The following is a 55,793-nucleotide window of genomic DNA, read 5'->3' on the forward strand; positions in this document are numbered from 1 at the left end:
CAACCCGATCGACCGGAAGTACGTCGGGTGCTTCGTCTCGGGCGCGACGCCGATCGTCCGACCTCTCGCGCGACTCTCCCGCCGGACGAGATCGAGGATCTCGTCGAACGTCGGCACCTGGAAGCGTCCGTCGTAGCGGGTGTTGCCGGGGCGCACACCGGGCAGCCGTTCCTTGGCGCGCAGCGTCCGCAGCTCGCGCAGCGAGAAGTCCTCGGTGAACCAGCCCGACACCGCGACGCCGTCGATCGTCTTGGTCGTCTTGCGGTTCGCGAACTCGGGGTGGTCGGCGACGTCGGTCGTGCCGCTGATCTCGTTCTCGTGGCGGGCGACCAGCACGCCGTCCTTGGTGCTGACCAGATCGGGCTCGATGTAGTCGGCACCCATGCGGATGGCCAGCTCGTAGGCGGCGAGCGTGTGCTCGGGCCGGTAGCCGGACGCGCCGCGGTGCGCGAAGACCGTGACGGGCTGGGCGTGCCGGGGCGGCTCCGCGTGACGGCGGTCGATCGCCGGAGCGGGCTCGGCGGTGGCGGGCACGGCGGTGAGGCCCGTGGCGAGTGCTGCGGCCCCGATGACGTGGGCGGCGCGGCGGACGTGCGGCGTGATCGTTCCCGTGGAGAGGAGTGTCATGGCTCCAGACCACGCGCGGCAGGTGACGACGGCGTGGCCGTCACCCCGACATCAGGTGAACAGTCGGCGGGGAGCGGGGGACGGGCTACAGCGCGCCGAGGCGGGTGAGCACGTCGCGCACGTGCTTCAGGGCGTTCTTCTCGTTGAGGCCCGTGGTGTCGTCGAAGTAGAGGCCGTCGCCGATGAGCTGGATCGTGCGGGCCAGCGACTCGTCCTCGAGGTGCTCGAGCAGGACGGCGAACCACCACTCCCGCAGGTCGCCGAGGGCGTCCGACGCCCGCGAGTCGTTCTCCTGGGCGATGCGGGCCGTGGCGATGAGCGCACGGTCGAAGTCGCTGCCGGTGTTGATCGAGGTGGTCAGGTAGAAGTCGACGGGGCCCTTCTTGGCCGTGCGCATCTTCTCGACGTCGGTGCGGCCCTGCTCCCGCAGGCGGGTCAGCATGCCGTCGACCAGCTCGTCCTTGCTGTGGAAGTGGTAGAGCAGGCCGCCCTTGGAGACCTTGGCCTCGGCGGCGACGGCGTCGAGCGTGGCCGAGCGGCTGCCGCCCGTGACCATCAGCGTCTCGAAGGCGTCGAGGAGGCGGTCCCGGGTCGAACGTTCGTCTGCCGCCATGGGCCACAGCCTACAGAGATCGACGTCACCCCACCCGTGGTCTCTACTGTACCGGCTGGACGGTATAGTAGGCCGGACGACAACCCACCGTGAGGAGGACGACATGACCACGATCGACAACACCGCCGTAACCATGCACGCAGCCAAGGACCGGCCCGGAGCCGTGCAGCGGGCGCGACCCCGCGACTGGGCCGCACTCGCGGTGCTCATGCTGCCCGTCCTCATGGTGTCGGTCGACAACACCGTCCTGAGCTTCGCGCTGCCGGCCATCAGCATCGACCTCAAGCCCACCGGCACGCAGCTGCTGTGGATCGTCGACCTCTACGCGATCATGCTCGCGGGCCTGCTCATCGCGATGGGCAGCATCGGCGACCGGTTCGGACGTCGCCGGCTGCTGCTGATCGGCACCGTCGGCTTCGGTGCCGCCTCGCTCGTCGCGGCGTACAGCCGCAGCCCCGAGATGCTGCTCGTCGCCCGTGCGCTGCAGGGAGTCTTCGGCGCGACGCTGATGCCGTCGACGCTGTCGCTCATCCGCAACGTGTTCCACGACCCGCGCGACCGCCGGCTCGCGATCGCGTCATGGGCCGCGATGTTCTCCGGCGGTGCGGCCCTCGGGCCGGTGCTGGGCGGCTGGCTGCTCGGTCACGCGTCCTGGGGATCGGTGTTCCTGATCAACGTGCCGATCGTCGTGGTGCTGGTGCCGCTGGCCCTCGCGCTGCTGCCGGAGTCGCGCGATCCGTCGCCGAACCCGCTCGACCCGTTCGCGATCGTGCTCTCGCTGACGACGATGCTGCCCCTGGTGTTCGGCATCAAGAACCTCGCCGAGCACGGATTGAGTGACCTGACGCTCACGGCGTTCGCGGTCGGCATCGTCTCGGCGTGGGCGCTGGTGCACCGGCTGCGCACGAGCCCGTCGCCGATGATCGACCTGTCGCTGTTCGCCAACCGGGTGTTCAGCGGCGCGATCGTCGCCAACCTGCTGAGCCTCATGGGCCTCACGGGCTTCCTCTTCCTCGGCGCGCAGCTGCTGCAGCTCGTGCTCGGCCTGTCGGCGATGGACGCCGCGCTGGTGCTCCTGCCGGGGCTCGTCGCGACCGTCCTCGCGGGGTTCGTCGCGGTCAAGCTCGTGAGCGTCGTCAGCGTGCGGGTGCTCGTGACGGCGAGCTTCGCCGCGTCGGCCGTCGGCTACGCCATCACGGCGTTCACCGAGGTGCCGTCCGTGATGTCGGTGGCCGTCGCCTTCGCGGTGATGGGCGTCGGCATCGGCATGGCCGAGACCCTGACCAACGACCTGATGCTGTCGAGCGTCCCGTCGTCCAAGGCGGGCGCGGCCTCGGCGATCTCCGAGACGGCGTACGAGATCGGTGCGGTGCTCGGCACGGCGGTGCTGGGCACGGTGCTGACGTCGACCTACCGCTCGCACCTGACGTATCCGGCGATGCTGCAGTGGGGCGAGCGGCAGGGCGCGTTCGAGACGCTCGGCGGCACGGTCGAGGTCGCGAAGTTCTACCCCAACGAAGTCGGCGACGGGCTGCTGGAGTCGGCGCGCACCGCGTTCGACCTCGGCGTCCAGCACACCTCAGCGGTGGCGATCGTGATCGCCCTCCTGGCGGCGCTCGTCTCCTGGCGCACCCTCAAGCACGCCTGACCCGTGGGTGCCGGGACACCACGTTCTCGTGGTGTCCCGGCACGTACCTCGGGTTGCAACCCTGGGTGGGTGCGTGAATCCCACGGTCTCGTGGGATGCCGACGCGGCCCGGCTCAGCTCGGGCGCTGGGCCTCGAGCTCGCGCTGGACGTGCTGCCGGGCGGGGTTGTCGCGGCTCGCCGCCCGCCACAGCGAGCTGACCCGGCGCCGCGGCGTCGGGTCGACGACCGGGACGCTCCTGACCCGGGGCGGCAGCGGCGTCCGTCCGAGCCGCGGCACCAGCGCGACCGCCACACCGTGCTCGACCATCGAGACGTGGGTCGCGTACGAGCCGTCGAAGTAGTGGATGTCGGGACGCTCGCCGTGCATCGCGAACATCTGCACGAGCCACTCGTGGCAGATCGTCCCCGCCGGCGTCGCCACCCAGCGGTCGCCGAGGAGGTCGAGCGGCGTGACGGAGTCGCGCTGCGCCAGCGGGTGGTCGAACGGCACGAGCACGTCGACGACGTCGACGAACAGCTCATGCCGTTCGAGCGTGGCGGGGACGTCGAGCGGCAGGGTGTTCCAGTCGTGGACGATCGCGAGATCGGCCCCGCCACGCTCGACCAGCGTGACGCTCTCGCGTGGATCGGACTCCACCACCGTGACGTCCAGGTCGGGGGCGCTCGAGCGCAGACTTGCCAGCAGGGGCGCGACCACGCCGTGCGAGGCGGTCGAGAACGAGGCGATGCGGAACGTGCCGCGCAGCTCCTCGGCGCCGCCGATCGCGATGTTCTCGACCTGCTCCAGGTCGAGCAGCAGCGTCGAGCCGCGCTCGGCGAGGAGGCGGCCGCGCTCGGTCAGGATGACGCTGCGGCCGACCCGTTCGAGCATGGGCGAACGGCTCTGGCGCTCGAGCTTCTTGATCTGCTGCGAGACGGCCGACGGGGTGAAGCCGAGGGAGTCCGCAGCCCCGACGATGCTGCCGTGGTCGCGGACGGCGATCAGGGCGCGCAGGGCAGCAAGATCGATCACGGGCAGGTCACCATGAAGCGACACTACCGTGTTGGCGGTAGAAGACATTGCTGGTGCTTCACCATCTCACCGACGACACTGGAACCATGAACCTCAAGCACGGTCTCCTCGCCGTCCTCGTGATGCTGCTGTGGGGTGCCAACTTCGTGGTGATCGACGAGGGGCTCGACGGCGTCCCGCCGCTGCTGTTCCTCGCGATGCGGTTCGTCCTGGTCGCGGTGCCGCTGGTGTTCTTCGTGCCGAGACCGGCGGCGTCGTGGCAGGCCGTCGTGGCGGTCGGGACGTTCATGAGCCTCGGCCAGTTCAGCCTGCTCTACATCTCCCTCGACCTCGGGATGCCCGCCGGTCTCGCGTCCCTCGTGCTGCAGGCCCAGGTGATCTTCACGATCGTCATCGCGGCCGCCGTCATCAAGGAGGTGCCGACCCGCCGCCAGGTGATCGGTGCCGTGCTCGGCACGGCGGGTCTCACGCTGGTGGTCCTCGCTCACGGAGCCTCCGCGCCGCTCCTGCCCGTGCTGGTCATGCTGGGTGCGGCCCTGTCGTGGGCGACCGGCAACGTCATCGCCCGCAGCGCCGGGGTGCAGTCGGGGTTCTCGATGGTCGTGTGGTCGGCGCTCGTCGTCCCGGTGCCCGCGTTCGTCCTGTCGCTGCTCGTCGACGGTGGCGACGAGGTCGTCCACTCGCTGACCCACCTGTCGGGCATCGCGATCGCCAGCACGGCCTACACGGCCGTCGGCGCGTCGCTCATCGGCTACGGCATCTGGAACTCGCTGCTCGCGCGGTACCCCGCGAGCGCGGTCGTCCCGTTCGTGCTGCTGGTGCCGGTCGTCGGCATCGCGACCGCGTGGATCGTGCAGGACGAGGTGCCGTCGACGCTGGAGGTCGTCGGGGGTGTCGTGATGCTCGCCGGCGTCGCGGCGGCGACGATCAGCCGCCGCCGGGGCGTCACGCCAGCAGGGCCGCTCGCGCCATCCGAGCCAGTCGGGACGCCATCGACGACTCGCTGATGCGGGCGCTGTGCGGGGTCGAGTTGATGAGCCCGAACGTGGCCTGGACGGCGGCGCGCGCCTCGGCTGCGTCGAGGTCGTCCCTCAGGTGCTGGACGGTGTCGACCCAGATGTCGACGTAGGCCAGCTGCAGCGCCCGCACCTCGCGGCGTCCGTCGGCCTCGAGATTGGCCCACTCGCGCTCCTGGATGACGATCAGCGCGGGGTGCGCCAGCGCGAACTCGGTGTGCCAGTCGATGAGGGCGGCCAGGGCCTCGTCGGCGCTCCGGGCGTTCTCCGAGCGGGAGCGGCCCTCGGCCAGCAGCCGCTCGCTGATCGAGATCAGCGACTGCGTGAGGATGTCGCCCTTGCCCGCGAAGTGCTTGTAGAGCGCGGGGCCGGAGATGCCGCAGGCGCTGCCGATGTCGTGCACCGACACCCCGTGGAACCCCCGCTCGGCGAACAGGGTCGCGGCGGTGTCGAGGATCTGCTCTCGCCGGGTCGTCGTCACCCCCACAGTGTAGCGGCGCAGGTTAACAACCATTAACCACATCTGCTAGTGTCGCAGCATGCGAGAACTCGTCGAACAGCTGCGTGAACGCCTGGCCGTCGCCCGTCGCGGCGGCAACCAGGCGGCCCGCGAGCGACACGTCTCCCGCGGCAAGCTGCTGCCCCGCGAGCGCATCGACCGGCTGCTCGACCCCGGCTCGCCGTTCCTCGAGATCGGCGCGCTGGCCGCGTACGGCATGTACGGCACAGGCAGCGACGACGTCCACGCCGTGCCGAGTGCGGGCATCGTCACGGGCATCGGACGCGTCAGCGGCCGCGAGTGCGTCATCGTCGCCAACGACGCCACCGTCAAGGGCGGCACGTACTTCCCGATGACGGTCAAGAAGCACCTGCGCGCCCAGGCGATCGCCCAGGAGAACCACCTGCCCTGCGTGTACCTCGTCGAGTCGGGCGGCGCGTTCCTGCCGATGCAGGACGAGGTGTTCCCCGACCGCGACGACTTCGGCCGCATCTTCTTCAACCAGGCGCAGATGTCGTCGATGCTCATCCCGCAGGTCGCCGCCGTCATGGGCTCGTGCACCGCGGGCGGGGCCTACGTGCCGGCGATGAGCGACGAGACCGTCATCGTCAAGGATCAGGGCACGATCTTCCTGGCCGGACCGCCCCTCGTGAAGGCCGCGACCGGCGAGGTCGTGTCGGCCGAGGACCTCGGCGGTGGTGACGTGCACGCCCGCACGTCCGGCGTCGTCGACCACCTCGCCGACGACGACGACCACGCGCTGCAGATCGTCCGGTCGATCGTCGGGACGCTCGAGCGTCCGACCAGCGAGCCTCCGCCGCACGAGCCCCTCCCGCCGCGCGAGGACCCCGAGACGCTGTACGACGTCGTGCCGGTCGACGGTCGCACCCCCTACGACGTGCGCGAGGTCATCCGACGCCTCGTCGACGACTCGCGCCTCCACGAGTTCAAGCCGCTGTACGGCGAGACGCTGGTGTGCGGCTTCGCCCGCATCGAGGGCTATCCCGTCGCGATCGTCGCCAACAACGGCATCCTGTTCAGCGAGTCTGCGCTCAAGGGCGCGCACTTCGTCGAGCTCGCCAACCAGCGCGGCGTCCCCCTGGTGTTCCTGCAGAACATCACGGGGTTCATGGTCGGCCAGGAGTACGAGAACCGCGGCATCGCCAAGGACGGCGCGAAGCTCGTCACAGCGGTCGCGTCGTCGGTCGTCCCGAAGTTCACGGTCGTGATCGGCGGCTCCTACGGTGCCGGCAACTACGGCATGTGCGGCCGGGCCTACGACCCGCGGTTCCTGTGGATGTGGCCCAACGCCAAGATCTCGGTGATGGGCGGTGAGCAGGCCGCGGCGGTGCTCGCGACGGTCAAGCGCGACGGCATGGAGACGCGCGGCGAGCAGTGGTCGGCCGACGACGAGACCGCGTTCCGGGCACCGATCCGGGAGCAGTTCGACGACCAGGGATCGGCCTACTACTCCACCGCTCGGCTGTGGGACGACGGCATCATCGACCCCGTCGACACCCGGCGCGTCCTGGCGATGGGGCTGCAGGTGGCCACCGCCGTGCCGACGCCCGAGCCCCGCTTCAGCATGTTCAGGATGTGACCGGATGACCTTCAGCTCAGTGCTCGTCGCCAACCGGGGCGAGATCGCCCGCCGCGTCATCCTGGCCTGCCGGGAGGCGGGTCTGCGCAGCATCGCGGTCTACTCCGACGCCGATGCCGATGCGCCGTACGTGCGGCTCGCCGACGAAGCGGTGCATCTGGGTCCGACGCCGGCGACGGAGTCGTACCTGTCGATCGACCGCCTGCTGGCTGCGGCCCGTGCGTCGGGGGCCGAGGCCGTGCACCCCGGCTACGGCTTCTTGTCCGAGCGCGCCGAGTTCGCCCGCGCCGTGGTCGACGCGGGGCTCGTGTTCATCGGGCCGACCGCCGACGTGATGGACGCGATGGGCCGCAAGGACCGGGCCCGTGCCATCGCCGAGCGGGCCGGCGTGCCCGTCACTGCCCAGTTCCCGGCCGATGCCGTTCCGGCCGACGCCTATCCGGTGCTGGTCAAGGCCGCGGCGGGTGGCGGCGGCAAGGGCATGCGCATCGTCCGCGAGGCGTCCGGTCTGGCCGCGGCGGTCGAGGCGGCCGGACGCGAGGCCGCGGCGGCGTTCGGCGACGACACGCTGCTGGTCGAGCAGTACGTCGAGGCCGGACGGCACGTCGAGGTACAGGTGTTCGGCGACACCGCCGGCCACGTGGTCCACCTGTTCGAGCGCGACTGCTCGGTGCAGCGCCGGCACCAGAAGGTCGTCGAGGAGGCTCCTGCGTTCGGCCTCACCGACGAGCTGCGCCGCACCCTGCACGAGTCGTCGGTCGCGCTGTGCCGTGAGGTCGGCTACACGGGTGCCGGGACGGTCGAGTTCCTCGTCGCGGACGACGGTGCGGGCGGCCAGCGGGCCTACTTCCTGGAGATGAACACGCGCCTGCAGGTCGAGCACCCCGTGACCGAGGAGATCACCGGCCTCGACCTGGTGCAGTGGCAGCTGCTCGTCGCCGCGGGGCAGCCGTTGCCGTTGACCCAGGACGAGATCACCGCGACGGGGCACGCGATGGAGGTGCGGGTCTACGCCGAGGACCCCTATGCGGGCTTCGTCCCGCAGGCCGGGCACGTGCAGGACGTCGCATGGCCCGACGGTGCGCGCATCGAGTCCGACCTCGAGGGCGACGCGGTCGTCTCGACGGCGTACGACCCCATGCTGGGCAAGATCGTCGTCGCCGGCACCGACCGGGAGGACGCCCGGCTGCTGCTCGTCGACGCTCTCGACGGCACCGGCATCTTCGGCGTCACGACCAACCTCGGCTTCGTCCGGCGGCTCGTCGCCGGCGAGGAGTTCGCCGCCGGCCGCGTGCACACTGCATGGCTCGACAGCGATGCGTCCGCCCAGCTGCTGACGGCTCCGGTGTTGACCGAGGACGCTGCCCGCGCGGCAGCCGTGATGTGGGCCGGTCACGTCGTGGTGGGCGGGGACGATCCGTTCGGCCGTGCCGACGGCTGGCGGTCGGGAGCGGATCCGGCACCCGCGACGATCGCCCTGGCCGACGACACCGGTCGGGTCTGGCGCTTCGCGGTGCCGACCGGTGAGCAGGGTGACGCCCTCGCGGTCGGCACCCACGACAGCATCACGATCGCCCGGGAGGGGCAGACCTGGACGCTCGAGGTGCCCGACCCGATGCGCGGCGGCCACCAGCGGGGCGCCTCGACCGACGCCGACCTCGTGTCGCCGATGCCGGGCACGGTGCTGCGGGTCGACGTCGCCGAGGGCGACACGGTCGTGGCCGGCCAGCAGCTGGGCGTCGTCGAGGCGATGAAGATGGAGCTCGCGATGACCGCCCCCTACGACGGTGTCGTGTCCCTCGTCGGGGCGGTCGCCGGCGACCAGGTGCCGATCAGGCACCTCCTCTTCACGGTGGACCCCCGATGACCCGCGGCCTCGATCGCGAGTCCCGCTGGGTCCGCGAGCCCCGCGAGTGGCGCAGTCTCGCGATTCTGGGACGGCGTGTCGCGCGAGATTGCGCCACTCAGGGCCCGGTTTGCGCCACTCGCGCGACGGTGGCCGGCCCGGCCGCTGGGACGTCCGCATGATCCGGCCGATGGTGGTCCGCGATCCGGCGCTCCCGTCTGCGGTGACGATCTACGAGGTCGGTCCGCGGGACGGGCTGCAGAACGAGTCCGCGATCGTCCCGGTCGACGTCAAGGTCGAGTTCATCGGACGCCTGATGGCCGCGGGCCTGCCGGTCGTCGAGACGACGAGCTTTGTCCACCCGAGGTGGGTGCCGCAGCTGGCCGACGCCGCCGAGGTGATCGCGCGCCTGCGGCTCGACGGCCCGACGCCGCTGCCCGTGCTGGTGCCCAACGAACGTGGACTCGACCGGGCGCTCGAGGCCGGTGCCCGGCACATCGCGATCTTCGCCAGTGCCACCGAGACCTTCGCCCTCAAGAACCTCAACTCGACGCTCGACGACCAGATGACGATGTTCGAGCCCGTGGTGCGACGGGCACGCGACGCCGGCGTCGACGTGCGGGCCTACGTCTCGATGTGCTTCGGCGATCCGTGGGAGGGTGCCGTCGACGTCGACCAGGTCGTCGACGTCGGGCGCCGGCTGCTCGACCTTGGCGCGTCCCAGCTGTCGATCGGCGACACGATCGGGGTCGGCACGGCGGGTCATGTGCAAACGCTCGTTCGGGCGTTCGAGGCCGCCGGCACGGACGCCGCGTCGTTGGCGATGCACTTCCACGACACCTACGGTCAGGCCCTCGCCAATGCGCACGCCGCGTTGCAGGTCGGCATCACGACGTTCGACGCCTCGGCCGGTGGGCTGGGTGGGTGCCCGTACGCCGAGAGCGCGACCGGCAACCTGGCCACCGAGGACCTCGTCTGGATGCTCGACGGTCTCGGCATCGATCACGGCGTCGACCTGGCATCGCTCGTCGAGACCTCGGTCTGGATGTCCAAGGTGCTCGGCAAGGAACCGGCCAGCGCCGTCGTCCGCGCCCTGCGGTGACCCCCTCGCGAGTGGTGCGTTTCGGCACCTGAGTGGTGCGCCTTGGTCAGACGCGCCGTCCCAGAACGTCCACACCGCACCACTCGCGGTTCCGCCAGGGCGGGCTAGGAGCGGCGGCGGTCCTTGAGCTCGTCGGCCGCGAACGAGCCGATCTGCCACGTCGCCCACGCGTCGCTCGAACCGCCGACGGCACCGCCGAGGAACGGCACCCGCCGCCCGATCATCGTGACGGCCCGGCGTCCCGCCGTCCGCCCCACGAGCTCGGACGTGACCTCGCGTGACAGTCGCTCGTCGAGGACGGGGTCGTGCACGGGGGACGTCGCCAACGCCATCGGCGACGACGGCAGCCGGTGCTTCTTGACCAGCGCCCTGACGGCGTCCTCGCCCAGCATGCAGGCCAAGATGGCGTTGCGGACCCGCGGATCGTGCAGGTCGTAGCCCCGCAGGTGCGCGATGCCGGCGACGAGGTGGCACTGCACGATCGTCACGCCGGCGACGTTGGCCGGGACGGCGACCGCCGCGGTGGCCAGACCGCCCAGGTTGGTCACGAACCCTTGCGCACCGGCGAGGCCCGTGTGCAGGCGCATGAGCGACGAGATGGCCTTCTCGACGTCGCCGTCCGCGTCGACGAGCTTGCTGTCGGCCGACGCCGCCGCGGAACGCAGCGGCCCGACGCCGTCGATCGCCTTGTCGAGCACCGTCCGGACGTATCCGGAGGCGACCTTGGGGGCCAGCTTCGAGCTGGCGGAGGTGGCGACACTGCGGCGAAGACCCATGACGTCCAGCATAGGAGCGAAGACCCCGCCCGGCTCCCTGAGTGCGAGAACCCCCCGGAGGCCGTCCCTGCGCCTACGCTGGGCCTCATGGGTCGCCCGTTCTCCGAGCGTGTCGCGCACGACGACTGGCGGCGCGAGGCCGAGCGGTGGGCGCGCGACGCGCTCGCCGACCGCGGCGTCGAGGTCACCGGCGAGATCGAGCAGCCCCGCATCCGGCCGTGGTCGACGCAGCTGACCGTGCCGACGGACGCCGGCCGCGTCTGGTTCAAGGCCAACTGCATGTCGATGTCGTTCGAGCCGGCGCTGCAGGTCGAGCTGGCCGGGCTCGCCCCCGACACCGTCGACGCACCCGTCGCCGTCGACCTCGACCGCGGGTGGATGCTGACGGCAGACCGCGGAGCGACCCTCGGCGACAGCACCTCGCCGACGGTCGCCGACTGGCAGCAGGTGCTGCGCCGGGCCGCAGACCTGCAGCGCAGCGCGGCCGGCGCGGAGCAGGCGCTGCTCGGCGCGGGTCTGCCCGACTGCCGGCCGTCCACGGTCGTCGACCGGCTCGACCGCTTCGTGCACGTGCTGTCGGGCCTGCCGCGCGAGCATCCTGCCCACGTGTCGGAGAGCCTGCGCGACGACCTCCTCGCGGCCCGCCCCCGCGTGGTCGACGCCGTCGCCGAGCTCGAGGAGTCGTCCCTGCCCACGACGTGGCAGCACGGCGACCTGCACCCGTTCAACGTCTTCGCGGCGGACGGCCGGCTGTTCGACTTCGGCGACGGGCAGTGGGCGCACGCCGCGGAGCTGCTGATCGTGCCGCACGGCTGGATCGGCCAGCAGGACACGCTCTCGTGGCCCGAGGTCGCCGAGGCCTACGCCGACGCGTGGCACGTCACGGCCGACGACCTCGCCTCGCAGCTGCGTGCCGCCTCGCTGACCCAGCCGGTCAACCGGACGCTGCTCTGGTGGCGCTGCCTCGAGGAGGCCACCGCCGCCGAGTGGGACGAGTGGGGCGACGGCGTGCTGCACCACCTGTCGCGGGTGCTCGAGCCGTGACGCGCACGCCGCTTCCGCCCTCGCCGTGGATGTTCGATCCCGACGAGTGGCCGGATGACGACTGCGTCGCGGGTGGGGCCGATCTCGAGCCCGGGACGTTGCTGGAGGCCTACCGGCGCGGTGCCTTCCCGATGCCGCACGACCGGGAGCTGCTCTGGTGGTCGCCGATGCGCCGCGGCGTGCTGGTGCCGGACGACATCCGCGTGAGCCGGTCGCTGGCCCGCTCGGTGCGGCGCTTCACGATGACGCTCGACGAGTCGTTCGAGGAGGTCATCGACGCGTGCGCCGACCCCTCCCGTCCCGGGGCGTGGATCGACTCCGACATCCGCGCGGCCTACGTGCGCATGCACGAGCTGGGCTGGGCGCACTCGGTCGAGACCCGCGCCGCCGACGGGACGCTCGTGGGTGGCCTCTACGGCCTCAGCATCGGCGCGCTGTTCGCGGGGGAGTCGATGTTCCACCGGGCGACGGACGCCTCGAAGGCGGCGCTCGTCGAGCTGGCCCGGCTGGTCGGTGCGGGCGGGCTGATCGACACGCAGTGGAGCACCCCGCACCTCGCGTCGCTGGGGGTCACGGAGTGGCCGCGCGAGCTCTACCTCGAGCGCATCAACGACCTCGTCGACGCTCCTCCGCCAGCCGTCTGGGCCTGATATCACGGCGGAATCACGGCAAGACACGGCGGGGGTGCACGCCGTCATGAGGACCACGTTCATAGACTGACTGACGAAAACACCATCACTCACAAGGAGCTTTTGTGGCCATCTCACGCAACGACCTCGTCGCTGCCCTCGCTTCGAAGGCCGGCACCAGCAAGGCCGACGCCGACGCGGTTCTCTCGTCCTTCAGCGAGATCCTCCTCGACTCCGTCGCCAAGGGCGAGAAGGTCTCGATCCCCGGCATCCTCTCGGTCGAGCGCGTTCCCCGCGCCGCCCGCACGGGTCGCAACCCCTCCACGGGCGAGACGATCGACATCCCCGCCGGCTTCGGCGTGAAGGTCAGCGTCGGCTCGCGCCTCAAGGCAGCAGCCAAGTAGTTCACCCCCTGTCGGACGTCGGCCCAGCCGGCGTCCGACAGCATCCAGCGACGCCACCGGGCCCACCGCCCGGTGGCGTCGCTGCTTCCACGATGTGAGGATCAGCCATGGCCACGCCGTTCCACCGCCTCGCCCGCGAGACTCCCCGCTATGCGTGGTGGAAGCTCCCGGTCGCAGCGCTGGTGATCGTGGTGACCTACTTCGCCCTCTGCATCGTGCTGATGGGGCTGGCCGCGCTGTGGTTCGCCGTCTCGGACTCGTCGTCGTCCTTCGAGGGTTGGCTCGACTCCGCCGGCGACCTCGATCTCGCCCGGCTCGACTATTTCGTGATCGACATGCTGAGCCTGGTGCTGCTGATCCCGTCGGTGCTGCTCGGCGTGCTGGTCACCGGTCCGCGTCCGGTCGGCTACCTGTCGTCGGTCACCGGACGGCTGCGGTGGCGCTGGCTGGGCGTCACGGCCGTCATCGCCACGACGATCTCGCTCGTGACGATCGGCGGGTCACTGCTGGCCACGCAGATGACCGATCCGTCTGAGGTCAGTGCCCCGGCGCAGGTCGACGGGCGCGTCGCCGTGACGCTGCTGGTCGTGCTGCTGATCGTGCCCTTCCAGTCCGCGGCCGAGGAGTACCTCTTCCGCGGGTTCCTGCTGCAGCTGGTCGGGTCGTGGTCGCGCTTCGCGATCGTGGCGATCCTCGTCACCACGCCCTTGTTCGTGGCAGGTCACGGCTACGGGCTGTGGGGGTTGGTGGACGTCGGCGTGTTCGGCCTGACCGCGGCGGTGCTGACGATCCGCACGGGCGGGCTCGAGGCGGCGATCTCGGCGCACGCCGCCAACAACGTCGTGCTGTTCGCGCTCGACGCGCTGGGCATGGTCTCGGCCACCGACGACACGGGTGCGGGACCGATCGACGTCGTGCCGACGATCATCTCGAGCATCCTGCTGCTCGTCGTGGTCGAGTGGGCAGCCCGTCGCCGAGGCGTCCAGCGCACGCGCGACCGCATCCCGGAGCCGCCAGCGCCCATGTGGCCGCCGCCGCCCTACGCGATCGTCTGGTACCCGCCACCGGTCCCCCACCACTGGCCGAGCGAGCGCAGCGAGCGAAGGCAAGCGCCCGGGCGAAGCCCGGCAGCGGTGAGGAACGAACCGCTGGGGCCGCGAAGCGGCGCGCTGCATCCGAACACCCCCGACTACCCGGGCGAGCTGCCGCCCGGGTGGCGCTGACCGGGAGTCAGCGGACGGTCGGACGTCCTGCCGTCTCCCAAGCCTCCATGCCGCCGGCGACGTTGGTCACGTCGTGGCCCTGCGCGTGCAGCCACTGCGTCGCCCGCGCCGAGCGTCCGCCCAGGTGGCAGATCACGAGGGTCCGCACCGCCGGATCGAGCTCACCGACCCGTGCGGGGATGTCGCCGAGCGGGATGTGGATCGCGCCGTCGATGTGACCCGCGGCCCACTCGTGGGGCTCACGGACGTCGAGGACGACGAGGTCGCCGGGAATGGTGTCCGGGATCGCGTCGATCTCGGTGGTCGGGATGCTCGGATCGCTCATGCTCCATGGTGCAACGCGACGAAATCCGGCGCGAACGGGGGTCTGATCGGTCACAGGGGTAGCGATGAACCCCCCCGCCTAGTTACTTTGGACCAGAGGATTCGGATTTCCGTGGTTCCATGGAGGTGGCAGCTTCCGGTGACAGACGAAGGGCGGTGGACGAGATGGACCCACGTGACACCGTCCGTCTCCCCTTCGCCCCTTCCACGCCGGGCATCGCCCGTACCCGTCTGGCCGCCTTCCTCACCCGGCAGCACGCCTCCTCGTCGGTCATCGACGACGCGCTGATCGTCATCAGCGAGATGATCGCCAACGCCGTGAGCCACGGCGTCCCGGGCACCGACGGGACGATCGAGATCTCGTGGTCGATCAACCACGACCTGCTCGAGCTGAGCGTGCTCGACGGCGGCGTGGGCGGCCGACTCGAGCCGATCGACTTCGACGAGGACTCGCTCAGCGGTCGTGGCCTGTCGATCATCAGCCGCGTCGCCGACCGCTGGTGGGTCGACATGTCGGCCGGCACGCGGGTCAACGCCGAGCTCGCGCTCGTGACCCACTGAGCGGCCCCGCAGCCGCCCGTTAGACTCGCCCGTCATGGGCAAGAAGTCGCGACTCAAGACCAAGGGCGCCAAGAAAGAACGCATGCCGTTCGTGGCGCGCACCTTCGAAGGGCTCCCGCGTGAGGCCGACTGGGTCGCGCTGCGTGAGTTCGTGCCGGCGGCGTCGGCCACCATCACCCTGACGACGGGCGAGACCGTGCGGGTGTGCTCGATGCTGCCCGGCAACGGTGCGGGCATCCGCCGCCAGGACGGGGAGATCTGGATCGGCCTGCAGGTCGCCCACAACTTCGGCGACATCAGCCGCGACCTGGCGCACGTCATCGACCTCGCCCGCACGACCGAGCTCGGCAGCCCCGTCCGCATGACCGACCCGGGTGTCGGCCCGCGCCTGCAGGACATCATCGCTCCCGACTCCGCCTTCGACGTCGAGGTGCACGACGGCTTCGACTACTGGGTCGAGGGTGTCGAGTCCAACGACGGCATCGCCGAGGCGCTCGCCGAGGCCAATGACACGATCGCCCCGACCGTCCACCTCGACTCCGTCGACGGTGCCTACTGGACCGAGATGGGCCCGCAGCGGTTCCTCCGCTGGGTCATGACCCACGACGAGACGACGCTGCTCAACGCCCTGGCGCGGCTGCACGCGGCCGACGCCGACACGCTGGGCGAGGGCACCAAGCTCATCGGCCACTTCCGGGCGCATGGCCTGCTCGTGCCGGTGTGGGAGTTCGAGCACGACGCCGACGCCCTCGAGAAGCCGGCCGTCGAGTTCGCCGCCCGTCTCGCCGAGGCCCTGGCCGACGACAGCCCGCTGACCTCCGAGCAGCGGTCGGCCCGTGGCTCGCTGATCAGCCGCCAGGTGCAGGTCTGACCGACCCCTCACCCGAGATGTCGGCACTTCTGGACGTCAAACCGGCTTGGGGACGTACATAGGTGCCGACATCTTGCGGGTCGGGCGCTCAGAAGACGCCCGGCACCTCGTCTGCGCGTCGCCAGTCACCCGTGCCGGGCCAGACGAGCGTGGCCGGCAGCATGCGTCCTTCGGTGACGAGCATGCGTAGCTGATCGACGTCGAACGGGCCGTACTGCACCCCGTCGACGTGGACGAAGTGCGTGCCCGGCACCGTAGCCCCGGCGGTGCTGGCGACCGGAGGGACAGGCGGTGCGGCGGTCGCAACGACTGGGCGACCTGTCCGTGACACGAGGACACCCACCACCAGGCAGGCCGCGCTCGTCGCCCAGATGACGGGCCACCGGCCGGCGAACATGCCGTCGGACGTCGACTGGCGGTAGAGGGTGAACGGCGAGACGTCGAGGCCGACGCCCGTCAGCAGCGAGATCAACGTGATCTCTCGCCCCACCCAGGCGCAGGCGGCGATGACGAAGAACGCCGCGCTCGCCCGGCCCGTCACCGTGGGGTTGAGCAGCGCGACGAGTGCGAGCAGAGCGCCCACCGACATCGCCCAGGCGGCCGCGATGAACAGGAGCAGCAGCACCAAGGTGCGACCGCTCGCCAGACCCCGGAAGACGAGCTCGTAGATGTCGGTGGACACCAGTGCGTAGTGGACGTAGCCGCTGTAGGCACCGAGCAGCAGGGCGAGCGTGAGGCCCGCGACCTGGACGGGCCGGCGCGGTGCCCTCGACGTCATCGCGCCAGCCCGTCCGGGGTGCCGTCCCCGGTCAGAAGGCGCACAGGATCCGCGCGTCGCCCCAGAGACCAACGGTAGTGGGGGGGCCGGAGCCGGTCGGGCCAGCGACGTAGATGTCCTGCAGCTTCAGCCTGTAGGAACCGTTCAGATCGAGCGTCACGTCCTTCGACGTCCCGTTGCCCAAGGTGCCGAAGTCGCTGCTCGCCGCATCCTTGGAGGCGACGAACTTCACGGCAGACCCACTCGGTGACGAGTCAGTGAGGCCGATCCTCGCCGTGAACGTTGTGCAGCGGTAGTTCAGGCTCCATTCGGCCCAGGGGTCTTGGTCCCACCAGAAGTTCGAGGTGTTCCCCACAGACTTGGGGTAGGCGTTTCCTAGGAGATTGCCCGGCGTCGGACCGAATCTCGACGACGACACCCGTGTTAGCTCGCTCAGGTACGTCCAGCCGAAGACCTTGACCGAGCCTGCGCTGGCCGCGGCCTCGTTGTTGAAGCGCGAGGACGGGATGACGACCCGCAACGGCACCGCCGCCCCCGACTGGCTGATGCCGCCAGCGACGCTGAACGATCCGTTGGGGGCGATGCGTGCCGACCCGATCGTGCCGAAGGTGCCGCCGGCACCGACCTGCAGCTGCGCGTATCGTCCGGCGACGCTGCGTCCCGCGGTGCCGGTGACGGTGACGCCCTGTCCTGCCTCGATGACCCGGCTGCTCACGCCAGTGACGGTGACCGTCGGAGTCGACCGCTTCAGCTTGCGAACCTTCAAGCGCATCGGACGGCTCGTGCCTGCGCGGTACTTGCCGGACTTGGGCTTGGTGACGCGGTACTGCCGGTTCTGGCGCGACTTCGGCCTGTCTGTGAAGGCGAACGTCCCGTTGGAGCGCACCCGGGCTGTGGCCTCGCGCTTCCACTTCTTGCCCGAGATGCGCTTGTAGAGCACGACCTTGCCGCCCCTGGCGGGAGAGACTGTGCCGGTGATCGTGACGGACTGCCCGATCATGATGCTGGACGAGCTGATCGACGCCTTGACCCTGTACTTGCGGGCGGCCTCGGCCGGCGCGCCGAGAGCCAGGACGAGGCCGAGAGCGGCGATGACGACGACGAGCTTGCGCATGATTTCTCCAGGAGCACCAGTGGTGACGGGACGGATGCTCGCGACGCTATCGGCTCGTGACGGCACGAGGTGTCCTCCGTTTCACGGACATGTCCCCGCGCAAGCGCCCGCCGTCGGGAATGATCCGGGTCGGTGCCGTTGATCCCTGCATGACCAAGCTCGACTTCGGCCCGGCAAGATGTCGGCACTTATCGACGTGAAATCGGTCCGGGGACGTCGATCAGTGCCGAGATGTTGGGGGAGGGGGTCAGTCGCGGTCGACGGGGCACGACATGCAGCGGGGCCCACCGCGTCCGGAGCCCAGCTGGTCGCCGCTGATCGCGATGACCTCGATGCCGTGCTCCTCGAGCCGCGCGTTGGTCTGCTCGTTACGCTCGTAGGCCACGGCGAGGCGTGCGTCGATGGCGAGGGTGTTGTTGCCGTCGTCCCACTGCTCGCGCTCGGCGGTGACGGGATCGAGTCCGGTGTCGATCTGGTGCAGGGTCTCGATGCCCATCGCCTCGGCCGCGGCGGCGAAGAACGTCGTCTCGGTGCCGATGACGACGCCGTCGCCTGAACCCGTGGAGGGACCCCAGGCCAGCGGCACGGCGCGCAGCGTGTCGGCCATGTTGGGGTAGATGACCACGGTGTCGACGTCGACCATCGTCACGATCGTGTCGAGGTGCATCGTCGCCCTTTCTTGGGCGATCGGGACGGCGAGCACGGTGTGCGCCAGCTGCTCGGACAGCACCTGGTGGGCGAAGCGCTCGAGCCCCGCCGGGGTCGTCCGCTCGCCGATGCCGACCGCGATGACGCCCGGCGACAGCTCGAGCACGTCGCCGCCCTCGAGGTGCTCCAGGTGAGGCCCGTGGACGATTGGCGTGCCTGCGAACCGCTCGTGGTGCTGATAGATGAGCCCGGTCAGCTGCGTCTCGCGGACCCGCGCCGGCATCGCCAGGCTGGTGACGGCGACCCGGTCGCGCAGCCACACCGAGGAGTCTCGGGTGAACAGCAGGTTCGGCAGCGGGTTGATCAGGAAGTCCTCGGGCTGCATCAGGTGGTGTGCCACGCTGCCGTCGAGGTGGATCTCGTCGTTGCGGAGCCCCGCCATCAAGGTCTCGGCGAGCCGCGCCGGGTCAGCATCAGCCAGCAGTGACGCGATCAGCGCCTGCACACTCGGACCGACGAACAGTCCCTTGAGGGTGCTGGCGATGATCTCGTCGCGGGCCGCCTCGATCGCGAGGGTTTGAGTCAGCAGGTCGGTCAGGTAGAGCACCTCGACGTCGTGGTCGCGCAGCGCCTGCGCGAAGGCGTCGTGCTCCTCCTGCGCGCGGCCGAGCCACGGGATGCCGTCGAACAACAGCGAGTCGTTGTTGCGCGGTGTCAGCCGGCCGAGCTCTGGGCCGGGACGGTGCAGCATGACCGTGCGCAACCGTCCGACTTCACTGTCCGCTCCGAGAGGCATGCCGACAGCCTAGTGAGGTGCGGTGACGGCGCACTGCTGACAGGCAGGGGCGGTCGGACCGGCTTCAGTCCCGCGAGGTCGCAGTGACGTTGAAGTCGTTGAAGGTGCCGACGATGCCGCCCGACCTCCTGAGCTTGAAGGTCGCGGTCGCGTGGCGGTAGCGGTCCTTGGCCACCCGCAGGTTGCGGGTGTGCTTGCGTCGGGCCAGGTCGAGGGCAGCCTTCTTCTTGGCACCCTTCTTGGTGCGAGCCTTCTTGATGGAGTTCGCGTAGGTCTTCTTGACCGCAGCCAGACGCTTCTTGTACGTGGCCTTGGCTGCCCGCAGCTGCTTGGCCGACTTGGGTGTCTCGATCCTGGTGAACGTCGTCGTGTCCGTCGTCCTGCTGCTTCGGCCCGACGCCGTCATGGTGGCGCCGGTGATGATCCGGTCGGTGTACGAGACCGGGGCGGTGATGACCAGGTTGCCGGACAGCTGGCCGGGTGTCGCAGCGACGGGGACTGACGGACCAGCGGAGCCGGTGGCGAGCACCTCGTGGCTGAAGGAGTACTGACCCGAGAGGACGAAGTCGCTGGCGACAGTGGTCGTGAGTGCACCGAAGCTGCACTCGCGGTTGACGTCGTCCGCGTCGACGATGAACGCTCGCACGACCAGACCCACCGCGCCGGCACCGTTCAGAGGTTCGGCAACGACATCGTCGATGATGGACGGCTCAGCCACGCCGCAGGTCGTCGCGGCGATGTTCTCGAGCGTCTCGTAGACGCCGGGCGCGTAGAAGTCCCCGGGGGCCAGGAGGTCGTTGGCCACGCTCAGCACCATGTCGCGGGTGACGGGGGCCGGAGTTGCCGCGCTGGACGGTGCGGCCGTCAGCGCGACCGAGGCGACGGCCAGCGAGACCGCCCCGACTATGGAGCGGGACAGGACTGATCTACGCATGACGTTCCCCCGAGATGGTGATGACGGCCCAAGCGGGCAACCTCATCATCCACGGACGGGTAACCCGCTGTCACGGTTTTGTCGAAATGTCAACTCCCCAACCTCGCCCCTGCTCGACGCCCAGTGAGGTGCCCACGGCATGGGACCAAGGGCTCAGAGTCCGTCGGGCAGGTCAAGACGGACGGTCGAGTTGATCGGAGTCTCCGTCCGGACCTGCTTCTCGACCATCCTCGTCCTTGAGGTGGCGATGCCCTTCAGGTACTTCTGCTTGGCCCCCTTGAGCTGGTTGTGCAGGTAGTACCGAGCGATCCGCCTCTTCTTGGTGTTGCCGGACGCCTTCTTGATGGCCTTCTTGAACGTCTTCTTCGCCTTGGCCTTGCGCTGCTCGTACTTCTTCTTGGCGATCTTCTTCTGCTGGGCCGTCTTCGGCGTGGGCGTGACGATCAGCGTCCGCTGGCTGGACTGCGTCAGGACCTTTCCGTCGACCGACAGGGATGCCTGCACCCCGAACTGGCCCTCGGTGAAGACCGGCTCGCCAAAGACGGTGTAGGTCTGGCCGATGTGCCTGTCACCGCTGAAAGGAACCCGTCTGGTGGCGTCGGCATCGACGATTCCACCCTCCTGCACCTGCAGGCGGTAGTGGCCGATCACGGCGGAGCTGTAGGGCGCGGTGAAGAATGCGAACGTGCACGACTCGTACCCATATGCAGGGTCGTTGACCACGTCGACGGTGGCGACGGTCGCTTCGGTGCCCGCACCGAGCGGGGCGCTGGCGTAGCGGATGTCCTTCGGTACGAGGTTGGCGGGCGAGGCCGGCGAGCGGCGGCACACGTCCTGGGCCTTCGCATTGATCATCGCGATCGTGTCCGGGACGGGTGCCGCTGACGCAGGTGACACCGACAGGGTCGCCGAGACGACGGCGAACGCTGCTGCTCCGATGACGGAGCGGGACAGGACGGATCTACGCATGGACTTCCCTCGCGAGTGGCGGTGATGAACGGCCTGCCCATCATGGCGTTCCCGAGGCTTGGTGTCAGCCATTCACCTCGACCGACCGATCCCGCACGGAGCAGCTCCGTGCGGGATCGGTCGAAGGGTGCGGCTGCGCGGGGTGGGTCAGCCCTCGTTGAGCGTCGCTCCGATGGTGAAGGGACGGGTGTCGGTGGTGCTGTTCGACTTCTTGACCAGCTTGTAGTTGGCGATGGCGATCTTGTACTTGGCCTTGGCCAGGGCGCGTGCCTTGACGTAGATGCGCTTGGCGGCGGCCTTCTTGTTCTTGCTGCTGCCGGCCTTGTCGAGGGCCTTGGCGTAGTTCTTCTTGGCGGCGGCGAGGCGCTTGGTGTACTTGCTCTTGGCGGCCTTCTTCTCGGACTTGGTCTTCCTGTCCGCGACCTTGACCTCGGTGGTGGTGGTCGTCGTCTTGGTCGAGGCACCCGCAGCGCTGAAGCTCGGCGCTGCGCTGATGTTGAAGCCCTGTCCGACCGAGACCGGCGGGGTCACGAAGACGTCGCCGGACAGCGCGGACGTCGAAACCGCGGCGGCCGACACGTTGGACGAGGAGACCGGCTGCGTCGGGACGTCGAGGGCGGCGGTGCCCTGCAGGGTGAAACCGGGGACGGTCGAGGCAACGGCACCGACGAAGCAGTAGCGCGACGTCTCCGTCACGACGTTGTCCACACGTGCGCCGCCGATGAAGCCGTCTGCGGTGGCATTCGCCTGGGTGGGCTCGGCGAAGTTGTCCCCGAGGTACTCGCCGGCGTCGCTGTCGATGGCGCAGCTGCGGTTCATCACGACTCGGAGCGCCTTCTGCGCCGCGATCTCCTGTGCTTCGGTCGGATCGTCCATCCGGAGGGTCGACGCGACGGTGAGCACCTGGTCCTGCGTGATGCCGGTGGGCGTGGCGGCGGTGGCGGGGACGGCGGCGAGTGCGACCGAGCCGATGGCGAGGGCGGCACCGGCAACTGCGGTGCGGGCGAGACGGGACGTGTACATGTAGCTCCTTCAAATGGTGACGGGTCGAAGTGACCCACCGAGCATCATGACGCTGATCGTGTCCCCGCACTCCCCATTTGTGAAAACGCGAGCCGCCAGCCGAACCTCACGCCTGCGGCCAGGCCACGTCGGTCGAGATGATCGTGACGCTGCTGGCCGTGGCGGGCGCGCTGCGAGACGCCGGGGGACTGTTGATCCCGACCACCGGGACGTCCGCGATCGCGGCCCGGTAGGTGGCCTTGGCCCGTGCCCGCCGTGTGTCGTAGGCCTTCTTCGCCGCGATGCGCCGCCGTTTGCTCTTGCCGGCCTTCTTGCGCGCCTTGGCGTACTTCGTCCGCGCCTTCTTGACGGCGGCGTCGTACGCCGTGCGTGCTGCCTTGAGCTCGGCGGTGGTGCGCGGCCGGGCCGTCGGGGCAGGGGCCACGGGTGCGGGCGCGGCGGCCTCTGCAGCCGAACCCGACGTGAGCCCGACCTCCAGCACCCCGGTCTCGGAGACGTCGACCGGTGCCGTCACGTGCACGTCGCCCGACAGTGAGGACGAGTGCAGCGTCCTGCCACCGTCCGCGGCATCCATCGGCAGGCCCCTGACCAGCACCGATCCGTCCAGAGTGGCGTCGTCGTCCGCGGGAGCCAGCGCGACGGTGGCGAGCGACCGCGTCTGGACGGTGTCGGTGCGGGTGAGCGTGGCGTCGATCAGCACGCCGATGACGTCAACGTCGTCCGACGTGGGATAGGCGGTGTAGTCGACGAGGTCGGTACCGACCGGGACGGACCCGGCGATGATGGCGCGCACCGCCCGATCGGTCGCAGCTTCGTCGGCAGTGGCCGGGTCGCCGGCGCGCAGTCCTGTCGCGGCGGCGAGCACCATCTCGCGGGTGACAGCGGCGGTCACGACAGGCCTGCGGTCGGCTCGACGGCCAGCGTGACGTCGAGGCGGTAGGGCCGGACGGTCGTGACCCGGCGGGGTGCCTTCGCGGCGAGGTACTTCTTCGTGGCGGCGGCCAGCTTCTTCTTCAAGATCTTCTTCGCCTTGGTCGTGCGCCCTGCCGCGGCGTACGCCTTCTTGGCCTTCTTGACGGCCTTGGCGCGTGCCTTGGTCGCCTTCTTCTTGGCGGCTTTCGACGCGGGGGTGACGGTCGTGGTCGTCTGCCTGCCGGACGCGACGAGGACGGCGGTGGTGCTGACCGCGCGGTCGCTCAGCACGGCGCTGGTCGGTCCGCTCGATCCCACGACAGCACCTGCGGTGCTCACACCTCCGACGTTCAGCGTGTAGCTGCCGTCGAGAGTGGCATCGTCATCGGTCGAGATGATCGCGAACGTGCAGAGACGATCGGGCTCCTGGCCGGCCCCGTCGACCTCGTACGTGTAGACGCCGACCTCGGCGCGGTCGTCGTCCTCGGCGGAGTCCATGTCGACGAACCCGGCACCCGCCGGGCACAGTCGCGCGGCGATGGCGTCCTCGTCGATGTCGTCCGCAGACGCTCTGATCGGCGTCGCGGCGACGGCGAACGTCATCCCGAGCGCGGCGAGGACGAGCGTGTGACGTCGGGTCGAACGGTTCATTCTTCTCCCACGGAATGGCCACGAGTGGCTGTGTGGCCACGACTCCCGTCGTCGTCCGGATCGATCTCCCGTTCGGCCCGGACGCGTGGCCGATTCCCATCATGCCGCCCTGGGCGGTCGGCGTGACGGTTTCGCAGGAAGTTGCTCCGAACGCAGCGATCCCGCCCGGACGCGTGGGGCGTCGGGCGGGATCGTGGGCGGTCGTCTGCAGGTCAGAGCAGCTCGAGGGACAGCGCGAACGGCCGCGAGTCGGTGCTGGTCGTGGCCTTCTTGACGATGCGGTAGCCGGCGATCGCGTACGAGTACTTGGCCTTCGCGGTGGCCCGCTTGGCTACGTAGGCCTTCTTGGCAGCGGCCTTCTTGCTCTTGCTGCTCTTGGCCTTGGCGAGGGCCTTCTTGTACGACTTCTTGGCAGCCTTGATCCGCTTGTCGTACTTCTTCTTGGCAGCCTTCTTCTCGGACGTGGTCTTCTTGTCCTTGACCTTCACAGCCGGGACGTTGGTCGTCTTCGTGATGGCACCCGTTGCGCTGAAGGCTGGGAACCCACCGGTGAACGTCGCAGGAGGCACGACCGTGATGGGCGCGGAAACTGTCACGTCCCCCGTCAGGGGTGTGGTGACAGAGACGGTCTTGTTGCCGGGATCAGTCTGGACGCTGACGGTCGAGGTTCCGCTCAGGGTGAAGTCGGGAAGCGTGGACGCGACGACCGCCACGACGCAGTCGCGCTGCGACTCGTCGACGATGTTGAAGATCTGGCCATAGGCCACGAGGCCGTCGGCGCTTCCTCCGGCCTTCGCCGGGATTGCCTCCACCGTGGTGTCGAGCAGCTCGCCGCCGTCGATGTCGACCGCACATCCGCGGTGCAGAATGCTGCGCACCGCCTTGATCGCCGGGCCCCCCGGGTTGTCAGGGTTGGCCCGGTAACCCGCGGCAGCCGTCAGGACGGACTCGCGGGTGATGCCGGACGGGGTCGCGGCGGTGGCGGTGGTCGCGGTCAGAGCGGTCGCGCTGACGGCCAGTGCTGCCGACGCGATCACCGCCCTCGACAAGTTCAGGGTGCGCATCAGATCTCCTCAGCGGATGTAGTGCGGCCGGGAGGCCGACACTCGATGGTGGCACCAGATGGGCGACATCGACCGTGGTTTGAGCAAAATCTCGATCACGCACCGCGTAACGGAGCGATCCCGCCCCGAGCTTGTTCTCGGAGCGGGATCGCTGGAGCCGTGGGTCGATTGCTTAGTAGTAGCTGTACCCGGCAGTAACGGAGAAGGGCTTGTTGTCCGTCGTCGTGACCGTCCTGGTGACGACCTTGAAGCCGGAGATCGAGCTCTTGTACTTGGCCTTGGCCAGGGCGCGGGCCTTGGCGTAGACCCGCTTGGCGGCTGCCTTCTTGTTCTTGCTGCTGCCGGCCTTGTCGAGGGCCTTGGCGTAGTTCTTCTTGGCCTGGGCGAGGCGCTTGACGTACTTCTTCTTGGCGGCCTTCTTCTGCTTGGTCGTCTTCTTGTCCTTGACCTTCGTGGAAGTCTTCGTGGTGGTGGTCTTGGCGGCATTGCCGGTCGCGGTGAAAGTGGTGCCGACCGAGAAGGTGGTGCCGCCGTTGATCGGCGCGGTCACGGCCACCTGGCCGGACAGTGGTGCGGTGAACGTCAGAGGGGTTCCGCTACCGGGAATCTCGGGCGTGGGCGTGTCCGTCATCCGGCCTGTGATGGTGCTTCCGCCCGTCAGCGCGTAGGTCGGATCGACGACTGCCACCGCGCCGAAGTCGCAGTACCGAGGTACGCCGGCGGTGACGATGGTGACACTGGCGAGGAATCCGTCTGCGTCGTCACCAGCGGCGGTGGCATAGGCGCGGGGATTCACGATCTGGTCGCCCGCGGCAACGCTGCATGTGGGGGTAGCGATAGTGCGCAAGGTCTCGATGGTCGCGTCGGTGAGATCGTTGCCGGCTCCCGTGGCTCGGATGCTGGCAGCCGCTGCCAGCACCTGGTCTCGGGTCACGCCCGACGGCGTGACGGCTGAAGCGGGGACGGCCGCGAGGGCGACGGAGCCGACGGCGAGCGACGCGACAGCGACGACCGATCGGGTCAGGAGAGAAGAACGCATGATGCTCCTTGGGAGTGAAGGCAGGGCCTTCTGACCCCGTTCATGATCATGCGGCCCCCAAAGCCGTCGCGCTGCGTGAGCGGCGGAAACCATCCCGATTGACCAGGGCAGGTGGTCACCATGGGTCCGGGAAGCAGCGATCCCGCCCGGAGCCGGGAGGCTCCGAGCGGGATCAGAGCACGCGTGGTTCAGCGGCTAAGGCCTCCGGTCGTGAAGGTGAACGGCGCCTTGGTCGTCGTGGCGTTCTCGGAGACGACGATCGTGAGGGTGCCGGCAGTGGCCGCGCGGTAGGCGGCCTTCGCCGACTTCTTCTTGGCGACGTACGCCCTCTTGGCGGCGGACTTCTTGCTGGTGCTCGAGCCGGCCTTGTCCTTGGCCTTCGAGTACGCCTTCTTGGCCGACGCGACCCGGCGGTCGTAGACCTTCCGGGCGGCCTTCTTCTGCGCGGTCGTCTTGGGTGTCACGACGCGGGACGACGTTCCGGTCGTCGCCGCCTTCGTGATGACGTCGCCCGATGCGGTCGCCACGGACCCGGGACCGTACTCGACGCTGTCGAGGCGCGGCGTCACGTACACCTCACCGGACAGCGGGTAGCTCGCAGAGGCAGCGGCGCTCCGCAGGTCCTCCTCTTCGTCCGGTGCGGCGATCGTCGCGGTGCCCGACATCGTCGTGAGCGCCTTGGTGACGGCGAAGGCCGCGAAGGTGCAGTACTGGGGAGGAGCCTCGCTCTCCTCGCTCCAGCCCGAGGAGGCGTAGATCAGCACGCCGTCGACACCGTCCGGCTGGGACGTCGTCTCGACGTCCACGTAGCCGTCGTCCGCACTGAAGCCGCAGACGCTGGCCACGAGCTTCGCCGCGTCAGGGTTGCTCTCGGAGCCGAAGAAGACGCGGCTGGCGTCAGCGGCACCGAGGACCGTCTCGCGAGTGATGCCCGCCGGTGTGTCGGCGACGGCCGGTGATCCGGCCAGGGTGACAGATCCGATGGCGATCGTCGCGAGAGCGACGGCCCCGCGGGTCAAGAGGGAGGTGCGCATGGTGGTCCTTCTGGAGCGTGAGGTGGGAGTGTGGTTGATCGACCGAAGACTGGTCTGGCTGCGGTACGTCACGAGAACAGGAAGTTGTCGGTGGAAGCCGAGAACCGGCGTCCATCGGTCTGTGTCGACCGGATCTTGACGAGCTTGTAGCCCGCGATGGAGTAGGCGTAGGTCGACCTGACGGCCGCCCGGCGGGAGACGTAGGCCGTCCGCGCGGCGGTCCTCTCAGCAGCGTTGCGGCCGGCCCGCTTCAGAGCTTTCGCGTACGTCTTCTTCGCTGCGGCGATGCGGCGCTCGTACTTCTTCTTGGCAGCCTTCTTGACCGCCTTGCTCTTCTTGTCAGCGACCTTGGTCGTGGTGAACGCGTTGCCAACGGGGCTTTTGACCAGACCGTCGGCCTGGAGGCCCGCGAAGGCGATCTCGCCCTTCGCCTGGACGCGCGGAGAGGCGAAGACGTCACCGGAGAGCTCGAACACCTTGGTCGAGCTGGACCCGGAACCGAATCCGATGCCTCCGTTCTCCAGCACGATCGAGAGGGTCCGAACGGTGACGCTGCCGGTGAAGGTGGTGACGTTGCCGACCGGAGCGACCGCCACGAACGAACAGGTCTCGACCGACTCGAGGTCGGAGGGGCTCAAGCTGGTGGCGATGACCGCTGTCACGGCCACCCCGTCCACACCGTCCGGGACGTCCACGGCGCTTCCGAAGGACTGCACCGGCTTCCCGCTGCTGAGGTCGCACGTGCGCGAGACTAGGGCGTTGAGTGCCGCTTGGGTTGCAGGTGAACCTCCCGACTCAGGGTTCTGGGAGGACCCGGCTTCGGCGCGGACCACCGAGGCGGCGGCAAGCACCATGTCGCGGGTGATGCCGGTGGACGTGGCGGCGTTGGCGGGGACGGCGGCCAGGGCGACCGAGCCGATGGCCAGTGCCGCTGCTGCGACCACCGACCGGGACAGGAGGGACGAACGCATGATGCTCCTTGGGAGTGAGGTGGACCACATGATCCACCGCCGATCATCCGTCGGAAGGCGTCGTCGTGCCCGTGGAGCACCACAAGATGATCCGGAGGGACCAGGAGAAATGGTCCTCATGGGTCCGGAAGCACCGATCCCGCCCGATGCCAGAGGCTCCGAGCGGGGATCGATGGACTTCGTCTACGTGCGGATCAGCACTTGGCCAACCTGTCACACCGCGAGAAGTCGGTGGTCAGGGTGAAGGGGGTGGCCACCGTCGTCGGCTTCGAGGTGACCACGATCGTCAGCGTCCCGGCCTTCGAGGCGCGGTAGGCAGCCAGCGCGGCAGCCTTCTTGGCCCGGTAGGTCTTCTTGGCCGCAGCCTTCTTGCTCGAGCTCGATCCGGCCTTGACCACGGCCTTCGTGTAGGCCTTCTTCGCCGAGGCGAGCCGGTGGTCGTAGACCTTGCGGGCCGCAGCCTTCTGCTGGGACGTCTTGGGGGTGACCACGCGGTTGGACTCCGACGTCGTCGATGTCGTGGTGATCGCGTTGCCGGCGGCGGCGATGTTGACGTCGTAGTAGTCGCTGTCGTCGACGGGAGTCGTCACGAAGACGTCGCCGGACAGGGCTGACGTCTGGATCGTCGTCGGCTCCTCGACGCTGATCCGCTGCTCGACGGGGTAGCGGATGCCGGTCAGCGTGGCGGTTCCGCTGAGGGTCGTGAAGCTCTCCGTGGCCGCGAAGGCCGCGAACGTGCAGGTCTTGTCGTTCACGATCGCGTGGACCAGCAGACCGTCTGCTGCGTTTCGCTCATCCAGCGGGTCGACGTAGTAGTCGAGGCCGTCGTTCTCGGTGACACCGCACACGACGTCGACGAGCGTCCGCGCCTCGTCGCTGATGGACGAGTAGCGGGCCTGCTCCGCAGCACTCAGCACGAGGTCACGATTGACCCCGGCGGGGGCGGCTGCGGCGGGCGTGGCGGCGAGCGCGACGGACGCGATCGCCAGCGAGGCGAGTGAGATGACCGAACGGGTCAGGATGGATGTGTTCATAGGGGTTCTCCGAGGTGAAAGGGGTGGGGCGAGTAGATGGCTTGGCGGCCGTCAGTCGTACTGGACCTCGGCCCCGATCGAGAACGGACGGTCGATGGTCTGCGTGGTGCGCGTCTTGGTGAGCTTGTAGTCGGCGATCGCGTAGGCGTACCGGCTACCGGCGGCGGCGCGGCGCGCCGAGTAGGCGCTCCTGGCGGCGGCCTTGGCGGAGGCGTTGCCGCCGGCCTGCTTGACGGCCTTGGCGTACGCCTTCTTGGCGGCCTTCAGCCGCTGGACGTACTTCTTCTTGGCGAACCGCTTGGAAGCCTTGGACTTGGTGTCGGCGACCTTGTCGATCGTGAGGACCTTGTCGCTGCGCGTCGTGTTGCCAGTGGCAGTGAACGAGGCGTTGTAGATCTGGCGCGACGCGTCGGCGACGGGGAGCGCCGCACTGACGAACACGTCACCGGACAGGTCCGCGTTGAGGGTCGTGGTGACTTCGTTGGGGACCCCGCGCAGGGTGGGGACGTCTGCATCCGACGTGCCGGTCAGGGTCAACTTGCCTGAGAGCGTCAGCGACGGATCGGCGGAGGCGATGGCGGCGACGACGCACTGGCGGGACGGAGCGCGCTCGGAGTCGCCTGCGCTGATGAAGGCCTGGATGATGACGCCGTCGGCGTTCTTGCCTGCGGAGGCCGAGCGGAAGCCGACGTCGACCTGGTCGTCCGCGGCGATCTTGCAGGTGGGCGCGGCGATAGCCCGCATCTGCTCGGAGGCGGCCAGATAGTCCTCGTACGAGTTGATCGAGCGGCCGGCATCGGCGGCGCTCAGCACCTGCTGGCGGGTGATGCCCGACGGGGTGGCGGCGGTGGCCGGTGCGGCCACGAGGGCGACCGAGCCGATGGCCAGCGTCGCGACCGCGATCACCGATCGCGACAGGATGGACGTGCGCATGAAGTTCCTCCAGGGTTCTGGCAGACCGGGTGGTCCCCCGTGATCATCCGCTCCTGCCAACGGCCCGTCTCCCGAAACCGGCGATTCCACCCGGAAGGGCTACGCGCCATGACTCGTCGGGATGAGCGCAGGACGCAGCGATCCCGCCCGGGGCTTGGAAGGCTCCGGACGGGATCGTGGAGATGAACCAGCCGCGCTGCTCTAGGGTGCGGGCGGAGGGGTCGACTTCGCCGAGATGCTGAACGGGCTGTTGACCTTCTGGGTGACGAGCTTGTAGCCCGCGATCGCATACCGGTACGCGGCCTTGGCAGCCTTCTTCTTGGCCGTCCACGCGGCTTTGGCTGCCTTGCTCTTGCTGCTGCCGGCCTTGTCGAGTGCCTTCTTGTAGGCCTTCTTGGCAGCCTTGAGCCGCTTGTCGTACTTGACCTTCGCTGCCTTCTTCTGCGACGTGGTCTTCTTGTCCTTGACCTTGACGACGTTCGACTGGATGGCGTTGCCGCTGGCCGTGAAGGTCGGCGTGCCGGTCGACGGCTCGGGAGACGATGGGCCGAAGGCGATGTTGGACGCGGGAGTCGCGAAGACGTCACCCGACACCGCAACGGCCGGAGCGCCGGTCAAGGCCGCCGTGCCGGTCAGGACCGAGCGCAGCCCGACTGGTGCGAGGACGCCGAAGGAGCACACCCGCCCGGCCTCGGAGCCGCTGCTGCTGCTGGCCTCGATGTTGAGGATGTAGGCGCTGACGACGACACCGTCGGTGCTGCCGCCGGGAGCAGCGGCACCTGCGATGAAGCCAAGCGACAGCTCAGGACCGTCCGGGTCGGTGACGCAGACGCGGTTGACCATCGCCTTGAGCGCGCGGTTGGCAGCCGAGCCGTACCCCTTGGCGTCGCCGAAGAGGACGGTGCCGGTTCCGGGCGGTGTGGCGCGGACGCCGGCCGCGGCGGTGAGCACCATGTCGCGGCTGATGCCGGACGGGGTGTCGGCCTGCGCAGGCACGGCGGCGAGGGCGAGCGAGCCGAGGGAGAGAGTGGCGACCGCGATCGCCGATCGGGTCAGGGCAGAGGGACGCATGAGGCTCCTTCAGGGACGTGGTCGGTCGATGTGATCGACCCTTGACGGTAGGACCGCGCAGGCCCGAGCTGCCCCGAATTGCTCCAACTCGAGGGAAAACCCCCATGTGCTCGTTCGGCCGGACGCACCGATCCCGCCCGGAGCGTGAAGGCTTCGGACGGGATCGGTGTGATGGGGGTGCGCGTCAGTTGTCGAACTCGAACCGCGGGTTCGGCGTCGTCACGGAGAACGGACGGTTCTCGGTGGTCGACGACGACTTCTTCACGATCTTGAATCCGGCGATCGCGTACTTGTACGAGGCCTTGGCCGCGGCACGCTTGGCCTTGTAGACCTTCTTGGCGGCGGCCTTCTTGCTCTTGCTGTTGCCGGCCTTGTCGAGCGCCTTGGCGTACGACTTCTTGACCGACTTGATCTTCTTCGTGTACTTGGTCTTGGCCTTGGCCTTCTCGGACTTGGTCTTCTTGTCCTTGACCTTGACCGATGTCGTCACGGTGGTGGTCTTCGAGGCGTTGCCCACGGCGGATGCGGTGACGCTGTCCTCGTAGAGGTTGCTGATCGTGTCGGCGTCGACCGGCGTGGTGACGAACGCGTCGCCCGACAGGGCCTGCGTGCGCAGGACGACAGGCTCGTCGGCCTGCGTGGTCTCGTTGTAGCGGGTGCCGGTGATCTGGGCGGTACCGCTCAGCTGGAACGATCCGTCCGCCGTGGCGAAGGCCGCGATGGTGCAGTCGTTGCTGCTGCCCTCGATGGTCTGGATCCCGACCCTTGCCGTGATCAGGATTCCCTCGGCGTCGTCGCCGGAGCCGGTGATGTCCGCCGCCTGGAGGGCTGCGTACTCCAGATCTGCGAAGTTCGTGCTGACGCCACAGCCCTTGGTGGCGATGTTGCGCAACGCGCGGTTGGTGGCCAGCGAGGGCCGGGTGTCGTTCGTCTGCAGGGCGCGGATGCCGTTGACGGCGGTCAGCACCTCGTCGCGGGTGACGCCCTGGGCGGACGCAGCGGTGGCGGGGGTGGCGGCGAGGGCGACCGAGCCGATGGCCAGGGTTGCGACGGCGACGACCGAACGCGACAGGATTGTCTTACGCATTGTTCTCCTAGGAGTACTTGACATGGCCACGCGGCCACTCCGCGGAGTATTCAGCATGTGGTTGCCGGGTGAGACCGTTTTGGGCAACTTGTCCCATATGGGTGCCAGGGTCCGTCGCATCCCGTCCGGGGTCAGAGCCAGGGAGTCGCGGTGGTGAACGGTGTCTTCCGCGTCACGGGCCCGGTGGTCACGACCCGGGTGTTGTTCCGCGCAACGGCGTAGACCGAGCGCGCCTTGCGCTGCTTCTTGGCGAAGGTCTTCTTGGCTGCCTTCACCTTGCGCTTGTCCTTGCCGGCCTTCTTGAGCGCCTTCTTGAGGGCCTTTCGAGCGGAGGACATCTGGGCGGAGTAGGCCTTCTTGGCCTTCTTCTTCTGAGCCGCCGTCTTGGGCACGTTGGTGACGATGGTGCCGATCGTTGTGGTCACGTTGTGACCCGTGGCGGATAGCATCGCCTGCTCGACGGTGTCTGACGCGCCGACCGACAAGGGGCCGGTGACGGTCACGTCGCCCGACAGCGTCCCGGGCATTGCCGCTCGGGCCGTCTCGCCAGTGGCATCCGACCGGACGTCGACCAGCAGGCTGGTCGAGCCGGTCATGGAGGCACCCGCGAAGGTCGCCACCGCCACGCCGATGACGCACGTACGGATGTAGTCCTCGTCTTCGTCGAAGATGTAGCCCGCAGCGACCATGACGTCCACGTTGCGCCGGACGGCCGCTGGCATCGCGTCGAGGTCTCCGATCTCCTCGCCGGGCTTGAGGTCGCAGCTGCGGTTCAGGATCTCGTACGTCGCCGTCCTGCCCTCGAACTGGTCGTTCCAGCTGCCTCCGGTCAAGCTGTTGCGAAAACCGTTGATCGCCCGCATGGCGGTCTCCTTGGTGACTCCCTGGGGAGTCGCGGCCGTGGCCGGTGCGGACGTGAGGACGGCTGACCCGACGGCGGCTGCCACGACGGCACCTGTCAGGCGGGACAGGATGGACAAGCGCATGGGGTGGTGCTCCTCAGGTCTGGTGTGCGGTGACGGTCCATCCTGGAGCATCCCGCGCGACTCGCGCAGCAGATTGCGAGAGCCCGACTCGAAGTCGCTCCTGTTGGGGTGCGTGGAGCACGCGGCGCAGCGTGTCCGTCGACGCACCCCGACGCGTTACCTCCCGGACACCCGACGTGCGTACGCTCATCGGTGTGGACTGGAACGACTACGACGCTGCCCTCTTCGACCTCGATGGCGTGATCACGCCGACGGCTGAGGTGCACATGCGCGCCTGGGACCAGATGTTCAACGACTTCCTGCGCGCGAGGGGTGTCAGCGAGCCCTACACGCGCGACGACTACTTCACGTACGTCGACGGAAAACCCCGTTATGACGGGGTGCGCTCCTTCTTGGCGTCCCGCGACATCGAGCTGCCCGACGGCGATGCGTCCGATCCCGCGACGGCCGAGACGGTCGCCGGACTGGGCAATCGCAAGAACGACGACTTCGAGCAGATCCTGAAGACCGAGGGCGTCGAGCCCTACCCCGGTTCGGTCGCGCTCGTCGAGGCGCTCGTCGCCCGCGGCACCAAGATGGCGATCGTATCGAGCTCGCGCAACGCCGCCGCCGTCCTGACCGCCGCCGGCATGATCCAGCACTTCCCGGTCATCGTGAGCGGCAAGGAGGCGGGGGAGCGGGGTCTGCCCGGCAAGCCCGCGCCCGACACGTTCCTGGCCGCCGCCGACGACCTCGGCGTCCCGAAGGAACGGGCCATCGTGTTCGAGGACGCGCTGTCGGGCGTCCAGGCCGGACGGGCGGGTGACTTCGGCCTGGTCATCGGCGTCGACCGCGGCGTGGGGGCCGACGCCCTCACCGAGCACGGCGCCGACGTCGTCGTCGACGACCTCGACGAGCTCGTGACCGACGCCAAGGAAGGGCAGGCATGAGCCCCAGCCACATCGCACCGCAGATCCACGACTTCCTCGACCGGTCGCGCTACCCCGTCGACGAGTGGGCGCTGGTCGAGAAGCACATCGACAACGACGACCTCGGCACCACCGAGACGCTCTTCAGCGTCGGCAACGGCTACCTCGGCCTGCGCGGCAACGTCGACGAGGGACGCGACTCGTTCACCCACGGCACGTTCGTCAACGGCTTCCACGAGACGTGGCCGATCCAGCACGCGGAGGAGGCCTTCGGCTTCGCCCGCGTCGGCCAGACGATCGTCAACGCCCCCGACGCCAAGGTCATCCGCCTCTACGTCGACGACGAGCCGCTGCTGCTGCCGATCGCCGACCTCATGGAGTACGAGCGCCGGCTCGACTTCCGCACCGGCGTCATGTCGCGCGACATCCTGTGGCGGACGCCCGGCGGCAAGCGGGTCCGCATCCGGTCGCGTCGCATGGTCTCGTTCACGCAGCGTCACCTCGCGGTGCTGACCTTCGAGGTCACGATGCTCGACGACTACGCGCCCGTCGCGATCTCGTCGCAGATCCTCAACCGCCAGGACGGCGAGGACGAGTACCACGTCCGGTCCAAGGCGATGGGCGAGGGCGTCGACCCTCGCAAGGCCGGCCAGATGAACCACCGCGTCCTGAAGCCGCAGAGCAACTGGGGCAACATCGCCGACGGTCGGGTCGCGCTGGGCTACCAGTGCACCGAGAGCGGCATGACGATCGCGGTCGCCGCCGACCACCGGCTCGAGACGGCCAACAACTACACCAAGCGCATCCAGACCGATGACGACCTGGCCAAGATGACGTACCGCATCGACGCCGAGCCGGGCCAGCCGATCGTCCTGACCAAGCTCGTCAGCTATCACACGTCGCGGGGGGTGCCGTCGCGCGAGCTGCTCGACCGCTGCCGCCGCACCCTCGACCGCGCGCACGACGAGGGTCTCGACAAGCAGTTCGACGACCAGCGCGCCTGGCTCGACGGCTTCTGGGAGCGGTCGGACGTCGAGATCGCCGGCCAGCCCGAGGTGCAGCAGGCCACGCGCTGGAACCTCTTCCAGATCGCCCAGGCCTCGGCCCGCGCCGAGGGCACCGGCATCCCGGCCAAGGGCGTCACCGGATCGGGCTACGGCGGCCACTACTTCTGGGACACCGAGATCTACGTCCTGCCGTTCCTGACCTACACGACCCCGCGCGCGGCCCGCAACGCCCTGCGCTTCCGCTACACGTTGCTCGACGCCGCACGCTCGCGCGCCAAGCAGCTGGCCCAGCACGGGGCGCTGTTCCCGTGGCGGACGATCAACGGCGAGGAGGCCTCGGCCTACTACGCCGCGGGCACCGCGCAGTACCACATCGACGCCGACATCTCGTACGCGTTGAGCCAGTACCTCGCCGCCACGGGCGACGTCGACTTCTTGACCCGCGAGGGCATCGACATCCTCGTCGAGACCGCCCGCATGTGGGTCGACCTCGGCTTCTGGCGCAGCGAGGAGGACGGCACGTTCCACATCCACGGCGTGACGGGTCCCGACGAGTACACGACCGTCGTCAACGACAACCTCTTCACCAACGTCATGGCGCGGTTCAACCTCAGCCGTGCAGCGCGGGCCGTCCGCGACCTGGCCGAGCGCGACGGCATCGAGTACGACCAGGTGGTCGCACGTCTCGACCTCGACCTGCGCGAGGTGGACGAGTGGGAGCGCGCCGCCCGCGACATGGCGATCCCCTACGACGAGCACCTGGGCGTGCACCCGCAGGACCAGCACTTCCTGGAGCGCGAGGTCTGGGACCTCGAGCACACGCCGCTCGACAAGCGTCCGCTGCTGCTGAACTACCACCCCTTGGTGATCTACCGGTTCCAGGTGCTCAAGCAGGCCGATGTCGTCCTGGCGCTGTTCCTGCAGGGCGACCACTTCACGCCCGAGGAGAAGCGCGCCGACTTCGAGTACTACGACCCGATCACGACGGGCGACTCGACGCTGTCGGCGGTCGTGCAGTCGATCATGGCGGCCGAGGTCGGCTACCACGACCTCGCGCTGCGCTACTTCATGTCGGCGCTGTTCGTCGATCTCGCCGACCGGCACCACAACACGTCCGACGGCGTGCACGTCGCGTCGACGGGTGGCGTGTGGAGCGCGCTGGTCAGCGGCTTCGGCGGCTTCCGCGACCACGGTGGCGTCTTCACGATCGACCCGCGCCTGCCCGAGACCTGGGAGTCGCTGACCTACCGGCTGACGCTGCTCGGCTCCCGCGTGCGGGTGACGGTGCTTCCCAACCGGGTCGACCTCGACCTCGAGGACGGTGAGGGTGCCTCGCTGATCGTCCGCGGCCAGGCCGTCACGGTGCTGCCGGGGGAGCCTGCGTCGATCGCGCTCGACGGGCAGGGGCCGAGGCTCGAGGGTGAGCCCGCGCCGGTGCCCGGGCGTCGACGCTCGGACGGCACGATCATCGCCGCGATCGTCCCGGGTACGTAAGGCGCGCGGCTTCGCCGCTCCCGCTGTTCGTGCCTCAGAGCGGCCGGACTCCGTCCGGGCGCCCGCCTCGCTCCGCTCGGCTCATGGTGGGGATGTCCGGGTTCCTGTGCCCTTTCGAGACAGGCATGGAACGATCTAGGGGTGATCACCGTGACCTGGAAGACCGCCGACGGCGAGACGGGCGAGACCCAGCTGTCCGCCGACGACAAGTGGACGTTCGGCCGCACCGGCGGTGCCGAGGCTCCGACCGTCGGTGTCGACAACCCCCTGGTCAGCCGCACCGCCCTGGTCATCCGTGACTCCGGTCCCGGCCCGGTCGTCTTCCGCGGCCAGCGCGACAACGGTGCCACGGTCGCGCTGGTGAGCCTGATCGGCTCGGTGACGTGGCTCGACGAGGGCACGGCCGGCAACCTGACGGCCGAGGAGAACCGGGTCGAGCTGACGATCGACGGCGAGGTGCTGATCACCGTCGACGTCGACTTCGACCAGCGCGGCACCGTCGTCGAGCGCCAGCAGACCGAGTAGCTGCCCACGGCGATATCGTCGAGCCCATGTCGTTCTCCCTGGGGCTACCGAAGGCCGAGCTGCACGTCCACCACGTCGGGTCCGCGTCGATGCGGACCGTCGCCGAGCTGGCCGACCGCCATGCCGGGACGACGTCGGTGCCGACCGACCCGGCCGCGCTGGCCGACTTCTTCACGTTCACCGACTTCGGCCACTTCATCGAGGTCTACCTGTCGGTCGTCGACCTGCTGCGCACGCCCGAGGACCTCTGGACGCTGACCCACGACGTCGCGCGCGACCTCGCCTCGCAGAACGTCCGCTACGTCGAGCTCACCTGCACCCCGTACACGTCGATCGCGGTCGGCATCAGTGCCGAGGCCTACTGCGAGGCCCTCGAGGACGCGCGCCGTCGCGCCGAGGCCGACTTCGGCATCACGATGCGCTGGATCTTCGACATCCCCGGCGAGTCGGGGGTCCCCGCCGCCGACGTCACCCTCGACACGGCCCTGCGGCTGCAGCCCGACGGACTCATCGGCTTCGGTCTGGGCGGTCCCGAGGTCGGCGTGCCACGCCCGCAGTTCAAGCCCCACTTCGACGCCGCGCGCGCCGCTGGACTCCACTCGCTGCCGCACGCGGGGGAGTCGACCGGACCGCAGACCATCTGGGACGCCCTCGAGTCGCTGGGTGCCGAGCGCATCGGCCACGGCATCGCCGCCGCGCAAGATCCAGCCCTGATGGCGCACCTCGCCGAGCACAGCATCCCGCTCGAGATCAGCCCGACCTCGAACGTCCGCACCCGGTCGGTCGCGTCGATGGACGAGCACCCGTTGGCGACGCTGGTCGCGGCCGGGGTGCCGGTGTCGATCAACTCCGACGACCCGCCGATGTTCGGCACGACCCTGACCCACGAGTACGACATCGCCCGCGACCTGCTGGGGCTGGACGACGCCGGGGTCGCCGATCTCGCCCGGGCCGGCGTGCGGCAGTCGTTCGCACCCGACGACGTCAAGGCGACGGTGCTGGCCGAGATCGACGCCTACGCCGCACCCTGACCCGTCCCCGCACCCCTGGACGAGCCGGGGTCGATCGCCTCAGGACCGGTCGGACAGCAGCTCTGCTGCGAGCGCCCGCATCTCGACCTTGCGCACCTTGCCGGTGATCGTCATGGGGAACTCGTCGACGTGATGGACGTACCGGGGGATCTTGTAGTGGGCGAGCCGGCCGCGGCAGAACTCGCGCACGGCATCGGCATCAGGAGGCGTCGCGCCCTCGCGGACGCGCAACCACGCCATGAGCTCCTCCCCGTACTTGTCGTCGGGGACGCCGATCACCTGCGCGTCGATGACATCGGGGTGGGTCATCAGGAACTGCTCGACCTCGAACGGACTGATGTTCTCGCCGCCGCGGATCACCAGGTCCTTGATGCGTCCCGTGATGTTGACGTAGCCGTCCTCGTCCATGACGCCGAGGTCGCCGGTGTGCATCCACCCGTCGGCGTCCACGGCCTCGGCGGTCTTCTCGGGCTGGTCCCAGTAGCCGAGCATGACCGAGTACCCCCGGGTGCACAGCTCGCCGGGCTCACCTCGTCCGACGGGCCGGCCCGTCAGCGGATCGACGATCTTGACCTGGAGGTGCGGTCCGACCCGGCCCACCGTCGAGACCCGTCGATCGATCGAGTCGTCGGTGCGGGTCTGCAGCGAGACCGGCGAGGTCTCGGTCATGCCGTAGCAGATCGACACCTCGGTCATGCCGAGTCGGTCGATGACCTGCTTCATGGTCTCGGCCGGGCACGGGGACCCCGCCATGATGCCTGTGCGCAGTGACGTGAGGTCGAGGTCGTCGACGAGCGGATCGGCGAGCATCGCGATGAACATCGTGGGGACCCCGTACAACGACGTGCACCGTTCGTCGGCGACCGCCCTCAGGGTCGCCGCGGGGTCGAATGCGGCAGCGGGGATCACCATGCAGGCACCGTGCGTGATGGCGGCCAGATTGCCCATGACCATGCCGAAGCAGTGGTAGAACGGCACGGGTAGGCAGATGCGGTCGTGCTCGGTGTAGCCCAGGAGCTCTCCGACGAACCATCCGTTGTTGAGGATGTTGCGGTGCGACAGGGTCGCGCCCTTGGGGAAGCCGGTCGTTCCCGAGGTGTACTGGATGTTGATCGGATCGCCAGGGTCGAGGCCCTGCTCGATCTCGTCGAGCAGCCGACGGTCTGCCGTCGAACCGCTGGTGCGCAGCTCGTGCCAGGACGGCTCGTCGATCACGATCACGTCCACCAGAGCCGGGTGCTCGCCCCGGACCTCGGCGATCATGTCGACATAGCTGGCGTCCTTGAAGCCGGACACCGCGACGATCAGGCGCAGGCCCGACTGGCCGATGACGTACGACAGCTCGTGGGTGCGATAGGCCGGGTTGATCGTGACGAGCACGGCGCCGATGCGTGCGGTGGCCAGCTGGACGATGGTCCACTCCGGGCAGTTGGGCGCCCAGATGCCGACGCGGTCGCCCTGGGTGACACCGAGGCCGACGAGCCCCAGCGCGACGGCGTCGACGTCGACGAGCAGCTGCTCGTACGTCCATCGTCGTCCCGTCGCCGCGTCGACCAGCGCTTCGGCCGATCCGTGCGCCGTGACGGTCTCGAGCAGGTGCTGGCCGATGGTGCCGGTCAGCATGGGCGGATCGGTGGCACCGATCGAGATGCTCTCGTGCTCAGCGGTGGCCTGGTCCGTCATGACGTCCTCCCCGCACGCCGGGGGTTGCCGACGTGTCCCGGGTCACAGTGTCCCTCGTCCGGTCGCGCAGCCCCTGAGCGGGGGCCGGTCTCAGCGGACGAGCCTGACCCGGGTCGAGATCGCGTAGGTCTGCCGCCCACGGGCGTTCGACCCGACGACCTTCACCCGGCGCGAGCCCGTCCTGACCGAGGTGGCGAAGCGGACGGTGCGCGACACCGTCCCTGCTCGGTCAGCACGACCCTTCCACGCGGTGCGTCCGTCGAGCACGACCCGGACGACCTGCCCGGGACGAAGGCCCGACGCCGCGACTCTGAACGACGTCCCCCGGCGGATGCGCGACGAGGAGACGACGAGCCGCTTGCCGGACGACGCGACGAGTCGGGTCCGCGGGGACGTCTTCACCACGGTCGCCGAGCCCGGTGCCGATGCCGTGACCTGCACCGAGATCCTGCGCGCGGCCTGTGCCTTGCCGAGCGGGAGCGTCGACGCCGTGGCACGGGCGATGGGCACGCCGTCGGCCAGCCACTGGTAGGTCAGCGTCGCCCCGATGCTCGCATTGGCCGCGGCCGTCAGCGTCCGACCCTCACGCGCCGTGCCGGTGATCGACGGCTGCAGGGCGATGACCGGCGCGTTGGCCGCGGGGGGCGTGACCGGCGGGTCCACCGGGGGATCGACGGGCGGGACGACCGGCGACCACTGGGCGTACGCCGTGACCTCGACCGGTGCGCCGGTGGAGCTGCCGGCCAGCACGGACGTCGAGCTGAACGGGTTGCCCGAGCCGTCGGCCTCGGTGTTCCAGCCGAGGAAGGTGCGGCCCGCGAGCACGGGATCGGCGGGGAACGTGCGGCCGCCCTGAACGAATGAGGGCGCGAAGACTCGCACGGCTGCCACGGTCGTTCCGCCGGCGGTGTCGAACGAGACCTGGTGGTGACGGCCCGTGACGGTGGCGGCGGGAACCGCCAGCACCTGCTCGGTCGGCAGGAGGATGACGCCGCCGTTGGCGATCGTGCCGGGGCCGATGATCCGCCCGCCGGCTTCGTCGTCAGAGGGTTCATCGTCACCGGCGTCGGTGATGACGCCGGTGTTGGCGATCGTCGCCGTCGCCCCGGCAGGCACCTCGAGGGTCTGTTCCGCGGGGACGTGCAGGGTTCCGGCCAGCTGCAGCGACCCGAACGTGGACGTGCTGACGCCTGCGCCGCGCCCGACGACCGAGGCACCTTCGCCGCCGGACGCCGTGACGTCCGCGCCCCGGGCGATCGTGACGGCGGCACCGTTGCTGTCCTGGCCGCCGCCGATGCCGGCTGCGCCGAAGCCGCCCGTGGCGGTGACCGTCGGGCCGGCAGAGCCCGCGCCGGTGCCGATCGTCACCGTTCCGCCCGCGCCGACCGTGACGTCGGGTTCTGCCTGCCCCGACACGGCTCCACCGCCGATGCCGGCTCCGCCCGCTCCGCCGGCGGCCTCGACCGTCGCTGCGTCGCCGATCGTGATCGTGCCACCGGTCGAGCTCGACCCGCCGATGCCCGCGCTGTGGAGTGCGCCGGTAGCGGTGACGCTGCCACCGCTGATCGCGATCGTCCCCGCCCCGCTGCCGAAGCCGCTCCCGATGCCGGCACCGCCGATGTCGCCGCCCACCTCGGGGCTCGCCCCGGGGGCCGCGGACGCGACGACGGTGCCGCCCGCGACGGTGACGACGGACCCGGCCACGCCGCGCGTTCCCGCACCGATACCGGCACCACCGGCCGTGCCCGTGGCCGTCACCGCGCCGCTCGTGATCGAGACGGTGGCCGCCTGCCCGTCCTGGCTGCCGCCGACGCCCGCTCCGCCGCGGCCGGCCGTCGCGGTCACGTCGGCGGTGCCGCCGATCGAGATCGTCGAACCGGATCCCTGGTAGCCGCCGCCGATGCCCGGGCCGTAGACGGATCCGGTCGCGGTGACCTCTGCCGTGCCGCCGATCGTGATCGTCGCGCCGCTGCCGAGCGCGCCCGCGCCGATGCCGGCGGACCCGGCCCCGACCTGGTCCGACGTGCTGGTCGCCACGACCGTCCCGCCGGTGATCGTCGTCGTGCCACCCGATCCTGAGCCGAGAGCACCGCCGCCGACACCGGCTCCGTCGACCCCGGTGGCGTCGAGCGACCCGCCGGTGACGACGACCGTCGCCCCGCCGTCCTCGTCCCCGACTCCCGGTCCGGTGCGGGCCTCGGCCGTGACGGTGCCGCCGTTGACGACGAGCCTGCTGGAGTCCCTGATCCAGAGCCCTGCATAGCTCTCGTCGTCGGGCATGTCGCTCGCGTCGACGGCCAGCGTGCCGGTCTTGGCGGCGCTCGAGTCGTCGATCGTCAACGTCGTGCGGTCGGCGAGAGCGTTGACGTTGCCGAGCGCGAGCGTGTGGCCCTCGAGGTCGATCGTGAACGTGCAGGCGACGTCGAGTCGCAGCGCGGGAGCCGAGACGTCCTTCGTCAGCTCGATGGATGTGGGCTCGTCGCACGACGACGCCGTGCTGACGAGCGTCTCGACGTCACCGATGCCGGTGGCGGCCGCGGCGGGTGGGGCCAGGCCGACGGTCGTCGCGGCGACGGCGACAGTGAGGGCACAGAGCAGGGCAGCAGGACGCAGCGTCATCGGGGAGTCCTTCGTGAGAAGCGATGCGGAAAGCGGTTGTCACGAGGCTAGACGAGACGGTCCGTCTCCGCAGAGGTTCGCACGAACGTCCAGGTTCGCGGGCGCAGGGCCCCGAAGCGATGAGCGGGCCGGGGCGGTGCGTCAGCGTCCAGTGCGGGCGCAGGGCTGGACGCCAGCGCACCGTGCCCGCGCAGGGCTGGACGCCAGCGCACCGCCCCCGCGCAGGATCAGGCTGCGGCGGGGCTGACCGGCACGCGCACCAGCAGGACGCCGGGCTGCACGTTGGCGCGGATCTCGCGGCCCTCGCCGACGGGGTCGCCGTCGAGCTGCATCGGCATGGCCTTCTCGGCCTTGATGACGATGGTGCTGCCGGTGAGGCGGTCGAGCCGCTCGTTGGTGCGCTTCTGACGTCCGACGACACGCACGATGATCGCGAGCCAGCCGATGAACCGCTTCGGGGCGATGACCACGACGTCGAGCTTGCCGTCGTCGATCTGGGCGTCGGGCAGCAGCGGGATGCCGCCCTGCAGGAAGCCGACGTTGCCGACCACGACGGTGCGGGCGCGGAACTTCTTGTACTCGCCGTCGTCGACCTTGATCTTGACCTTCATGGCCGGGAACCGGGCGGCCTTCACTCCGCTGACGAAGTAGGCCAGCCAGCCGACCTTGCTCTTGAGCTGGTCGTTGACGCCGGTCATGATCGCGGCGTCCATGCCCAGCCCGGCCATGACGAGGAACGTCGTGCTCGTGCCGGAATCGGTCTCGAGCGTCGACAGGTCGATCGCCCGGTCCTGGCCGCCGAACACGACGTCGAGGGCGTCGCGGGTGTTGAGCGGGATGCCGAGGTTGCGGGCCAGCAGGTTGCCCGTGCCGTGCGGCAGGATGCCGACGGCCGTGCCGGTGCGGGCGACCTCCTCGCAGACGGCCAGGACGGTGCCGTCACCGCCGGCGGCGACGATGAGGTCGACCTCCTCGTGCAGCGCGGCGGTGGCCTGGCCGTGGCCGGGGTCCTCGACCGTCGTCTCGTACCAGAGCGGCTCGTTCCAGCCCGAGATCTCGGCGACCGCCCGCACCCGGGCCTTGAACTCCTCGACGTCGCCGACCTTGGAGGGGTTGATGACGACGGCGGCGCGCTTGCGTCCGGTGCCCGTGATGACGGCGAGCTCGTGGGGCAGGCGGGTGCGGCTGCTGACGACCAGCACCCACAGCCCCATCGTGACGGCCATGCCGAACGACAGCCCCGCGACGACGTCGCTGAGGTAGTGCACGCCGAGGAACACGCGGCTCGCGCCCACCCCGAGGGCCAGCACGACGAACACCGTGATGAGGACGCGACGACGCCAGCCACGTCCGGTCAGGATGATCGCGACGAGGATCGCGACGGTGAAGAACATCCCCGCGCCCGCGGAGTGCCCGCTCGGGAACGAGTAGCCGCCGATCTCGTACAGCGGCTCGTCGAACGACGGACGGGTGCGGGTGAACGCCAGCTTGAGCAGGGCGTTGCCGCCGATCGCGGCGGTCGCGCTGAGGACGATCCACAGCGCCACGGCACGTTCGCGGCGCACGAAGGCGTACACCGCGACGAGCGCGAGCACGACGGCGCACGAGATGTTGCCGAAGACCAGGGCGACCGCCTCGAGGAACGACACGAAGCCGTCGCTGCGGGACGTGACGTCGTACGCGCGGGCGGCGACGTCGAGGTCGAGGCGCATGACGGCGGACGTCTCGGTGGCGACCGCGACGACGAGGAAGGCGAAGACGACGGAGGGTACGGCGACGAGCCAGGTGATGACGGACGGTCGGCCGGGCTCGGCGCGACGCAGGTCGAACGACACAGGCTCCTCCTCAGGGGTCGGTCGATTCTAATGGACCGCGAGCGGCTCTCGTGCCGGACGATAGGCTCAGGACGTGATCGACCCCCGAATCGTGAGAGACGACCCCGACGCCGTGCGGGCCGCGCTGCAGCGTCGCCAGCTGTCCACCGACGTGGTCGACGAGCTGATCCTCGCCGACGAGAAGCGACGATCGTCCATCGCGGCCTTCGAGGCCCTGCGCGGTGAGCAGAAGAACCTCGGCAAGCTCATCCCCAAGGCCCAGGGTGACGAGAAGCAGCAGCTGCTCGCCCGCACCAAGGAGCTCAGCCAGCAGGTCAAGGACGCCGAGGTCGCACAGGGTGAGGCGGGCGAGACGTTCGACCGCCTGCTCCGCTCGCTGCCCAACCTGGCCTCGCCCGACGCGCCGCAAGGTGGCGAGGACGACTTCGTCGTGCTCGAGACCATCGGCACGCCGCGCGACTTCGCCGCGGAGGGCTTCGAGCCGCGCGACCACCTCGAGCTGGGTCAGATGCTCGGTGCGATCGACGTCGAGCGTGGCGTCAAGGTCAGCGGTTCGCGGTTCTACTTCCTCACCGGGGTCGGCGCGCAGCTCGAGCTGGCGCTGACTCAGCTGGCCATGAGCAAGGCCGCCGAGTGGGGCTTCACGCCCATGATCCCGCCGGCGCTGGTCAAGCCCAGCGCGATGGAGGGCACGGGCTACCTCGGCCAGGGCGGTGCCGAGGATGTCTACTACCTCGAGAAGGACGATCTCTACCTCGTCGGCACGTCCGAGGTCGCGCTCGCGGCGTACCACTCAGGCGAGATCCTCGACGCCGAGTCGCTGCCGCGTCGCTATGCCGCGTTCAGCCCCTGCTACCGGCGCGAGGCCGGCTCGTACGGCAAGGACACCAAGGGCATCTTCCGCGTCCACTGGTTCGACAAGGTCGAGATGTTCGTCTACACGACGCTCGAGGAGTCGTACGCCGAGCACCAGCGCATCCTGGGCTGGGAGAAGGCGTGGCTCGACGCCCTCGAGCTGCCCTACCGCGTCATCGACGTCGCGTCCGGCGACCTCGGGCTGTCGGCCATCCGCAAGTTCGACTGCGAGGCGTGGATCCCCACCCAGGGCAAGTACCGCGAGGTCTCGTCGGCGTCCAACACCACGGAGTTCCAGGCTCGCCGCCTCGACATCCGGGTGCGCGGGGCCGAGGGCGCGACGACCCCGGCGGCGACGCTCAACGGCACGCTGTGCGCCATGACCCGCACGATCATCGCGATCCTCGAGAACGGACAGCAGGCGGACGGTTCGGTGCGCCTGCCGGCCGCGCTGCACCCCCTCCTTGGCGAGGTCCTGAGGCCGCTCGCGTGAGGGTCGTCCGATGAGGGCCGTCTCGTGACGTGGCGGCCGAAGCTCGTCGCGCTCGACGTCGACGGCACGATCGTCAACGGCGACAACGAGCTCAGCGACGTCGTCCGCGACGCGGTCAACGCGATCCGCGACGCCGGCATCGAGACCGTCATCTCGACAGGCCGGGCCATCCCGGGCGTCATGGACACCGTCGGCAAGCTGGGCTTCACCGACGGCCTGGCGGTCGCGAGCAACGGTGCGGTCGTGTTCCGGTACTCCGACGACGCTGCCGACCCCGTCGACATCATCCACTCGGTGACGTTCGATGCCGCGGCGGCCGTGCGACGGGTGCTGGAGGAGGTGCCCGACGCGATCGTCGCGGTCGAGAAGGTCGGAGAGGGCTTCCGGGTCAACCGGCCGTTCCCCGAGACGGAGTTCGCCGACCAGTGGGTCATCGACGACGTCGAGAAGCTCATCGCCGAGCCGGTCACCCGCGTCGTGATCCGGTCGACCGACCACACCCCCGCGGAGTTCACGGCGATCGTCCACGATCTCGGCCTCACGGGCACCAACTACTTCATCGGCTACTCGGCGTGGCTCGACCTCGCCCCGGAGGGCGTCTCCAAGGCGTCGGGTCTCGACGTCGTCTGCGAACGTCTCGGCATCGCGCCGACAGACGTGCTCGCGGTCGGCGACGGCAACAACGACCTCGAGATGCTCCAGTGGGCCGGCCGCGGCGTGGCGATGGGCCAGAGCCCCGAAAGCCTGAGAGACGTGGCCGACGCAGTAACAGGCTCCATAGACGAAGACGGCCTCGCCGCGGAGCTCAGCAAGTACGTGTGACCCGTCCCGCCGCCGGTTTCCCAGGTTGACCCAGGAAGTTTTCGGGGCTCACCCAGAAACACTGCACCTCACCACGATCGGATCAGGGGTCAGGTGCCGGTTTCCCAGGTGCACCCCGAAACCGGCGGTATGCGGCCGGCGGACATCAGCCCCGCAAGAAGCTCAGGCGCACCTGGCGGTCGGGGTTGTCCACGTTGGTGTCGACCAGGCACACCGACTGCCACGTTCCGAGGGTCAGGCGTCCGCCGAGGACCGGCACCGTCATCGACGGTGCGATGAACGCCGGCACGACGTGGTCGCGGCCGTGGCCGGGGGTGCCGTGCTGGTGGATCCACCGGTCGTCGCGGGGCAGCAGGTCGTCGAGCGCCGTGAGCAGGTCGTCGTCGCTGCCGGCTCCGGTCTCGATGATCGCGACGCCGGCCGTGGCGTGCGGCACGAAGACGTGCAGCAGCCCGTCACCGCGGTCGCGGCAGAACTCGGCGCACTCCCGTGTCAGGTCGCGGACGACCGAGGACGAACCCGTGCGGACGTCGAACGTGATGCTGTCCATGTCTCGATCGTCCCCGACCTGGGCGAGCCAAGCACGCCGAGCCATGCCCAGGATGTCGGCAGTTGTGGACGTCCTCGGGACGATTTCACGTCGATAAGTGCCGACATCTCGGCCGAGGGAGGGGTCAGGCGACGCGGCTGGACTCCAGCTGGTCGAAGCAGTCGAGCACGGCGTCGATCGACGGCGTCGTCCCGCCGACGGCGGGCACCGAGGTGGGGTCGAGCTTCTGCTCGCGCGCCCGACGCAGGTGACGCTTGACCGTCGAGGTCGAGCACGAGAGCCGCTCGGCCAGCTGGTGGCACGTGTCCTTGGGGTACGCGGTGCGGGCGGTCATGACGGCCTCGTGGCTGACCGGTCCGCCGCCGACGCGGGCCGCGCCGTACGGCGTCGTCGATGCCTGCTGCACCTCGACGCCCAGCTGGCGACGGATCTCGGCACGGTCCTGCTCGGTCGTGCAGGCGACGAAGCCCGACACGTCGACCTCGACGACCGCGCGGTAGAGGCAGTTGACCATCATGGGGCAACCGGCGCACTGGCGGTGGGCGGAGGCGCGCTTGGCCGTGAGCCGCTCCCAGTCGGCGGCACTGACCTCGGTGCGCGAGGGCGAGGTGTGCAGCAGCTCGTCCTGGTAGACCTCGGGCACCGAGGCGCACGGGGGTGTGACGACGTCGACCATCACGGTCATGGGGGCTCCCTCTATCTTTCGGGTCGGCGACACTCCTGCGCCGATCCCTTGCATCCTTCGACGCCGAGCCACTGTGAGCGACACTCCTGCGCGCACGATGGTTCAACGTTCAAGGGGAATGCTAGAGGTACATGCCCCCGGAGGAGCCGGTTTCTCCGGAAGAGTCCGAATCGTTACCTTTGGTGTCGTTTGGACCCGGGAGAGCCAGTCGCATGTTCTGGAGCTGCGACTGCGCCTGCACCTGCTGGGCGTAGAGCGCCGCCTGGATGCCGTGGAACAGCCCCTCGAGCCAGCCGACGAGCTGCGCCTGGGCGATGCGCAGCTCGCCCTCGCTGGGGGCGTCGCCGTCGAACGGCAGGCTGAGCCGCTCCAGCTCGTCGACCAACTCGGGCGCGAGGCCGTCCTTGAGCTCCTCGATCGACTGCAGGTGGATGGTGCGCAGCCGGCTGCGACTGGCCTCGTCGAGCGGTGCCGCTTTGACCTCCTCGAGCAGCTGGCGGATCATCGCGCCGATGCGCATGACCTTGGCCGGCTGCTCGACGAGCTCGCCGAGCGGTGTGCCGTTCGGGGGGACGGTCACGGCCTGGCCGTCGGGGCCGATGATCTCGGGCTGCTGCTCACTCATGACGCCAGCCTAGTCAGGCGGTCGGACGTCACAACGTGAGCAGCACCTTGCCGGTGTGGGTCGAGTCCTCGAGCTCCTGGTGCGCCGAGCGGACGTCCTCGAGCGGGTACGTGGCGTGGATGATCGGGCGCACCGTGCCGTCCGCGACGAGGGGCCACACCTGCGCGACCATCGCCGAGACGATCGCCGACTTCTCCGAGACGGGGCGTGCCCGCAGCGAGGTCGCCATCACGGCGGCGCGCTTGGCGAGCAGTGCACCGAGGTTGAGCTCGGCCTTGACGCCGCCCTGCATGCCGATGACGACGAGGCGTCCGGCGGTGTTGAGGGCCGCGACGTTGGAGGCGAGGTACTTGCCGCCGATGATGTCGAGGATGACGTCGGCGCGCAGGTCGTGCGCTTTCATCTCCTCGACGAAGTCCTGCTCGCGGTAGTTGATCGCGAGATCGGCACCGAGCCCGCGGCAGAACGCGGCCTTGTCCTCCGAGCCGACCGTGACGACGACCTTGGCGCCGAACGCCTTGCCGAGCTGGATCGCCATCGTGCCGATGCCGCTGCCACCGCCGTGGACGAGCAGCGTCTCGCCGTGCTGCAGCTTGCCCATCATGAAGACGTTCGACCACACGGTCGCGGCGACCTCCATCAGGCCCGCGGCCTCGGTCAGCGATACGCCTTCGGGGGCGATGGCGACCTGGCCGGCCGGGACGTTGACGTACTCGGCGTAGCCGCCGCCGCTCAGCAGTGCGCACACGTGCTCGCCGGGCAAGAGATCGGTGACGCCCTCGCCGACGGCGACGATGTCGCCCGCGCACTCGAGGCCCAGAATGTCCGTGGCACCCGACGGCGGAGCGTAGAACCCCTGGCGTTGCAGCAGGTCGGCCCGGTTGACCCCGGCCGCCGTGACACGGATCAGCACCTCGCCGGGGGCGGGTGCGGGGGTGGGACGGTCGACGACCTGGAGGGCATCGACGCCGCCGGGTGTGGGAGCAGTGACTGCGCGCATCTGATGAACGGTATCGGGCCGTGATCAGGGCGCACCTGACAGGATGGTCGTCATGCGTGTAGCCGTGGTCCAGCTCGCCGCCGATGTCGACTCGGCGAGCAACCGCGAGGCCATCTCCCGGCAGCTCGCCGAGCTGGGTGCCGACGACGGCCTCGACCTCGTCGTGCTGCCCGAGGCGGCGATGCACGACTTCGGGTCTCCCGACCTCGACCTGGCACCTGTCGCAGAGCCCCTCGACGGACCGTTCGTGGCGATGATCGCCGCCGAGGCCGTGCGACTGGGGGCCACGATCGTCGCCGGCATGTTCGAGCGGACGGACGGGCTGCCGTTCAACACCTTGGTCGTCGTCGGCCCCGACGGTGCGCTGCGCATGACCTACCGCAAGATCCACCTCTACGACTCGTTCGGCTACCGGGAGTCCGAGCGGCTCCTGCCCGGAGATCTCGAGCCCGTCGTGGTGGACGTCGCTGGACGTCCCGTGGGCCTGATGACCTGCTACGACCTGCGGTTCCCCGAGCTGGCGCGCGAGCTGGTCGACGCTGGTGCCGAGGTGATCGTCATCCCCGCGGCCTGGGTCGCCGGCGACCACAAGCTCGACCACTGGCGCACTCTGTTGCAGGCCCGTGCGATCGAGAACACGGTGCACGTCGTCGCGGCAGCCCAGGGCGGCGACCGTTACACGGGTCATTCCTTGGTCGCCGACCCGTGGGGCTCTATCGTGGTCGAGGCTGATTCACACTCCCAGGTCATCCAGGCCGACGTGACGGCAGACGACGTCGCGCGGGCGCGGGAGGTCAATCCGTCGCTCGCCAACCGCAGACTCGGCAATGACAGACTCCCCAATCACAGGACGTCCTCCAGCTCATGACCTCGACCGCACAGGGTGGCCGCCGCCGCCTCGACGCCTCGGTGCCGCCGGAGTACGACGTCCCGACCCGCGAGCCGCGCATCGAGTCGGCCAAGACGGTCCGGCTCATCATGGGCGGCGTCTTCGGCCTGTGGGTGCTGGGCTTCGCCGGAGCCCTGACCGCGGTCGTCGCGGTGGGCGTGCCGTCGGTCGTCCAGCGGCCCTCAGCGGCGCTGCTGATGATCGTCTTCGCGGTGGGGCTCATTCACCGCGGCGGCGGACACATGCGCATCTGGCTGCCCATCACCGCGGTGCTCGGCGTCGTGGCGGTGGTGGCCGAGAACAACGTGCTGCTGGCCTCGGCGGCCGCCCTGACAGCCGTGCTGTCGGCGGTGTGGGCCGTCATGGTCACCCGGCCGGCCGACTCCGTGGTCGGTGCGATCCGGGAGTTCGCCCTCACGATCGTCGTCGCCCTGAGCGGCACCACCGCCGTGGCGGCCTGGAACGCCCCGGTCAACTACCAGCGGTTCAACCTCATCGTCATCGCCATCGCCATGGGTCTCGCGATCGCCCTGGTGTGGAACCTCGGTGCCGGCCTTCATGGTCTCGGACGCCAGCACCTCGCGATCCTCGCCGGAGGTGCCGCGCTGCTGCTCCTGCTCCTGGCCTACAGCAGCTTCGTCCGCACCCACGGCTCGCAGGCCCTCGTCAACGCGTTCAGCGACATCGTCACGTGGATGCGGCAGAACTTCGAGGGCGTCCCGCGTCCCGTCGAGGTGTTCATCGGCTTCCCGGCGCTCATCGTCGGCGTGTCGCTGCGGTCGAAGCGCCGCGAGGGCTGGTGGGTGCTGGTGTTCGCCGTCATCGGCACGGCGGTGCTGTCGACGTCGCTCGTCACGCCCGGCGCGTTCCCGTCCTACATCGGTCTGTCGACGCTCTACTCCGCCGTCCTCGGTCTGGCCGTGGGACTCGTCGCGCGGCACTACGCCATGCGGCAGGGCTCGGCCCGCGCCGCCCGCGCGATCGAGGAGATCGTCCGCGTCGAGCCGCCCCGCTTCGCCCCCTTGAAGTAGGGCCGCACTCCGGTGCGATAATCGGTGGCGGTGCAGCGTCTCGGCGTTGCCCAGGAGGGGTGCCGGAGCGGCCGATCGGAAGCGCCTTGAAAGCGCTCGCTGGCAGCGATGTCAGCCGCGGGTTCGAATCCCGCCCCCTCTGCCGATCGGATGTGCACGATCACGACGGCCGGATCCGCACAGCGCGGCTCCGGCCGTTGTCGTCAGTGTCCTTTTCGCTTGGCGATGAGTTGGATGACCGGAACGGTGCAGAGCGTCACCAGCAGAACGATGATGCCAAGGGGGATGACCGCCCACAGCAAGGGAGCGACGGCATCTCCCCATGGATCGTCGGAGCCCGCGGCCGGCCATAGTGAGTCGACGAGTCCAGCACCCGCCAGCATCGCCGCGAGGTGAGCATTTCCCATGATTCGCCTGGTGACGACTTCACGGTATGCGGCCTCCGGGTCTTTGGTGACGGGAGGTGTTGTGACCGGGATAAGCGCGATGGCCAGCGCGAATACCGCGACAAGAGCAGCAGTGATGGTGCCTGCGTCCTCCCCGAACCATTGACGCGCGAGGGCGTAAACGCCCGCACCGATAGGGACGTTCGTAACGATGGACAACTTGTAGATCGTGCTTGGCTTCTTCACCGGTCCATACTGGCGGGTCCCGTTGCCGGGTCGAGCTTCGCCGGGAGGTGTGGCCGCCCGCGTGTCGATCTGCCTCGAGGTGGCACCATGGTGCGGTGCAGACGACCGGATACCGCCTCGACCGACGGTTCGTCCTGACGTCGGTCGGCGTCCAGATGATCGGTGCCGGTGTCGCCGCGATGCTCGCCTTCTTCGTCTGGGGCTGGATCGGCCTGATCGCGGCGGGTCTGCTGCTGAACGCCCTGCGCTTGATCGTCCTGCCGCCCACGGTCGCGCGCACCGAGTGGGACGGCGTGCGGCTCGGCGGCCCGCTCACGGCCAAGCCCGTCCGCGTCCTGTGGTCCGACGTCGACGACGTCAGCATCGGTCAGGGCCAGCTGGTGTTCAGCCGCGGCGACGGCAGCTCGGTCGTCTTCTCGCTCGTGCACCTGGGACCCAAGGCGAACGACTTCGTGCGCGACGTCTACGACCGGCTCAACACCGCCAACGGCTACCGCAAGTTCGACCCGACGGCCTGAACGCGCAACGGCACCACCGGGCACGTCGTCACTCGGGATGACGACGAGTCCGGTGGTGCCGGGACGCATGCCTGCTCAGGCAGCTTGATCTGAACGGTCGGCGCGGAAGCGGTGATTGCGTCTAGGCCGTCGCTCCGGATCGATCGCCGCGGGCGGGATGTACTCCGGGCGTCCGTCGTCGGCGAAGACGATGTCCCAGTCTTGTGCGTGGACGATGCGGTGGTGGTGCGGGCAGATCAGCACCATGTCGTGAAGATCGGTGGTGCCGCCAGCGGCCCACGTCTTGCGGGCATGGTGTCCGACGCACCAGGACGGTGGACGGGTGCAGCCCGGGAAGGTGCAGCCGCCATCACGGCCCTCGGCGGCACGCCGCTGGGCGCGGGTGAACAGTCGCTTCTCGCGTCCGCAGTCGAGCGGCAGGGGAGCGCCGTCGAACACCATCGGCAGGATCGCCTGCTCGCAGGCCATGCGTCGCACCTCAGCGGCACTGACACGGCAGCCGGTGGTCAGCGTGCCCGCCTTGAGCCCGTCGATGAGCGACCTGAGCTCGATCGAGACGCTGACGGTGACGCCGACTCCGGCGGTCTGCGGCAGTTCGCCGCCGGGGATGTGCTCGATGAACGTGCAGAACGCCTCGGCCATCTGCTGGCCGTAGGTGGGCGGAGCGTCGTAGATCGCCGCAGCGAGATCGTCGTCGGTCTTCTTGACCTGTGGCGCGTTGAGGGCCTCGAGGGCGTTCTTGAGCATCTCTGCCTGCGCCTCGGGGATCACGAACTCACCCTTGTAGGTGCCGTCCTTGCGATCAGCCATCCAGAAGTACGACTTCTTGCGGGCCTCGGTCTCGCGATCGCGCAACGTCTTGTCTTCGTGCGCGTCGACCTCGTCGTCGTCGGCGAACGTATCGCTGATGCGGTCGGCGCGACGTCCAAGGTCTTTGAGCGACATCTTCTTGGCGTCGTCGAGCAGCTGTGTCTCGGCACCCTCGCGCTGCGCCTCGGACGGGTTGCCCGGCAGCGAACCGAGCTTGTCGGCGATGAGGTCGGCCTGTGCCTCGGAGAGCTCACCGCTGGCGAGCGCCTTCTCGGTGGCCGAGCCGGCCTGCACCTTGTTGGCTCGCTTGACCATCCTGGCCGCGGCAGCCTCGTCGCCGCCGAACATGGTGGCCAAGGCGGCACCGGTCGACGTCGCACCGACAGCCTTCGCGGCCTTGGATGCATCCGCAGCGCGGGTGGCGGCGAACAGGTGCGCCTTGACCCGGGCCTCGAGGCGGGCGAGCCTCTCGCAGGCGGCCATCTGATCTGCGGCCTGCATCGAGTCGTAGACGTCGAGCCGCAGCGCATCCAGCGCCTCGGCGATCGCGACCATCGTTGACTCGAACATGTGTTCGACTATATCGATTGGACGGGGAGCTGGCAACCCTTGGAGAGAAATAATTCACTGCAGTTGCAGGCGAAAATTAGCGAGAACCTCACCCCTTCCGAGGTTACAGATCGCGTCTGACATGGCAGTCCGCCGCGGGCGGGGTCGCCCATAGGCACAGATTGATCGTCGTGCGGTGGCGGCTGAAGCGCCTCGCACTGAGGCATGATGATCTGGCGGCGTGGTGCTGCCACGACCGATCGGGGAGGTGCTGTGGAGTCGACAGAGCATGGCGATCACAGCGAGTGCGCGGTCAGTAGGCACCCGGCTTGGCCCGACCACTCGGCAGCCGACAGGTCGCTCGTTCCACGCATCGCGGCAGGTGTCGCCGTCATCCTGCTCGTCGCGGTCGGCGCGCTCGAGATGTATCAGGGCGATGGGGTGGTGATCGTCGGGTCGCACACCCAAGGCTTCTTTCAGTTCTGGCTGGCCGGATTGGCTGTCCTGGCGAGCGCTGTGGCGTTCATAGCGGTCTTGAACCGGGCAGCGGAGGCCGAGGTTTGGGGCGCAAGATTCTGGAGACCCGTCGTCACTGCGGCAGCATTCGTCGTGTGCCCGATACTCGTCATGTTGGCGACGATCGTGGCGCAGGTCGCCGATCTCGGCGAGTACACCCGGCTGAGCGGACCGCGGGGCGCAGACGAGTACGTCGTGAGGGTCGGACCGGGGCTGGGGCAGTGGCCGTTGCAGCTCTACCGCTCCACGGGCTGGCTCCGCTACGAGGAGCTTGATGTGCCTCTGGTCATGACAGGGTCTCCCCGCACGTTCTCCGACGGTTATTACTCGGTTCGCCGCACCGATGACCGGCTGGTCCTCGAGTACCCACCGGCTGGTGGCGGTACATACACGAAGGCCGAACACGTGCTGCTTCCGATGTCCTGAGACACGTCACCCGCTCTACTTCTGCTTGAGCTTGACCGAGATGCTCTTGTTGCGCAGCGGGTTGGGCTCGACGTCCCCACGTGTGTCGGCGGTGCCGGCGTACTCGACGTTGCAGTAGGCGCGCTTCGGACGCTTGCCGAAGCCCTTGATCTTCACGGTGAGCGTGGCTTTGCCGCGCTTGAGCTTCACGGGGCGGCTCGACACGCCAGCGCGGCGCTTGTTGGTGCACAAGACTTCCACCCGGCCCGAGGTGTAGGGGAGGCCGTCCGCGCTCACCCGCACCTTGATCTCCACGGTCTGCTTGCGGGGAGAACGCTTGGCGAGCACGCGGATCGCCGAATCCCGGCGGAAGGCTCCACCCTCCTTGACGACCTGCGTCACCGGCTTCAACAGGGGGTGGGATGCCGTGATGGTGACTCCGATGAACTGCTTGAGGTCGGCTTCGCTCGTCCGGTACGTCGACGAGGTCGCGCCGACGATCGGCCTACCCGGCACGCCCAGCCTGTTGTCGTCGGACCGGTTCCACTGGTACGTGAAGGTGAGCGCCGACGCCGGGATGAGCGAGTCGCCGGTCGACCACAGGCCCGGCAAGATCGAACGCAGCTTGTTGATGCCCGTCCCGCTGCTCGTGATGAACGCGGGGTGGTTGGCGTTGTAGGTGATCTGCGGACGTTCGAGGGCCGCGTTTTGATGCATGTGACGTGTTCACCCGCGTGTCTGGTCGGTGACGACCCCACCCGACCCACCGCACGCGTACTGGCTGCAGAGGAACGGGGTCACGCGAACATCCGCCAACGGGACGCCTTCGGTATTGGTCACCGTGCCGCTGATGGTGCGGTCGTTGGCAGGTTCGCCGGAGTCGGCGCTGGACGGGCCCGAGGTCGCCACCAACGTGGCGGCGACGAGGAGGCCGGTCACGAGGACGCTGGCGGCGCGCGATGCGAGGTGCAGGTTCATCGGAGACCTTCTACTTGAGCTTCATGCGCAAGCGCTTCGACTCCAGGGACGGCTGGCGCAGGGTGAGCCCGTCGCCGAGGTACTCGACGACGCACGTGGCGTACTTGCTCTTCGAGCTGGTGCGGTTGTTGGTCCGCAGGGTGATGGTGGCGATGCCGTTCTTGAGCGAGATCTTCTTGCTCTGGCCGGTGCCGCGGTACGTGAGCCGGCAGAAGGCGCGGACCTGACCGGTCGGCGTCGGTCCGACGAGGGCCTTGACCTTCACCTTCAACCGGATGACGCGCTTCTTGGTCGACTTCGCCGACAGGATCGACACCTTGCCCGACCGCTTGACCACGGTGCGCGACATCCCTTCGACGTACACGGTGGAGGAGCCGGAGTACGAGGCGGTCACTCCGATCTTCAAGAAGTGGCCGAGGTCCGCGACCGAGGAGCGGTACGTGCGCGAGGTCGCTCCGGTGATGGGGGTCGGCGTGGAGCCGTCCATGCGGAA

Annotated in this window: 56 protein-coding genes and 1 tRNA gene (2 of these 57 only partly in view); 22 read left to right on the forward strand and 35 right to left on the reverse strand. The window is 69.3% G+C overall.

Going from position 1 to position 55,793, the window contains the following annotated elements; genetic code table 11:
• Together JOF40_RS05565 and JOF40_RS05570 are read right to left on the reverse strand one after the other, a co-directional pair.
• Positions 1-627 carry the 5' portion of a glycerophosphodiester phosphodiesterase gene (locus tag JOF40_RS05565; RefSeq protein ID WP_129180851.1) on the reverse strand. Its footprint begins 585 nt before the window's first position, so 627 of the gene's 1,212 nt are visible here — the first part of the coding sequence; the start codon lies at positions 625-627; the stop codon falls past the left edge of the window.
• Between the two features lie 85 nt (positions 628-712).
• On the reverse strand, positions 713-1,240 hold the full coding sequence (locus tag JOF40_RS05570; protein ID WP_129180853.1) for a TetR/AcrR family transcriptional regulator: 528 nt from the start codon (positions 1,238-1,240) through the stop codon (positions 713-715).
• 103 nt (positions 1,241-1,343) lie between these two features.
• On the opposite strand from JOF40_RS05570, the gene JOF40_RS05575 reads away from it, so the two are divergent.
• A complete protein-coding gene (locus JOF40_RS05575) occupies positions 1,344-2,888 on the forward strand; it encodes an MFS transporter (protein WP_245343098.1) in 1,545 nt (514 codons plus the stop codon).
• 113 nt (positions 2,889-3,001) lie between these two features.
• Here the strand turns inward: JOF40_RS05575 and JOF40_RS05580 are convergent, their stop codons facing one another.
• The gene (locus JOF40_RS05580) at positions 3,002-3,901 is read right to left on the reverse strand and encodes a LysR family transcriptional regulator (protein WP_188111687.1); all 900 of its coding nucleotides are present in this window, start codon (positions 3,899-3,901) and stop codon (positions 3,002-3,004) included.
• 86 nt (positions 3,902-3,987) lie between these two features.
• On the opposite strand from JOF40_RS05580, the gene JOF40_RS05585 reads away from it, so the two are divergent.
• On the forward strand, positions 3,988-4,908 hold the full coding sequence (locus JOF40_RS05585) for an EamA family transporter (protein ID WP_129180857.1): 921 nt from the start codon (positions 3,988-3,990) through the stop codon (positions 4,906-4,908).
• On the opposite strand, the gene JOF40_RS05590 is transcribed toward JOF40_RS05585, so the two are convergent.
• Positions 4,847-5,398 (reverse strand): TetR/AcrR family transcriptional regulator, encoded by a 552-nt coding sequence (locus tag JOF40_RS05590; RefSeq protein WP_246152788.1) that lies wholly within the window; start codon positions 5,396-5,398, stop codon positions 4,847-4,849. The genes JOF40_RS05585 and JOF40_RS05590 overlap by 62 nt on opposite strands.
• Positions 5,399-5,456: 58 nt before the next feature.
• On the opposite strand from JOF40_RS05590, the gene JOF40_RS05595 reads away from it, so the two are divergent.
• From JOF40_RS05595 to JOF40_RS05605, 3 genes are all read left to right on the forward strand, one after another.
• Complete coding sequence (locus JOF40_RS05595) at positions 5,457-7,016, forward strand: carboxyl transferase domain-containing protein (RefSeq protein ID WP_129180861.1); 1,560 nt, start codon at positions 5,457-5,459, stop codon at positions 7,014-7,016.
• A gap of 4 nt (positions 7,017-7,020) precedes the next feature.
• Entirely contained in the window at positions 7,021-8,883 is a 1,863-nt protein-coding gene (locus JOF40_RS05600) for an acetyl/propionyl/methylcrotonyl-CoA carboxylase subunit alpha (protein WP_129180863.1), read from the forward strand.
• A gap of 157 nt (positions 8,884-9,040) precedes the next feature.
• A complete protein-coding gene (locus tag JOF40_RS05605) occupies positions 9,041-9,964 on the forward strand; it encodes a hydroxymethylglutaryl-CoA lyase (protein ID WP_129180865.1) in 924 nt (307 codons plus the stop codon).
• 104 nt (positions 9,965-10,068) lie between these two features.
• On the opposite strand, the gene JOF40_RS05610 is transcribed toward JOF40_RS05605, so the two are convergent.
• Positions 10,069-10,740 carry an EcsC family protein gene (locus tag JOF40_RS05610; RefSeq protein WP_129180867.1) on the reverse strand — a complete coding sequence of 224 codons (672 nt, stop codon included), beginning with the start codon at positions 10,738-10,740 and terminating at the stop codon, positions 10,069-10,071.
• A gap of 87 nt (positions 10,741-10,827) precedes the next feature.
• On the opposite strand from JOF40_RS05610, the gene JOF40_RS05615 reads away from it, so the two are divergent.
• From JOF40_RS05615 to JOF40_RS05630, 4 genes are all read left to right on the forward strand, one after another.
• Positions 10,828-11,784 carry a phosphotransferase gene (locus tag JOF40_RS05615; protein WP_129180868.1) on the forward strand — a complete coding sequence of 319 codons (957 nt, stop codon included), beginning with the start codon at positions 10,828-10,830 and terminating at the stop codon, positions 11,782-11,784.
• Positions 11,781-12,434 carry a leucyl/phenylalanyl-tRNA--protein transferase gene (aat, locus tag JOF40_RS05620; protein WP_246152789.1) on the forward strand — a complete coding sequence of 218 codons (654 nt, stop codon included), beginning with the start codon at positions 11,781-11,783 and terminating at the stop codon, positions 12,432-12,434. The genes JOF40_RS05615 and aat overlap by 4 nt, the downstream gene beginning before the upstream one ends.
• Positions 12,435-12,538: 104 nt before the next feature.
• A complete protein-coding gene (locus JOF40_RS05625) occupies positions 12,539-12,817 on the forward strand; it encodes an HU family DNA-binding protein (RefSeq protein ID WP_129180870.1) in 279 nt (92 codons plus the stop codon).
• 107 nt (positions 12,818-12,924) lie between these two features.
• Positions 12,925-14,040 carry a CPBP family intramembrane glutamic endopeptidase gene (locus tag JOF40_RS05630; protein WP_129180872.1) on the forward strand — a complete coding sequence of 372 codons (1,116 nt, stop codon included), beginning with the start codon at positions 12,925-12,927 and terminating at the stop codon, positions 14,038-14,040.
• A 7-nt stretch (positions 14,041-14,047) separates the two neighbouring features.
• Here JOF40_RS05630 and JOF40_RS05635 read toward each other — a convergent pair whose 3' ends face one another.
• Positions 14,048-14,365 (reverse strand): rhodanese-like domain-containing protein, encoded by a 318-nt coding sequence (locus JOF40_RS05635; RefSeq protein WP_129180874.1) that lies wholly within the window; start codon positions 14,363-14,365, stop codon positions 14,048-14,050.
• Positions 14,366-14,529: 164 nt separating this feature from the next.
• Between JOF40_RS05635 and JOF40_RS05640 the strand changes: the two genes are divergently transcribed.
• Both JOF40_RS05640 and JOF40_RS05645 read left to right on the forward strand, forming a co-directional pair.
• On the forward strand, positions 14,530-14,925 hold the full coding sequence (locus JOF40_RS05640; RefSeq protein ID WP_188111688.1) for an ATP-binding protein: 396 nt from the start codon (positions 14,530-14,532) through the stop codon (positions 14,923-14,925).
• Between the two features lie 34 nt (positions 14,926-14,959).
• Positions 14,960-15,796, forward strand: a complete 837-nt coding sequence (locus tag JOF40_RS05645; protein ID WP_129180878.1) for a DUF5926 family protein — start codon at positions 14,960-14,962, stop codon at positions 15,794-15,796.
• An 88-nt stretch (positions 15,797-15,884) separates the two neighbouring features.
• On the opposite strand, the gene JOF40_RS05650 is transcribed toward JOF40_RS05645, so the two are convergent.
• The 17 genes from JOF40_RS05650 to JOF40_RS05730 all read right to left on the reverse strand — a co-directional run bounded on the left by JOF40_RS05650 (position 15,885) and on the right by JOF40_RS05730 (position 32,840).
• Positions 15,885-16,574, reverse strand: a complete 690-nt coding sequence (locus JOF40_RS05650; protein ID WP_129180880.1) for a DUF4339 domain-containing protein — start codon at positions 16,572-16,574, stop codon at positions 15,885-15,887.
• Positions 16,575-16,605: 31 nt separating this feature from the next.
• The gene (locus JOF40_RS05655; protein WP_129180882.1) at positions 16,606-17,688 is read right to left on the reverse strand and encodes a hypothetical protein; all 1,083 of its coding nucleotides are present in this window, start codon (positions 17,686-17,688) and stop codon (positions 16,606-16,608) included.
• A 247-nt stretch (positions 17,689-17,935) separates the two neighbouring features.
• Positions 17,936-19,132 carry an arginine deiminase gene (locus tag JOF40_RS05660; protein WP_129180884.1) on the reverse strand — a complete coding sequence of 399 codons (1,197 nt, stop codon included), beginning with the start codon at positions 19,130-19,132 and terminating at the stop codon, positions 17,936-17,938.
• Positions 19,133-19,196: 64 nt separating this feature from the next.
• Positions 19,197-20,066, reverse strand: a complete 870-nt coding sequence (locus tag JOF40_RS05665; protein WP_129180885.1) for a hypothetical protein — start codon at positions 20,064-20,066, stop codon at positions 19,197-19,199.
• Positions 20,067-20,219: 153 nt separating this feature from the next.
• Positions 20,220-21,035 (reverse strand): hypothetical protein, encoded by an 816-nt coding sequence (locus JOF40_RS05670; protein ID WP_188111689.1) that lies wholly within the window; start codon positions 21,033-21,035, stop codon positions 20,220-20,222.
• Positions 21,036-21,182: 147 nt separating this feature from the next.
• Entirely contained in the window at positions 21,183-22,058 is an 876-nt protein-coding gene (locus JOF40_RS05675; RefSeq protein WP_129180887.1) for a hypothetical protein, read from the reverse strand.
• A 106-nt stretch (positions 22,059-22,164) separates the two neighbouring features.
• Positions 22,165-22,950 carry a hypothetical protein gene (locus JOF40_RS05680; RefSeq protein WP_129180889.1) on the reverse strand — a complete coding sequence of 262 codons (786 nt, stop codon included), beginning with the start codon at positions 22,948-22,950 and terminating at the stop codon, positions 22,165-22,167.
• Positions 22,947-23,621 (reverse strand): hypothetical protein, encoded by a 675-nt coding sequence (locus tag JOF40_RS05685; RefSeq protein WP_129180890.1) that lies wholly within the window; start codon positions 23,619-23,621, stop codon positions 22,947-22,949. Before JOF40_RS05685 ends, JOF40_RS05680 begins: the two co-directional genes overlap by 4 nt.
• Positions 23,622-23,833: 212 nt before the next feature.
• Positions 23,834-24,685, reverse strand: a complete 852-nt coding sequence (locus tag JOF40_RS05690; RefSeq protein ID WP_129180892.1) for a hypothetical protein — start codon at positions 24,683-24,685, stop codon at positions 23,834-23,836.
• Between the two features lie 172 nt (positions 24,686-24,857).
• Positions 24,858-25,724 (reverse strand): hypothetical protein, encoded by an 867-nt coding sequence (locus tag JOF40_RS05695; protein ID WP_129180894.1) that lies wholly within the window; start codon positions 25,722-25,724, stop codon positions 24,858-24,860.
• Between the two features lie 188 nt (positions 25,725-25,912).
• Positions 25,913-26,758, reverse strand: a complete 846-nt coding sequence (locus JOF40_RS05700; protein ID WP_188111690.1) for a hypothetical protein — start codon at positions 26,756-26,758, stop codon at positions 25,913-25,915.
• A 68-nt stretch (positions 26,759-26,826) separates the two neighbouring features.
• A complete protein-coding gene (locus JOF40_RS05705; RefSeq protein WP_129180897.1) occupies positions 26,827-27,729 on the reverse strand; it encodes a hypothetical protein in 903 nt (300 codons plus the stop codon).
• 194 nt (positions 27,730-27,923) lie between these two features.
• Positions 27,924-28,763 (reverse strand): hypothetical protein, encoded by an 840-nt coding sequence (locus JOF40_RS05710; protein WP_129180899.1) that lies wholly within the window; start codon positions 28,761-28,763, stop codon positions 27,924-27,926.
• Positions 28,764-28,814: 51 nt separating this feature from the next.
• Positions 28,815-29,696, reverse strand: a complete 882-nt coding sequence (locus JOF40_RS05715) for a hypothetical protein (RefSeq protein WP_188111691.1) — start codon at positions 29,694-29,696, stop codon at positions 28,815-28,817.
• A gap of 201 nt (positions 29,697-29,897) precedes the next feature.
• The gene (locus JOF40_RS05720; RefSeq protein WP_129180901.1) at positions 29,898-30,767 is read right to left on the reverse strand and encodes a hypothetical protein; all 870 of its coding nucleotides are present in this window, start codon (positions 30,765-30,767) and stop codon (positions 29,898-29,900) included.
• 184 nt (positions 30,768-30,951) lie between these two features.
• On the reverse strand, positions 30,952-31,854 hold the full coding sequence (locus tag JOF40_RS05725; RefSeq protein WP_188111692.1) for a hypothetical protein: 903 nt from the start codon (positions 31,852-31,854) through the stop codon (positions 30,952-30,954).
• Positions 31,855-31,985: 131 nt separating this feature from the next.
• Positions 31,986-32,840, reverse strand: coding sequence for a hypothetical protein (locus JOF40_RS05730; RefSeq protein WP_129180903.1), 855 nt, complete (start codon positions 32,838-32,840; stop codon positions 31,986-31,988).
• 176 nt (positions 32,841-33,016) lie between these two features.
• Between JOF40_RS05730 and JOF40_RS05735 the strand changes: the two genes are divergently transcribed.
• From JOF40_RS05735 to JOF40_RS05750, 4 genes are all read left to right on the forward strand, one after another.
• On the forward strand, positions 33,017-33,769 hold the full coding sequence (locus tag JOF40_RS05735; protein ID WP_307800759.1) for an HAD family hydrolase: 753 nt from the start codon (positions 33,017-33,019) through the stop codon (positions 33,767-33,769).
• The gene (locus tag JOF40_RS05740; RefSeq protein WP_129180907.1) at positions 33,766-36,249 is read left to right on the forward strand and encodes a glycoside hydrolase family 65 protein; all 2,484 of its coding nucleotides are present in this window, start codon (positions 33,766-33,768) and stop codon (positions 36,247-36,249) included. The genes JOF40_RS05735 and JOF40_RS05740 overlap by 4 nt, the downstream gene beginning before the upstream one ends.
• Before the next feature lie 141 nt (positions 36,250-36,390).
• Positions 36,391-36,774 (forward strand): hypothetical protein, encoded by a 384-nt coding sequence (locus tag JOF40_RS05745; protein ID WP_129180909.1) that lies wholly within the window; start codon positions 36,391-36,393, stop codon positions 36,772-36,774.
• 26 nt (positions 36,775-36,800) lie between these two features.
• Positions 36,801-37,805, forward strand: coding sequence for an adenosine deaminase (locus JOF40_RS05750; RefSeq protein WP_129180911.1), 1,005 nt, complete (start codon positions 36,801-36,803; stop codon positions 37,803-37,805).
• A 39-nt stretch (positions 37,806-37,844) separates the two neighbouring features.
• On the opposite strand, the gene JOF40_RS05755 is transcribed toward JOF40_RS05750, so the two are convergent.
• The 3 genes from JOF40_RS05755 to JOF40_RS05765 all read right to left on the reverse strand — a co-directional run bounded on the left by JOF40_RS05755 (position 37,845) and on the right by JOF40_RS05765 (position 43,942).
• On the reverse strand, positions 37,845-39,488 hold the full coding sequence (locus tag JOF40_RS05755) for an AMP-binding protein (RefSeq protein WP_129180913.1): 1,644 nt from the start codon (positions 39,486-39,488) through the stop codon (positions 37,845-37,847).
• Positions 39,489-39,578: 90 nt separating this feature from the next.
• The gene (locus tag JOF40_RS05760) at positions 39,579-42,107 is read right to left on the reverse strand and encodes an InlB B-repeat-containing protein (RefSeq protein ID WP_129180915.1); all 2,529 of its coding nucleotides are present in this window, start codon (positions 42,105-42,107) and stop codon (positions 39,579-39,581) included.
• Positions 42,108-42,334: 227 nt separating this feature from the next.
• Positions 42,335-43,942: a bifunctional phosphatase PAP2/diacylglycerol kinase family protein gene (locus tag JOF40_RS05765; protein ID WP_129180917.1), complete on the reverse strand. Its 1,608-nt coding sequence runs from the start codon at positions 43,940-43,942 to the stop codon at positions 42,335-42,337.
• 73 nt (positions 43,943-44,015) lie between these two features.
• Between JOF40_RS05765 and serS the strand changes: the two genes are divergently transcribed.
• Positions 44,016-45,290 (forward strand): serine--tRNA ligase, encoded by a 1,275-nt coding sequence (serS, locus tag JOF40_RS05770; RefSeq protein WP_129180919.1) that lies wholly within the window; start codon positions 44,016-44,018, stop codon positions 45,288-45,290.
• A 24-nt stretch (positions 45,291-45,314) separates the two neighbouring features.
• Positions 45,315-46,112: an HAD family hydrolase gene (locus JOF40_RS05775; RefSeq protein WP_129180921.1), complete on the forward strand. Its 798-nt coding sequence runs from the start codon at positions 45,315-45,317 to the stop codon at positions 46,110-46,112.
• Between the two features lie 145 nt (positions 46,113-46,257).
• Here JOF40_RS05775 and JOF40_RS05780 read toward each other — a convergent pair whose 3' ends face one another.
• From JOF40_RS05780 to JOF40_RS05795, 4 genes are all read right to left on the reverse strand, one after another.
• Positions 46,258-46,662, reverse strand: a complete 405-nt coding sequence (locus JOF40_RS05780; protein ID WP_129180922.1) for a YjbQ family protein — start codon at positions 46,660-46,662, stop codon at positions 46,258-46,260.
• Between the two features lie 124 nt (positions 46,663-46,786).
• Entirely contained in the window at positions 46,787-47,347 is a 561-nt protein-coding gene (locus tag JOF40_RS05785) for a WhiB family transcriptional regulator (RefSeq protein WP_188111693.1), read from the reverse strand.
• Positions 47,348-47,468: 121 nt separating this feature from the next.
• Positions 47,469-47,972, reverse strand: coding sequence for a bacterial proteasome activator family protein (locus tag JOF40_RS05790; protein ID WP_129180926.1), 504 nt, complete (start codon positions 47,970-47,972; stop codon positions 47,469-47,471).
• Positions 47,973-48,000: 28 nt separating this feature from the next.
• Positions 48,001-48,972 carry an NAD(P)H-quinone oxidoreductase gene (locus tag JOF40_RS05795; protein ID WP_129180928.1) on the reverse strand — a complete coding sequence of 324 codons (972 nt, stop codon included), beginning with the start codon at positions 48,970-48,972 and terminating at the stop codon, positions 48,001-48,003.
• Positions 48,973-49,024: 52 nt separating this feature from the next.
• Here JOF40_RS05795 and JOF40_RS05800 point away from each other — a divergent pair, with 52 nt between their 5' ends.
• The 3 genes from JOF40_RS05800 (at position 49,025) to JOF40_RS05810 (ending at position 51,034) form a co-directional block, all read left to right on the forward strand.
• Positions 49,025-49,840, forward strand: a complete 816-nt coding sequence (locus JOF40_RS05800) for a carbon-nitrogen hydrolase family protein (RefSeq protein ID WP_129180930.1) — start codon at positions 49,025-49,027, stop codon at positions 49,838-49,840.
• Positions 49,837-50,892: a hypothetical protein gene (locus tag JOF40_RS05805; protein ID WP_129180932.1), complete on the forward strand. Its 1,056-nt coding sequence runs from the start codon at positions 49,837-49,839 to the stop codon at positions 50,890-50,892. Before JOF40_RS05800 ends, JOF40_RS05805 begins: the two co-directional genes overlap by 4 nt.
• Positions 50,893-50,945: 53 nt before the next feature.
• A tRNA-Ser gene (locus JOF40_RS05810) sits at positions 50,946-51,034 on the forward strand.
• 61 nt (positions 51,035-51,095) lie between these two features.
• On the opposite strand, the gene JOF40_RS05815 is transcribed toward JOF40_RS05810, so the two are convergent.
• Positions 51,096-51,524 carry a hypothetical protein gene (locus JOF40_RS05815; protein WP_129180934.1) on the reverse strand — a complete coding sequence of 143 codons (429 nt, stop codon included), beginning with the start codon at positions 51,522-51,524 and terminating at the stop codon, positions 51,096-51,098.
• A 95-nt stretch (positions 51,525-51,619) separates the two neighbouring features.
• Between JOF40_RS05815 and JOF40_RS05820 the strand changes: the two genes are divergently transcribed.
• Positions 51,620-52,042 (forward strand): hypothetical protein, encoded by a 423-nt coding sequence (locus JOF40_RS05820; RefSeq protein ID WP_129180936.1) that lies wholly within the window; start codon positions 51,620-51,622, stop codon positions 52,040-52,042.
• 75 nt (positions 52,043-52,117) lie between these two features.
• Here JOF40_RS05820 and JOF40_RS05825 read toward each other — a convergent pair whose 3' ends face one another.
• The gene (locus tag JOF40_RS05825; protein ID WP_129180938.1) at positions 52,118-53,422 is read right to left on the reverse strand and encodes an HNH endonuclease signature motif containing protein; all 1,305 of its coding nucleotides are present in this window, start codon (positions 53,420-53,422) and stop codon (positions 52,118-52,120) included.
• Positions 53,423-53,674: 252 nt separating this feature from the next.
• Here JOF40_RS05825 and JOF40_RS05830 point away from each other — a divergent pair, with 252 nt between their 5' ends.
• Complete coding sequence (locus JOF40_RS05830) at positions 53,675-54,343, forward strand: hypothetical protein (protein WP_129180940.1); 669 nt, start codon at positions 53,675-53,677, stop codon at positions 54,341-54,343.
• A gap of 15 nt (positions 54,344-54,358) precedes the next feature.
• Here JOF40_RS05830 and JOF40_RS05835 read toward each other — a convergent pair whose 3' ends face one another.
• The 3 genes in view from JOF40_RS05835 to JOF40_RS05845 are tightly spaced (at most 10 nt apart) and all read right to left on the reverse strand, a layout consistent with a single transcriptional unit that may run on beyond the window.
• A complete protein-coding gene (locus JOF40_RS05835; protein WP_129180942.1) occupies positions 54,359-55,039 on the reverse strand; it encodes a hypothetical protein in 681 nt (226 codons plus the stop codon).
• 9 nt (positions 55,040-55,048) lie between these two features.
• Positions 55,049-55,300, reverse strand: coding sequence for a hypothetical protein (locus tag JOF40_RS05840; protein WP_129180944.1), 252 nt, complete (start codon positions 55,298-55,300; stop codon positions 55,049-55,051).
• A 10-nt stretch (positions 55,301-55,310) separates the two neighbouring features.
• Positions 55,311-55,793: the 3' end of a carboxypeptidase-like regulatory domain-containing protein gene (locus JOF40_RS05845; RefSeq protein ID WP_188111694.1), read on the reverse strand. Its footprint extends 528 nt past the window's final position; 483 of the gene's 1,011 nt are visible here — the last part of the coding sequence; the start codon falls outside the window, past its right edge; its stop codon occupies positions 55,311-55,313.

It is taken from the genome of Aeromicrobium fastidiosum (assembly GCF_017876595.1).
Classification (GTDB): Bacteria; Actinomycetota; Actinomycetes; order Propionibacteriales; family Nocardioidaceae; genus Aeromicrobium; species Aeromicrobium fastidiosum.

Excerpts from the sequence above, each read along its gene's own strand:
- JOF40_RS05570 (WP_129180853.1), bottom strand. The coding sequence starts at position 1,240 with ATGGCGGCAGACGAACGTTCGACCCGGGACCGCCTCCTCGACGCCTTC.
- JOF40_RS05575 (WP_245343098.1), top strand. The coding sequence starts at position 1,344 with ATGACCACGATCGACAACACCGCCGTAACCATGCACGCAGCCAAGGAC.
- JOF40_RS05585 (WP_129180857.1), top strand. The coding sequence starts at position 3,988 with ATGAACCTCAAGCACGGTCTCCTCGCCGTCCTCGTGATGCTGCTGTGG.
- JOF40_RS05595 (WP_129180861.1), top strand. The coding sequence starts at position 5,457 with ATGCGAGAACTCGTCGAACAGCTGCGTGAACGCCTGGCCGTCGCCCGT.
- JOF40_RS05600 (WP_129180863.1), top strand. The coding sequence starts at position 7,021 with ATGACCTTCAGCTCAGTGCTCGTCGCCAACCGGGGCGAGATCGCCCGC.
- JOF40_RS05605 (WP_129180865.1), top strand. The coding sequence starts at position 9,041 with ATGATCCGGCCGATGGTGGTCCGCGATCCGGCGCTCCCGTCTGCGGTG.
- JOF40_RS05610 (WP_129180867.1), bottom strand. The coding sequence starts at position 10,740 with ATGGGTCTTCGCCGCAGTGTCGCCACCTCCGCCAGCTCGAAGCTGGCC.
- JOF40_RS05615 (WP_129180868.1), top strand. The coding sequence starts at position 10,828 with ATGGGTCGCCCGTTCTCCGAGCGTGTCGCGCACGACGACTGGCGGCGC.
- JOF40_RS05630 (WP_129180872.1), top strand. The coding sequence starts at position 12,925 with ATGGCCACGCCGTTCCACCGCCTCGCCCGCGAGACTCCCCGCTATGCG.
- JOF40_RS05635 (WP_129180874.1), bottom strand. The coding sequence starts at position 14,365 with ATGAGCGATCCGAGCATCCCGACCACCGAGATCGACGCGATCCCGGAC.
- JOF40_RS05640 (WP_188111688.1), top strand. The coding sequence starts at position 14,530 with ATGGACCCACGTGACACCGTCCGTCTCCCCTTCGCCCCTTCCACGCCG.
- JOF40_RS05645 (WP_129180878.1), top strand. The coding sequence starts at position 14,960 with ATGGGCAAGAAGTCGCGACTCAAGACCAAGGGCGCCAAGAAAGAACGC.
- JOF40_RS05650 (WP_129180880.1), bottom strand. The coding sequence starts at position 16,574 with ATGACGTCGAGGGCACCGCGCCGGCCCGTCCAGGTCGCGGGCCTCACG.
- JOF40_RS05655 (WP_129180882.1), bottom strand. The coding sequence starts at position 17,688 with ATGCGCAAGCTCGTCGTCGTCATCGCCGCTCTCGGCCTCGTCCTGGCT.
- JOF40_RS05660 (WP_129180884.1), bottom strand. The coding sequence starts at position 19,132 with ATGCCTCTCGGAGCGGACAGTGAAGTCGGACGGTTGCGCACGGTCATG.
- JOF40_RS05665 (WP_129180885.1), bottom strand. The coding sequence starts at position 20,066 with ATGCGTAGATCAGTCCTGTCCCGCTCCATAGTCGGGGCGGTCTCGCTG.
- JOF40_RS05670 (WP_188111689.1), bottom strand. The coding sequence starts at position 21,035 with ATGCGTAGATCCGTCCTGTCCCGCTCCGTCATCGGAGCAGCAGCGTTC.
- JOF40_RS05675 (WP_129180887.1), bottom strand. The coding sequence starts at position 22,058 with ATGTACACGTCCCGTCTCGCCCGCACCGCAGTTGCCGGTGCCGCCCTC.
- JOF40_RS05685 (WP_129180890.1), bottom strand. The coding sequence starts at position 23,621 with ATGAACCGTTCGACCCGACGTCACACGCTCGTCCTCGCCGCGCTCGGG.
- JOF40_RS05690 (WP_129180892.1), bottom strand. The coding sequence starts at position 24,685 with ATGCGCACCCTGAACTTGTCGAGGGCGGTGATCGCGTCGGCAGCACTG.
- JOF40_RS05695 (WP_129180894.1), bottom strand. The coding sequence starts at position 25,724 with ATGCGTTCTTCTCTCCTGACCCGATCGGTCGTCGCTGTCGCGTCGCTC.
- JOF40_RS05700 (WP_188111690.1), bottom strand. The coding sequence starts at position 26,758 with ATGCGCACCTCCCTCTTGACCCGCGGGGCCGTCGCTCTCGCGACGATC.
- JOF40_RS05705 (WP_129180897.1), bottom strand. The coding sequence starts at position 27,729 with ATGCGTTCGTCCCTCCTGTCCCGGTCGGTGGTCGCAGCAGCGGCACTG.
- JOF40_RS05710 (WP_129180899.1), bottom strand. The coding sequence starts at position 28,763 with ATGAACACATCCATCCTGACCCGTTCGGTCATCTCACTCGCCTCGCTG.
- JOF40_RS05715 (WP_188111691.1), bottom strand. The coding sequence starts at position 29,696 with ATGCGCACGTCCATCCTGTCGCGATCGGTGATCGCGGTCGCGACGCTG.
- JOF40_RS05720 (WP_129180901.1), bottom strand. The coding sequence starts at position 30,767 with ATGCGTCCCTCTGCCCTGACCCGATCGGCGATCGCGGTCGCCACTCTC.
- JOF40_RS05725 (WP_188111692.1), bottom strand. The coding sequence starts at position 31,854 with ATGCGTAAGACAATCCTGTCGCGTTCGGTCGTCGCCGTCGCAACCCTG.
- JOF40_RS05730 (WP_129180903.1), bottom strand. The coding sequence starts at position 32,840 with ATGCGCTTGTCCATCCTGTCCCGCCTGACAGGTGCCGTCGTGGCAGCC.
- JOF40_RS05740 (WP_129180907.1), top strand. The coding sequence starts at position 33,766 with ATGAGCCCCAGCCACATCGCACCGCAGATCCACGACTTCCTCGACCGG.
- JOF40_RS05750 (WP_129180911.1), top strand. The coding sequence starts at position 36,801 with ATGTCGTTCTCCCTGGGGCTACCGAAGGCCGAGCTGCACGTCCACCAC.
- JOF40_RS05755 (WP_129180913.1), bottom strand. The coding sequence starts at position 39,488 with ATGACGGACCAGGCCACCGCTGAGCACGAGAGCATCTCGATCGGTGCC.
- JOF40_RS05760 (WP_129180915.1), bottom strand. The coding sequence starts at position 42,107 with ATGACGCTGCGTCCTGCTGCCCTGCTCTGTGCCCTCACTGTCGCCGTC.
- JOF40_RS05780 (WP_129180922.1), bottom strand. The coding sequence starts at position 46,662 with ATGGACAGCATCACGTTCGACGTCCGCACGGGTTCGTCCTCGGTCGTC.
- JOF40_RS05785 (WP_188111693.1), bottom strand. The coding sequence starts at position 47,347 with ATGACCGTGATGGTCGACGTCGTCACACCCCCGTGCGCCTCGGTGCCC.
- JOF40_RS05790 (WP_129180926.1), bottom strand. The coding sequence starts at position 47,972 with ATGAGTGAGCAGCAGCCCGAGATCATCGGCCCCGACGGCCAGGCCGTG.
- JOF40_RS05795 (WP_129180928.1), bottom strand. The coding sequence starts at position 48,972 with ATGCGCGCAGTCACTGCTCCCACACCCGGCGGCGTCGATGCCCTCCAG.
- JOF40_RS05800 (WP_129180930.1), top strand. The coding sequence starts at position 49,025 with ATGCGTGTAGCCGTGGTCCAGCTCGCCGCCGATGTCGACTCGGCGAGC.
- JOF40_RS05805 (WP_129180932.1), top strand. The coding sequence starts at position 49,837 with ATGACCTCGACCGCACAGGGTGGCCGCCGCCGCCTCGACGCCTCGGTG.
- JOF40_RS05825 (WP_129180938.1), bottom strand. The coding sequence starts at position 53,422 with ATGTTCGAGTCAACGATGGTCGCGATCGCCGAGGCGCTGGATGCGCTG.
- JOF40_RS05835 (WP_129180942.1), bottom strand. The coding sequence starts at position 55,039 with ATGCATCAAAACGCGGCCCTCGAACGTCCGCAGATCACCTACAACGCC.
- JOF40_RS05840 (WP_129180944.1), bottom strand. The coding sequence starts at position 55,300 with ATGAACCTGCACCTCGCATCGCGCGCCGCCAGCGTCCTCGTGACCGGC.